General features: G+C 55.8%; 50 protein-coding genes (1 of these 50 running past the window's edge). 10 read left to right on the top strand and 40 right to left on the bottom strand.

What is annotated here, in order from left to right:
- From MPRO_RS16575 to MPRO_RS16550, 7 genes are all read right to left on the bottom strand, one after another.
- Positions 1-294, bottom strand: the 5' end (the start) of a protein-coding gene (locus MPRO_RS16575) for an alpha/beta hydrolase family protein (protein WP_067295260.1). Its footprint begins 1,617 nt before the window's first position; 294 of the gene's 1,911 nt are visible here — the first part of the coding sequence; its start codon is at positions 292-294; its stop codon lies off the left edge, out of view.
- Positions 295-337: 43 nt separating this feature from the next.
- A complete protein-coding gene (gene pqqE / locus MPRO_RS16570) occupies positions 338-1,516 on the bottom strand; it encodes a pyrroloquinoline quinone biosynthesis protein PqqE (protein ID WP_173645518.1) in 1,179 nt (392 codons plus the stop codon).
- The gene (pqqD, locus tag MPRO_RS16565) at positions 1,488-1,802 is read right to left on the bottom strand and encodes a pyrroloquinoline quinone biosynthesis peptide chaperone PqqD (protein WP_082708890.1); all 315 of its coding nucleotides are present in this window, start codon (positions 1,800-1,802) and stop codon (positions 1,488-1,490) included. Before pqqD ends, pqqE begins: the two co-directional genes overlap by 29 nt.
- Positions 1,802-2,584, bottom strand: a complete 783-nt coding sequence (gene pqqC, locus MPRO_RS16560) for a pyrroloquinoline-quinone synthase PqqC (protein WP_067295257.1) — start codon at positions 2,582-2,584, stop codon at positions 1,802-1,804. The genes pqqD and pqqC overlap by 1 nt, the downstream gene beginning before the upstream one ends.
- 21 nt (positions 2,585-2,605) lie before the next feature.
- Entirely contained in the window at positions 2,606-3,526 is a 921-nt protein-coding gene (pqqB, locus tag MPRO_RS16555; RefSeq protein ID WP_067295254.1) for a pyrroloquinoline quinone biosynthesis protein PqqB, read from the bottom strand.
- Positions 3,527-3,642: 116 nt separating this feature from the next.
- Positions 3,643-3,714: a pyrroloquinoline quinone precursor peptide PqqA gene (gene pqqA, locus MPRO_RS25155; protein WP_075961633.1), complete on the bottom strand. Its 72-nt coding sequence runs from the start codon at positions 3,712-3,714 to the stop codon at positions 3,643-3,645.
- Positions 3,715-4,074: 360 nt separating this feature from the next.
- Positions 4,075-5,070, bottom strand: a complete 996-nt coding sequence (locus MPRO_RS16550) for a fumarylacetoacetate hydrolase family protein (RefSeq protein WP_067295251.1) — start codon at positions 5,068-5,070, stop codon at positions 4,075-4,077.
- 375 nt (positions 5,071-5,445) lie between these two features.
- Between MPRO_RS16550 and nirK the strand changes: the two genes are divergently transcribed.
- Entirely contained in the window at positions 5,446-6,936 is a 1,491-nt protein-coding gene (nirK, locus tag MPRO_RS16545; protein WP_082708888.1) for a copper-containing nitrite reductase, read from the top strand.
- A gap of 369 nt (positions 6,937-7,305) precedes the next feature.
- Here the strand turns inward: nirK and MPRO_RS16535 are convergent, their stop codons facing one another.
- The 5 genes from MPRO_RS16535 to MPRO_RS16515 form a co-directional block, all read right to left on the bottom strand.
- Entirely contained in the window at positions 7,306-8,580 is a 1,275-nt protein-coding gene (locus MPRO_RS16535) for a TMEM143 family protein (RefSeq protein WP_082708886.1), read from the bottom strand.
- A 56-nt stretch (positions 8,581-8,636) separates the two neighbouring features.
- A complete protein-coding gene (locus MPRO_RS16530; protein ID WP_067295245.1) occupies positions 8,637-9,734 on the bottom strand; it encodes an endonuclease/exonuclease/phosphatase family protein in 1,098 nt (365 codons plus the stop codon).
- Between the two features lie 52 nt (positions 9,735-9,786).
- Positions 9,787-10,797, bottom strand: coding sequence for an alpha/beta fold hydrolase (locus tag MPRO_RS16525; protein ID WP_067295242.1), 1,011 nt, complete (start codon positions 10,795-10,797; stop codon positions 9,787-9,789).
- A gap of 239 nt (positions 10,798-11,036) precedes the next feature.
- A complete protein-coding gene (locus tag MPRO_RS16520; RefSeq protein WP_067295238.1) occupies positions 11,037-11,696 on the bottom strand; it encodes a TetR/AcrR family transcriptional regulator in 660 nt (219 codons plus the stop codon).
- 141 nt (positions 11,697-11,837) lie between these two features.
- Entirely contained in the window at positions 11,838-14,987 is a 3,150-nt protein-coding gene (locus MPRO_RS16515) for an efflux RND transporter permease subunit (RefSeq protein WP_067295233.1), read from the bottom strand.
- Positions 14,988-15,423: 436 nt separating this feature from the next.
- Here MPRO_RS16515 and MPRO_RS16510 point away from each other — a divergent pair, with 436 nt between their 5' ends.
- From MPRO_RS16510 to mprF, 3 genes are all read left to right on the top strand, one after another.
- The gene (locus MPRO_RS16510) at positions 15,424-16,551 is read left to right on the top strand and encodes a pyridoxal-phosphate-dependent aminotransferase family protein (protein WP_067295230.1); all 1,128 of its coding nucleotides are present in this window, start codon (positions 15,424-15,426) and stop codon (positions 16,549-16,551) included.
- Between the two features lie 459 nt (positions 16,552-17,010).
- Positions 17,011-19,608: a bifunctional aconitate hydratase 2/2-methylisocitrate dehydratase gene (gene acnB / locus MPRO_RS16505; RefSeq protein ID WP_067295270.1), complete on the top strand. Its 2,598-nt coding sequence runs from the start codon at positions 17,011-17,013 to the stop codon at positions 19,606-19,608.
- A 372-nt stretch (positions 19,609-19,980) separates the two neighbouring features.
- The gene (gene mprF, locus MPRO_RS16500; protein ID WP_067295227.1) at positions 19,981-22,644 is read left to right on the top strand and encodes a bifunctional lysylphosphatidylglycerol flippase/synthetase MprF; all 2,664 of its coding nucleotides are present in this window, start codon (positions 19,981-19,983) and stop codon (positions 22,642-22,644) included.
- Positions 22,645-22,883: 239 nt separating this feature from the next.
- Here the strand turns inward: mprF and MPRO_RS16495 are convergent, their stop codons facing one another.
- The 7 genes from MPRO_RS16495 to MPRO_RS16460 all read right to left on the bottom strand — a co-directional run bounded on the left by MPRO_RS16495 (position 22,884) and on the right by MPRO_RS16460 (position 29,812).
- On the bottom strand, positions 22,884-23,597 hold the full coding sequence (locus MPRO_RS16495; RefSeq protein WP_216821320.1) for a DUF1003 domain-containing protein: 714 nt from the start codon (positions 23,595-23,597) through the stop codon (positions 22,884-22,886).
- On the bottom strand, positions 23,566-23,820 hold the full coding sequence (locus MPRO_RS25895; RefSeq protein WP_158651846.1) for a hypothetical protein: 255 nt from the start codon (positions 23,818-23,820) through the stop codon (positions 23,566-23,568). Before MPRO_RS25895 ends, MPRO_RS16495 begins: the two co-directional genes overlap by 32 nt.
- 354 nt (positions 23,821-24,174) lie before the next feature.
- On the bottom strand, positions 24,175-25,503 hold the full coding sequence (locus MPRO_RS16490; RefSeq protein ID WP_158651845.1) for a sensor histidine kinase: 1,329 nt from the start codon (positions 25,501-25,503) through the stop codon (positions 24,175-24,177).
- Entirely contained in the window at positions 25,500-26,159 is a 660-nt protein-coding gene (locus MPRO_RS16485; RefSeq protein WP_067295218.1) for a response regulator transcription factor, read from the bottom strand. The genes MPRO_RS16490 and MPRO_RS16485 overlap by 4 nt, the downstream gene beginning before the upstream one ends.
- 482 nt (positions 26,160-26,641) lie before the next feature.
- Complete coding sequence (locus tag MPRO_RS16475; RefSeq protein WP_067295213.1) at positions 26,642-27,055, bottom strand: PepSY domain-containing protein; 414 nt, start codon at positions 27,053-27,055, stop codon at positions 26,642-26,644.
- Positions 27,056-27,897: 842 nt separating this feature from the next.
- Positions 27,898-29,139 (bottom strand): sensor histidine kinase, encoded by a 1,242-nt coding sequence (locus MPRO_RS16470; protein WP_082708882.1) that lies wholly within the window; start codon positions 29,137-29,139, stop codon positions 27,898-27,900.
- Complete coding sequence (locus MPRO_RS16460; protein ID WP_067295204.1) at positions 29,132-29,812, bottom strand: response regulator transcription factor; 681 nt, start codon at positions 29,810-29,812, stop codon at positions 29,132-29,134. Before MPRO_RS16460 ends, MPRO_RS16470 begins: the two co-directional genes overlap by 8 nt.
- Positions 29,813-30,624: 812 nt before the next feature.
- On the opposite strand from MPRO_RS16460, the gene MPRO_RS16455 reads away from it, so the two are divergent.
- The gene (locus MPRO_RS16455; RefSeq protein WP_158651844.1) at positions 30,625-31,272 is read left to right on the top strand and encodes a phosphatase PAP2 family protein; all 648 of its coding nucleotides are present in this window, start codon (positions 30,625-30,627) and stop codon (positions 31,270-31,272) included.
- 106 nt (positions 31,273-31,378) lie between these two features.
- Here the strand turns inward: MPRO_RS16455 and ada are convergent, their stop codons facing one another.
- Positions 31,379-32,443, bottom strand: a complete 1,065-nt coding sequence (gene ada, locus MPRO_RS16450; RefSeq protein WP_067295198.1) for a bifunctional DNA-binding transcriptional regulator/O6-methylguanine-DNA methyltransferase Ada — start codon at positions 32,441-32,443, stop codon at positions 31,379-31,381.
- 220 nt (positions 32,444-32,663) lie between these two features.
- Between ada and MPRO_RS16445 the strand changes: the two genes are divergently transcribed.
- Positions 32,664-33,581 carry a DMT family transporter gene (locus tag MPRO_RS16445; RefSeq protein WP_067295195.1) on the top strand — a complete coding sequence of 306 codons (918 nt, stop codon included), beginning with the start codon at positions 32,664-32,666 and terminating at the stop codon, positions 33,579-33,581.
- Between the two features lie 572 nt (positions 33,582-34,153).
- On the opposite strand, the gene MPRO_RS25890 is transcribed toward MPRO_RS16445, so the two are convergent.
- Entirely contained in the window at positions 34,154-34,429 is a 276-nt protein-coding gene (locus tag MPRO_RS25890; protein ID WP_158651843.1) for a hypothetical protein, read from the bottom strand.
- 546 nt (positions 34,430-34,975) lie between these two features.
- Positions 34,976-36,133 carry a PDDEXK family nuclease gene (locus MPRO_RS16440; RefSeq protein ID WP_067295192.1) on the bottom strand — a complete coding sequence of 386 codons (1,158 nt, stop codon included), beginning with the start codon at positions 36,131-36,133 and terminating at the stop codon, positions 34,976-34,978.
- A gap of 646 nt (positions 36,134-36,779) precedes the next feature.
- Between MPRO_RS16440 and MPRO_RS16435 the strand changes: the two genes are divergently transcribed.
- Both MPRO_RS16435 and MPRO_RS16430 read left to right on the top strand, forming a co-directional pair.
- Complete coding sequence (locus MPRO_RS16435) at positions 36,780-37,214, top strand: immunity protein Imm33 domain-containing protein (protein ID WP_067295189.1); 435 nt, start codon at positions 36,780-36,782, stop codon at positions 37,212-37,214.
- Between the two features lie 206 nt (positions 37,215-37,420).
- Positions 37,421-37,855, top strand: a complete 435-nt coding sequence (locus tag MPRO_RS16430) for an Hsp20 family protein (RefSeq protein ID WP_067295186.1) — start codon at positions 37,421-37,423, stop codon at positions 37,853-37,855.
- Between the two features lie 97 nt (positions 37,856-37,952).
- Here MPRO_RS16430 and MPRO_RS16425 read toward each other — a convergent pair whose 3' ends face one another.
- From MPRO_RS16425 to amrB, 4 genes are all read right to left on the bottom strand, one after another.
- Positions 37,953-38,459 (bottom strand): O-acetyl-ADP-ribose deacetylase, encoded by a 507-nt coding sequence (locus tag MPRO_RS16425; RefSeq protein WP_067295184.1) that lies wholly within the window; start codon positions 38,457-38,459, stop codon positions 37,953-37,955.
- Between the two features lie 85 nt (positions 38,460-38,544).
- Positions 38,545-38,892 carry a cupin domain-containing protein gene (locus MPRO_RS16420; protein WP_082708880.1) on the bottom strand — a complete coding sequence of 116 codons (348 nt, stop codon included), beginning with the start codon at positions 38,890-38,892 and terminating at the stop codon, positions 38,545-38,547.
- A 690-nt stretch (positions 38,893-39,582) separates the two neighbouring features.
- Positions 39,583-40,152 carry an AmmeMemoRadiSam system protein A gene (gene amrA, locus MPRO_RS16415; RefSeq protein WP_158651842.1) on the bottom strand — a complete coding sequence of 190 codons (570 nt, stop codon included), beginning with the start codon at positions 40,150-40,152 and terminating at the stop codon, positions 39,583-39,585.
- Positions 40,153-40,228: 76 nt separating this feature from the next.
- Entirely contained in the window at positions 40,229-41,017 is a 789-nt protein-coding gene (gene amrB, locus MPRO_RS16410) for an AmmeMemoRadiSam system protein B (RefSeq protein ID WP_067295182.1), read from the bottom strand.
- A gap of 165 nt (positions 41,018-41,182) precedes the next feature.
- Between amrB and amrS the strand changes: the two genes are divergently transcribed.
- On the top strand, positions 41,183-42,274 hold the full coding sequence (gene amrS / locus MPRO_RS16405) for an AmmeMemoRadiSam system radical SAM enzyme (protein ID WP_067295180.1): 1,092 nt from the start codon (positions 41,183-41,185) through the stop codon (positions 42,272-42,274).
- A gap of 23 nt (positions 42,275-42,297) precedes the next feature.
- Here the strand turns inward: amrS and MPRO_RS16400 are convergent, their stop codons facing one another.
- Positions 42,298-43,254: a tRNA dihydrouridine synthase gene (locus tag MPRO_RS16400; protein WP_067295178.1), complete on the bottom strand. Its 957-nt coding sequence runs from the start codon at positions 43,252-43,254 to the stop codon at positions 42,298-42,300.
- A gap of 82 nt (positions 43,255-43,336) precedes the next feature.
- Here MPRO_RS16400 and thpR point away from each other — a divergent pair, with 82 nt between their 5' ends.
- Positions 43,337-43,864, top strand: a complete 528-nt coding sequence (gene thpR / locus MPRO_RS16395; protein WP_067295175.1) for an RNA 2',3'-cyclic phosphodiesterase — start codon at positions 43,337-43,339, stop codon at positions 43,862-43,864.
- A 44-nt stretch (positions 43,865-43,908) separates the two neighbouring features.
- Here thpR and MPRO_RS16390 read toward each other — a convergent pair whose 3' ends face one another.
- The 13 genes from MPRO_RS16390 to MPRO_RS16330 form a co-directional block, all read right to left on the bottom strand.
- On the bottom strand, positions 43,909-45,120 hold the full coding sequence (locus tag MPRO_RS16390; RefSeq protein WP_067295172.1) for an O-succinylhomoserine sulfhydrylase: 1,212 nt from the start codon (positions 45,118-45,120) through the stop codon (positions 43,909-43,911).
- Positions 45,121-45,138: 18 nt separating this feature from the next.
- Positions 45,139-46,665, bottom strand: a complete 1,527-nt coding sequence (gene purF, locus MPRO_RS16385; RefSeq protein ID WP_067295168.1) for an amidophosphoribosyltransferase — start codon at positions 46,663-46,665, stop codon at positions 45,139-45,141.
- A gap of 61 nt (positions 46,666-46,726) precedes the next feature.
- The gene (locus MPRO_RS16380; protein WP_067295165.1) at positions 46,727-47,221 is read right to left on the bottom strand and encodes a CvpA family protein; all 495 of its coding nucleotides are present in this window, start codon (positions 47,219-47,221) and stop codon (positions 46,727-46,729) included.
- 62 nt (positions 47,222-47,283) lie between these two features.
- Positions 47,284-47,841: an SPOR domain-containing protein gene (locus MPRO_RS16375; protein ID WP_067295162.1), complete on the bottom strand. Its 558-nt coding sequence runs from the start codon at positions 47,839-47,841 to the stop codon at positions 47,284-47,286.
- Between the two features lie 52 nt (positions 47,842-47,893).
- Positions 47,894-49,174, bottom strand: a complete 1,281-nt coding sequence (folC, locus tag MPRO_RS16370) for a bifunctional tetrahydrofolate synthase/dihydrofolate synthase (RefSeq protein ID WP_067295159.1) — start codon at positions 49,172-49,174, stop codon at positions 47,894-47,896.
- Positions 49,175-49,267: 93 nt separating this feature from the next.
- Entirely contained in the window at positions 49,268-50,131 is an 864-nt protein-coding gene (gene accD, locus MPRO_RS16365; protein ID WP_067295155.1) for an acetyl-CoA carboxylase, carboxyltransferase subunit beta, read from the bottom strand.
- 40 nt (positions 50,132-50,171) lie between these two features.
- On the bottom strand, positions 50,172-50,975 hold the full coding sequence (gene trpA / locus MPRO_RS16360; RefSeq protein WP_067295152.1) for a tryptophan synthase subunit alpha: 804 nt from the start codon (positions 50,973-50,975) through the stop codon (positions 50,172-50,174).
- 25 nt (positions 50,976-51,000) lie between these two features.
- Positions 51,001-52,191 carry a tryptophan synthase subunit beta gene (trpB, locus tag MPRO_RS16355; protein WP_067295262.1) on the bottom strand — a complete coding sequence of 397 codons (1,191 nt, stop codon included), beginning with the start codon at positions 52,189-52,191 and terminating at the stop codon, positions 51,001-51,003.
- Between the two features lie 13 nt (positions 52,192-52,204).
- Complete coding sequence (locus MPRO_RS16350; protein ID WP_067295148.1) at positions 52,205-52,831, bottom strand: phosphoribosylanthranilate isomerase; 627 nt, start codon at positions 52,829-52,831, stop codon at positions 52,205-52,207.
- A 51-nt stretch (positions 52,832-52,882) separates the two neighbouring features.
- Positions 52,883-53,728: a tRNA pseudouridine(38-40) synthase TruA gene (truA, locus tag MPRO_RS16345; RefSeq protein WP_067295145.1), complete on the bottom strand. Its 846-nt coding sequence runs from the start codon at positions 53,726-53,728 to the stop codon at positions 52,883-52,885.
- Positions 53,729-53,732: 4 nt separating this feature from the next.
- Positions 53,733-56,720, bottom strand: coding sequence for a FimV/HubP family polar landmark protein (locus MPRO_RS16340; RefSeq protein ID WP_067295142.1), 2,988 nt, complete (start codon positions 56,718-56,720; stop codon positions 53,733-53,735).
- A 295-nt stretch (positions 56,721-57,015) separates the two neighbouring features.
- Positions 57,016-57,246, bottom strand: coding sequence for a hypothetical protein (locus tag MPRO_RS16335; RefSeq protein WP_067295139.1), 231 nt, complete (start codon positions 57,244-57,246; stop codon positions 57,016-57,018).
- The gene (locus MPRO_RS16330) at positions 57,239-57,598 is read right to left on the bottom strand and encodes a hypothetical protein (protein WP_067295136.1); all 360 of its coding nucleotides are present in this window, start codon (positions 57,596-57,598) and stop codon (positions 57,239-57,241) included. Before MPRO_RS16330 ends, MPRO_RS16335 begins: the two co-directional genes overlap by 8 nt.
- Positions 57,599-57,671: the final 73 nt, after the last annotated feature.

The following is a 57,671-nucleotide window of genomic DNA, read 5'->3' as shown; positions in this document are numbered from 1 at the left end:
GGGAATCGGGGTGGTATCGATATCGCCCAGGGGCTGCAGCCAGATCTGCTGGTCGCTATCGTTGACGAAAAGGATGCGATCCCCCGCCACACAGAAAGCACCGCCGCCGTATTCATGCACCCGGCTGCGCACGTTAAAGCCCGGGGGCGTCAGCACCTGTCGCCGGCCCTTGTAGAGGCGTACCAGACGATTGCAGCCATCCTCCGGCTGATACTCCACCCAGATCAGACCATAGCGACAGGCCACGAGACCTGCGTAGTCGTACTGTGCTTCGCACGCCTCGCGGGCGCTCATGGCGCTATCTGGCGCTGAGTCGCAGCCCTGGGCTAAAGCTGGCTCATTCGCTGCGACAGAAAACACGGCTGTTGCGCTCGTTGCGAAAGGTCATGGGGATATCACGGGGCGCTTCGGCCTCCGCCCGTGCCTGCAGGATTTTGCCGTGATGTTGCGATTTGCTGCACACAGGATCCGCGTTGGCGGCATCGCCGGTGAGCATATAGGCCTGGCAGCGACAGCCACCAAAATCCTTGTCCTTCTCGTCGCAGGAGCTGCAGGGCTCCTTCATCCAGTCATTGCCACGGTATTTGTTAAAGCCAAAGGAGCGATACCAGATATCTTCCAGGCTGCGATCTTTCACATTGGGAAACTGTACCGGCAACTGGCGCGCACTGTGACAGGGCAAGGCTGTGCCATCGGGGGTAACGGTGAGAAAGATCTGACCCCAGCCGTTCATGCACCCCTTGGGCCGCTCCTCGTAGTAATCCGGCGTCACGAAGATCAGCTTCATGGGGTTGCCGGCAGCCTCTAATCGGGCGCGGTATTCGTTGGTGATGCGCTCAGCACGTTCCAGCTGGGCGCGGCTTGGCATCAGCTGTTCGCGGTTCTCCAGCGCCCAGCCGTAGTACTGGCAGGTGGCAAGCTCGACATAGTCGGCTCCAAGCTCGATACAGAGTTCGATAATGCGGTCGATACGATCAATATTATGCCGATGGGTCACGAAGTTCAGCACCATCGGGTAGCCATTGGCCTTCACCGCCCGCGCCATCTTCAGCTTCTGCCTGAAGGCCTTGGCGGAGCCGGCCAGCATGTTGTTGACCTCCTCATCGCTGGCCTGAAAGCTTACCTGGATATGATCAAGCCCGGAGGCACGAAACTGCTCCAGTTTGTGATCATTAAGCCCGATTCCCGAGGTGATCAGGTTGCTGTAATAGCCCAGCTGGCGCGCTTCCTGAATCAGCTCATTCAGATCGGGCCGCGACAGGGGTTCACCGCCGGAGAAACCCAGTTGCGCAGCGCCCATTTCCCGCGCCTCCCGCAGCACCTTTACCCACTGTTCTGTGCTCAGTTCCTGACCGCTGGCGGAAAAATCCAGCGGATTGGAGCAGTAGGGACACTGCAGCGGGCACTTGTAGGTAAGTTCCGCCAGCAGCCAGAGCGGCTGGCCGGCGGGTTTTGGTGCCACATCAGGCTCAGAGACCGGCGCCAGGCTAGACGAATCGAATCCAGTTCTGTTCACAGGCCACCTCCATAAATTCGTGCACATCGCCGGCCAGCGATCCCGCCTCGGGGAACGCCTGCTGCAGCGCATCGGTTATTTCAGCCTCGCTCTGCTTGCCATCCACCCGGGCCAGAATCTCGCCGGCACTGGGATTTAGCTTGATCATGCCTTCGGGGTAGAGCAGCACATAGCTGTCCTGCGCCTTTTCCCACTGCAACCGAAACATGGGGTTAAACGCAGGAACGCGCTGGGCTTCAACCAGAAGCGCCTTCAAGCCCAGCTCATGGGTCAATAAATCGTTCATCAGAAAAGCCCCCGGTGATAAACAGGCTTCGTCGTTACCGTATGGTAAGGCGCCCGGTCGAGCTGATAGGCCATGGTCATGGCATCGAGCATGCTCCAGAGCACGTCGAGCTTGAACTGCAGGATATCCAGCATGCGTTCCTGCCCGGCCCGGGTCCGGTAATGCTGCAGCGTAATCGTCAGACCATGCTCCACGTCGCGGCGGGCTTCGGTCAGGCGCGAGCGAAAGTACTGATAGCCGCTGGCATCGATCCAGGGGTAGTGCTCGGGCCAGCTGGCCAGGCGCGCCTGGTGAATGGTGGGCGCAAAGAGCTCGGTGAGCGACGAACTGGCCGCTTCCTGCCAGGTCGCGCGACGGGCGAAGTTCACATAGGCGTCGACGGCAAAGCGCACACCCGGCAACACATGTTCCTGGGACAGAACCTCTTCGCGCGAAAGACCCACAGCTTCACCCAGACGCAGCCAGGCTTCTATCCCCCCCTCACCACCATCGTAACCGTCATGATCCAGCAGGCGCTGCACCCAGAGCCTGCGAGTGTCGCGATCAGGGCAGTTGGCCATGATGGCGGCATCCTTCATCGGAATGTTGATCTGATAATAGAAACGGTTCGCCACCCAGCCGCGAATCTGTTCGGGCGTGCACTCGCCTTCGTACATGGCACGGTGAAAGGGGTGGTGAATATGGTAATAGTCGCCCTTGGCCCGCAACGCCGCCTCGAAGGCCTGTGGCGTCATGGGAGCCTGCAGGTGTTGCTCGGCTGACTGCTGTACTGAGCTGTTCATCGCGTCGCCTCTGCGTTGTTTTTATAGTTCGATGGACATGCCATCTTCTGAAACCTCAATGCCGTGACGCCCCAGCTCTGCCCGTTCGGCGGAGTCTTCATCCAGAATAGGGTTGGTGTTATTTATATGAATCAGGACTTTACGCGGCTTTTCTAAGGTATCGAGAAACGCAATCATGCCGTTCTCGCCCGACAGCGCCAGGTGACCCATATCACGGCCCAGCTTGGTACCCACGCCTGCGCGAATCATTTCATCGTCGTTCCACAGGGTGCCATCCACCAGCAGGCAATCGGCCTCCTGCATGAAGGGCAGCAGGTGTGGCTCTATCACACCCAGGCCAGGCGCATAGAACACCGACTTGCCACTGCGGCTGTCCGTAATCAGCACGCCTATATTGTCCCCCGGATGCGGATCGCCCTTGTGCGGCGAATAGGGCGGCGCGCTGCTGGTCAGGGGCACAGCGGTGAGGGTGAGTTCCGGCACCCGGTCGATCACAAAGCTGCTGTTGTCGGGCTCGATACCGATGCGCTGCCAGTCGATACCGCCGTTCCAGTGCTTGAGCATATTGAACAGTGGAAAGCTGTCGCTCAGGTCATCCTGCACGCGATCGGTACACCAGACCTGATGCGGGCAGCCTTCACGCAGCATCAGCAAACCAGTGGTGTGGTCGATCTGGCTATCCATAAAAACAATGGCGGCAATGCCCGTGTCACGCAGAGCACGTGCCGGCTGCATGGGGGCAAAGGCTTCAAGCTGGGCCCGGATATCGGGTGAGGTGTTAAACAGGATCCAGTCGGTGCCGTTGACACTGACCGCGATGGAAGACTGGGTGCGGGCTTTGGCATTGAGGGTACCGTTGCGCAGGCCGCTGCAATTCTGACAATTGCAGTTCCATTGTGGAAAACCGCCGCCGGCTGCCGAGCCCAGTATCTGAATTTTCATTATTATAATGTCCGCTCTCTGGCCGTTACTCGAGGCCTTTCTCGAGAGTGACGGGAAAGCATCCCCTGCCCGCCGCAAAGAAAAGGCCCCGCGCAGCGAGGCCCATACCAACGCGCTTAACGGTTTGCGAAGTACATGGTGACTTCAAAGCCAATGCGCAGGTCGATGTATGCCGGTTTAGTCCACATGGTGTTTTCCTCTTTTTGTTTTGGAGCAAATTATTTGCAGCAAGTTATTTCAAATCAGTTGCTAGCTAGCAGGCTGTACCGAACCCGTGGGGACAGACAAAACCGCTACCTGTCGATGATAGGAAGCCTGGCCTGCGGACAGAATGGTACTTTGGAACTAAAACCCGCCTGAATAGGTAGTAGGTGACACCGATGCCGCGGCGCCGAAATGCCTAAATGGAGGATATTTTCCTGCCGCTGAATCCAGCCAGAGGCCGCTGGAGACGGTGCTAAATGACAAAAGGGGAAGCCCGCTGGCTTCCCCTTTTACATGATCTGAACCTCTGTCTGAGTCTAGACCCCTGATTCAGTCCCGGTATGTTAGCCCGCGACCACAGTGTTGCGCAGTACGCCGAGCTTTTCGACTTCACACTCCACCACATCGCCCGGTTTGAGATACCAGGCCTGGGGATCTGTATGAAAGACAGCGCAGCCAGCGGGCGTGCCTGAGCTGATCAGGTCGCCGCCGACAAACCCCTGGCCTGAGTAGTAACTCACGATCTGCGCCATGCTGCGGCACATGCGAGCGGTCGAGGACTGCTGGCGTATTTCGCCATTGACCTTGAGGTTCATCTCCAGCTGCTGCACGTCGCCGATCTCATCCAGCGTCACTATGCAGGGACCAATCGGGCAGAAGGTATCCAGCGCCTTGCTGTAGCCATAGCTGCGGTTGGGGAACTCGGTTGCCTGAATGTCCCGCGCCGTAACATCGTTGAAAATCAGATAGCCGCCAATGGCGTTTTCGGCCTCTGCCGGCGTCAGATCCCTGTGCTTGACGCCCTTGATGACTGCACAGATTTCCAGCTCGTAGTCCAATTCAGCGGTCAGATGCTGCGGATAGACGATGGCCGCGTCCGGGCCTATGCAGGCGGTGGTGTTCTGATAGAAACCGATCCAGGGTTTTTCGACCTCGTACTTGAAGCCCGCCTCCCCCATTTCGTCAATATGCTCGAGGAAATTACCCGCCGTATGCCACAGCTTTGTCGGTTGAATGGGCGCCAGCAGCCTGACATCCTCACGCCTGAACAGGAGCACCTCACCGTTAACGCCGCGCAATGCCGGGTCCTTGTTCTCGATAACGTAGGTCTCGGCCTGACGGGCCGCATCCAGGCTGCGATCATCCCCTGCAAACAGCTCGCGCATGTCCGATGGCACCAACGCATCCGCCATGGCCTGGGGACGAGGGTCAAGATTAACCTCAAGCGCAAAGGCGGCATAGGCGTAGTTAAGATCCACCACCTTTTCGCCTGTGGCATCCACAAAAAGAGCCCCGATACGCTGTACGCCCACGGGATTCAAAAATGTCACAAGTTTCATTCAACGGCCTCGGTCATCCGCAACTCAAATTTCCCCCGCACCGAACAGGCTGCTGCCAATGACGGTCCGCTGCTGCGGTGGGAGTATGCTCAGGGAGCTTGGGTTGCGGGGGTTAGTTAATATTTATAATTATGTAATTAATAATTCAATTAATGAGTGCCTGTCAACCTTTTGACTTGCCGCCTTGCACATTCTGGATACTCTAAGCTGCCCTGCAACCTGCGGGTTACAGCGCTTCGCTCTCCCGTTACAAGCCTTAAGGCACCTTGCATAACTCACCGCAGACCTGAGCCTGCCGCTTGATCCAGATCAACAGAATCCCCTCTGGAGCGGCGTATAGTGAAAACTACCTAATCCCTCCGCGGGAAGCCTGTCATGAAACGCCCAAACCCGAAGATCCCTTGTCACCTTGCCAGCACAGCCCTGCGCGGGGCCTCACAGCCCTGGCCGACACTGCTGTGCTTGGCCCTGCTCGGCATTGTGCTGTCTGCTTCAGTCTTGCCGGTGCTCGCAGCAAGCTTGCCGATAGAGCAGGCAGTACTAACCTCACCGCCCCAGGTACCACCGCCAACCGGGCGCAACTACCAGGCCCATGTGGTGGTTGAACTGGAAACCATTGAGAAGACCATGCGCTTGGCCGATGGCGTGGAATATCGTTTCTGGACCTTCGGCGGCAGCGTACCCGGCAGTTTTATCCGCGTACGCCAGGGTGACCAGGTTGAATTCCACCTTGCCAACAACCCTGATTCCAGCATGCCGCACAATATTGACCTGCACGCTGTTACAGGCCCCGGTGGCGGCGCCACGGCTTCCTTCACCGCCCCCGGCAACAGCTCGACCTTCAGCTTTCGCGCCCTGAATCCAGGGCTCTATGTGTATCACTGCGCCACGGCCCCGGTGGGAATGCATGTTGCCAACGGCATGTACGGCATGATCCTGGTAGAACCCGAACAGGGCATGAGCGCGGTGGATCGCGAGTATTACGTCATGCAGGGTGATTTCTACACCGCAGGTGACCACGGCGATCCTGGCCTGCAGCCGTTTGACATGGCCAAGGCCATCCGCGAGCAGGCGGACTACGTACTGTTTAACGGTGCCGTTGGCGCCCTCAGTGGTGATAACGCACTGCAGGCAAAGGTAGGTGAAACCGTGCGACTCTATGTCGGCAATGGCGGCCCCAACCTGCTGTCATCCTTTCATCTGATAGGCGAGATATTTGATCGCGTGCAGGTCGAGGGTGGCACTGTCATCAACGAGAATGTGCAGACCACCCTGATACCCGCAGGCGGTGCCGCCATTGTGGAATTTAGTCTCGATGTGCCGGGGGATTTTCTGCTGGTCGATCATGCCATTTTTCGCGCCTTTAACAAGGGTGCTTTGGGTACGCTGCACGTTAGCGGGGCACAGGATACCGCCATCTATTCAGGCAAGCAGGCCGAAGGGATTTATCGGCCCGAGGGTACTACCGTGCAGCAACTTGACAGGGTGAAACCCCAAACGCCCCTGGCTACAAATTTGAGCGAGCAGATCCGCTTTGGCGAACGCCTGTATCAGCAGAATTGCGCTGCCTGCCATCAGCCTCAGGGCCAGGGTATCGCCACGGCCTTTCCGCCGCTGGCGCAGTCCGACTACCTCAACGCCGATACCAGCCGTGCCATCGATATAGTGCTGCAGGGTTTGAAAGGGCGAATCGAGGTGAATGGTAAAACCTATAACAATGAGATGCCCGCCCAGCGCCTTAACGACGCCGATATCGCCAACATTCTCACCTTCATACTCAACAGCTGGAACAACGCTGGCGGCCAGATCAGCGATGCCCAAGTACAGGCAAGGCGTGAAGGCGGCGCAGCAATGAAATCAGAATAAGGCCATAGCGGGGCCGCGTTTACCGGGTAATCATTCATTACCCTGCCCCCTTTCCCGCCAGGGCCTGTGGCCTGAAAAGGTCAGTACTGAACCACCGAAACAAAGATAGTCACTAACAGGGAAATCAAAAATACGCCCCAGCCCTGATCTGCGATGATATTCATGATCTGTATGTCCTTCGCCCTGCCCAATCGGCTTATTGTTATCGACATTCGTGCCTTGAAGCACGCCGCGCCAACACTGACTGACCTGCGGATGATCCGCATGCAAGTACAGAGTACTTACTTATTGCTCTCAAGCTTGGCTCAGGAAATCAGGCGCCGCCAGCAACCGCTGATGAATATTTACCTGTGCAGCTGCCCAATCAACTCAAGCCAGAGCCCCGGGCTCGAAATAACCGTCCCAACGCTGATTCAGCAGCCGGTTGGCGTGCTCCAGCGACACCGCCACGAGCAGGCCATCAACCTCCTGCACCAGCGCCAGTGACTGAAGTTTATGCAGCGCATCATCGATCTCGAAATCCAGTGTACAGCCCAGTTCTGCAGCAAAGCGCTGCTCAATACGCGTATCCAGCTCTGCCCGGCTCAGGCCCTTTTCAGCAATAAGCAGCTGATAGTAGGCCAGCATGGCCTCCTTGAACTCTTCTTCTTCGGCATCATCGGCCAGGCGATGAAATACGCCGGCGTTATTGTCCAGATTCTTGAAGTAGAGGTTCTGCATCAGCGCCTGCATGAACTGCAGCTTGCGGTTTTTGAAAGTATTAAACTGCTTCCACAGATAACCCCCGAGCGCCCCTGCACCCGCCAGCAATGCCATGATCACCGCCTCATTGATCTCCACCGGCTGCTGATGCAGGCCCAGCCAGAAGCCCAGCAGGGAGCCCAGCACCACCAGGGACGCGCCCAGTTTGGTCGTCAGCACTATGCCACCACTAATCAGCGCCGGCACGCCTATAAGCAGCTTGTCGATGGTACGCATGCGCACATGAGTGTTGGGAAACAGCATCTCCAGATCAGCCTTGGGTACGTTCTGGAACAGTTTGAGCAAGGTGGAGCCCGCCTTGCATCCCGCGGGCGCATTGCCCTGCTGGCCGTAGTCATCCCGAAAGCGCAGATAAAGCACCACGCGGTCGTAATTGACGAACTCGATCTCACGCCTGATCAGCCCGAAACAGCTGCTGACCTTTTCGGTACGACGCGCCTCGCCGCGACAGAACAGCAGCACTTCACAAAAGTCGCCGAAGTCCACCTGCAGACTGATCTTGAACAGCGAGGATTCGGCCAGCGCCTGGTTGAGATCTGCCTGGGTGATGACTTCGTAGTTGGCCTTTTCGAGCAGTTCACCCAGCAGTGCAGCAAATCCAGGCCCTGAATCCTTGCCTGCGTGCGGGATAACCGTTATCCGGCGGGTATCGGCATCCGGATCAAGCGCTGCATAGCTGTCTTTCAGGCCTTCAACGAGACTGCGAAAATCATGGTGATAGACACTATTGAGCAGGGTGCCGAAACGTGCAAAGTCGCTGACCTTCTGGGCCAGTGCCTCTGGCTGGCGCCCAAGATCTTGCAGACACCAGCTCAGCAGGTCTTTTTTGCGGTACGGGATAAATCTAAATCGTTTGTCGGCTGTATCCTGATCGGCGCTCACTGAAACTCCCTGTTACATCCGTTTGCCATAGCGGCAAGAGTAACAGGCGCAGCTCACTAAAGCCCAGTGGAGCCCTCGGGTCTGGGCACATCCCCTGTGCAGACATCATGCTGCTGCAGCTTTTCATCGGCCCAGGCGGCATCGCCCGGCGCGGCATCAAGGCCATTCTGGCCCGGCACGGCCCCGCCCTGATACTGCAACCGACTAAAGAGCGCGTAGTGGTCGGAGTCAAAGCCCGGCAGGCGGCGCAGGTCCTGTACACGAAAGTCGGCGCTATGGAACAGGTGATCCAGCGGCCAGCGCATAAACCAGTATCCGGCATGAAAGGTGTTGTACAGACCGCGGCCGACGCGGGGATCCAGCAGACCGCTGATCTTGCGAAACAGCCGGGTGGTTTCAGACCAGGCCACGTCATTAAGGTCACCGGTGACAATGACCGGCAGATCAGCGCTGGCAACACTTTTGGCTACCACAATTAGCTCGGCATCACGTTGCGAGGAATGCTCATTCTCCGTCGGACTCGGCGGCGCAGGATGCAGGAAATGGGCTCGCACCTGCTGGCCGCTGCGCAGTTCCACCAAAGTGTGCATCGAGGGCACTCCGGATTCCACCAGGTACTCGATATGGCTGCTGGATAACGGCAGCCGGGAGTACAGATGCATGCCATAGAGGTTATCCAGCGGACACTTAAGGCTGTAGGGGTAGTCGGGATCCAGGCAGTCGAGCTGTGACTGCCACCAGTCATCGGACTCCAGCGTCACCAGGATATCGGGATCATAACGGCGCACCAGCGCCAGTAACGCAGCCGCATTGCGGTTGGGGGTCAGTACATTGGCGGTCATGATGGCGATACTGCTGGCGTCAGCACCTCTGTCGGCCCAGCGAACTTCAACCGGGTAAAGCCGCGTAAAGGGCAGAATCCACCATGCCTGAACGACCAGGCAACCCAGGGTCAGGCCCAGCAACAAGCCGCTGGCCGGCACGCTCATATCCAGTGCCGCGACCTGCAGCAGCGCAAGAACCAGGGCGATAACACAGAACTGCATGCGCGGAAAATCAAATCCCCGCACCCACCAGTAGGTGGCACGCGACAACGGCAACAGGGTTGCCAGCAGTAAAAGCGCCGCTAGAGCGGCAAGGCTGTAAAACACCATCAGGCCAAAGATCCCGTCTGTCGGGTGGAAAGATCAGACGCCATTGTGACCGTCAATGGGCGCCGAGTGTAGCTTTAGGTGCGATCATGCGCTCTGCCCTGTCCGCAGCCTTGCTGTCATGCTGGCGCAGAGGCAGGTGCTGGCGTCTGGAGAAGTCTTCGATCAGCGCCACCACCCGGGCACTGTGGACGTGATGCAGTGCATGCCCGGTGGCAGCAAATGACACCTGTTCGCTATTGAGTGCCTGGCGGGCCAGCCTGTCGCTGTGATTCCAGGCCGGCACTATGTTGTCTTCCTCGCCGGTGAGCAGCAACAGCGGCTGCTTGATTTCGCCATAGTGCTGGCTCTGCACGGCAAGAAACTCACTCAGGCCACGGGCATCCTCGGCATTGGCCAGAAAGACCTCTGGACGCAATGACAGTATGACTCCGGTACTCTCGCTGTACCCTGCTGGCACAACATTAGGCGCGAACACCCCGGCGATGGCAGACTCAAGCGTTTGGGAACCTAACGGATAGACGAGCGTGCGGGCAAAGACGTCTCCGAGCAGTGGAACCCCCGCCAGATTGTTATACCAGGCAACACCGCCGACCCAGGGATGGGTCGCACCGGCCAGCAGCACAGCCGCTGCCGCATCCTCGGGAAACGCCAGCAGATAGGCCAGCACCAAAGACCCGCTCCAGGAATGGCCGACAAGTATCGGATCCTTAACCTCCAGCTGCTGCAGCAAGCCGTGAATGAGCGCGGCCTGGCGCTCAGGGTCCGGCCAGGCCCCCCGCGGCCGTTCACTGTAGCCGTGCCCCGGGCGATCTATTGCAATGACCCGGTGAGTCTTGCTTAGCGGAGCGAAAATACTGTTGCTGAAGTCACGCAGGTTACCGCTGGAACCATGAATCAATACCAGCACCGCGCCAGTACCCGCCTCGCGATAATGCAGGCGCACGCCGTCGACTTCGAGAAAGGATCCCTGGGGAGGAAACTGCGCCTGGGTGCGACTTACACCCCAGAGTGTCGCCAGGGCAAGCAGCCCAAAGATGCCGACGAGGGCAAAGAATCCGATCATCGCTGAATTCCGGCGGTAGAAAATAGGGTAAGCCTCAAGAGACGACACATCTGTGTTGATTACGCAGTAACAGGCACCACGGATCAATCGGTCAGAGTAAAGGGGCAAGGGGCAAGATAACGGTATAATATTATTTCACCCTGTCAAGGCGCGCAACCCATTTGGGGAAACAGAAAAAACCCATCAGGCCAAATTAGAAAAGGGCCTCAATACGAGACCCTTATCAGGCGAGATGCAGCTCAGGCGACCTCGCTACGCACAGGAGCGACCGCGGTGCGGTACTCCTGCTTGAGGTCGATAAGGCGATGGACACCATCGCGCAAATCCGCCTTCACCCTTTCGATATCGTTGTAGATGCGGCCATAGATCAGCAGCCCCTGCACGTACTGGTACATCAGGCGAGCCAGCTGCGATACATCCGGGTCGCCATTGAGCAACCCGGCATCCTTGAGGCCCTGTATCAGGCGGATGTCGTAGGCAATCTTGTGCTCGGTCATCTCCTGTGCCACCAGGCGCACCTTGTCTTCATCGCAGCCGCACTGGCCGCCGGAGGTAAAGACAGGGCAACCCACGACTTTCTGATTCGAGGCTGCAGAACAGTCGCCTTCTTTCACCTGAGCATGGCCAACAATCAAGCCAATCAGCGCATCGAGCTGCTCAAGGGGCGTCAGGCCGGAGGTGAATAGCGCCTCAAGCTCCTTCTTAGTCTGCTCCCAGGCATGCAGCACCGCCGCATAATACAGATCCGCCTTGGTCTCGAAGTAGTGATAAAAACTACCCTTGGTGACCCCGGCCTGCTTGCAAATTTCGTTAACACCCACACTGGTGTAATTGCTTTGCCAGATAAGGCTCATCGCGGTACAAAGCAGCTTCTCGCGGGTATCTGTTTGCTTGCGCATAACAATACGTGCCTCCCGACTCCTTATTATGAGTCTGCACTATAACAAACCAATCGGTATGTCCACAAGCCATGCAGGGTTTTTAGACCGACAACGAAAGCCGCTGCCGGCCGCCGAGATCAGGCGTCTGCCAGCAAGCTGCTAAGTGCTGACATCAGCCTTGGGACGTACCCGCAGGTTACGCAACAACACATAGAACACCGGCGTGAGAATCAGGCCAAAGAGCGTGACCCCCAACATGCCTGCAAAAACAGCGATCCCCATGGCGTTGCGCATCTCGGCCCCCGCACCGGTGGAGAGCGCCATCGGCAACACCCCCATGATAAAGGCAAAGGACGTCATCAGGATCGGCCGCAGGCGCAACCGGCTGGCCTCGATGGCCGCCTCAACAACGCTACGCCCCTGATGCTCCAGTTCGCGTGCAAACTCCACGATCAGTATCGCGTTTTTGGTTGCCAGCCCCATCAGCACGAACAGACTGATCTGAGTGAAAATGTTGTTATCGCCATCACTGAGCCACACGCCCACCAGCGCCGACAGCATGCTCATGGGGATGATCAGCACGATGGACAGCGGCAGCAGCAAGCTTTCGTACTGTGCCGCCAGCACCAAAAACACCAGCAGTATGACCAGCGGAATCACCAGGGCCGTGGTGTCGCCTGCCAGGATCTGCTGATAGGTCAGCTCCGTCCATTCGAACTGCATGCCAGCGGGCAAGGTTTCTTCCAGAATGCGGGTAATTGCCGCCTGGGCCTCACCGGATGAATATCCAGGCGCCGCACTGCCGTTCAAATCAGCTGCCCGAAAGGCATTATGACGCTGGGCCGCTTCCGGGCCGAAGGTTTCACTGATGCGGATCACCGCACCCAGGGGAACCATCTCGCCCTCATTGTTACGCACCTTGAGGCGCAGTATATCATCGGGTGAATCCCGGAACGACTTGTCAGCCTGAGCGATAACCTGATAAGTACGTCCGAACTGATTGAAATCATTCACATAGATAGACCCAAGATAGGTCTGCATTGTGTCGAAGACTTCACTGATATTCAGGCCCAGCTGCTTGGCACGGGTTCGATCCAGATCCACATACAGCTGCGGTACATTGATCTTGTAGCTCGAAAAGACACCGACCAGTTCCGGCGCCGAACGCGCCTTGGCCTGCACCTCGTCCAGCACCTTTTGCAGCGCTTCGTAGCCCTGATCGGTACGGTCTTCTATCTGCAGCTTGAAACCGCCAATGGTTCCGAGCCCCGGCACAGGTGGGGGCGGGAATATGGCGATAAAACCCTCTTCGATACCGTTGTACTGTTGCTGCAACTGCTGACTGATGGCGAACGCCGACAGCGCAGGGTCGGTACGCTTGTCAAAATCGTCCAGGGTCACGAAGACGATACCGGCGCTCGGGCTGTTGGTGAAACCATTGATCGACAGGCCCGGGAAAGCCACGGCACCGGCAACGCCCGGTGTATTGAGGGCGATATCGCTCATCTCGCGAATCACGCCTTCGGTGCGATCCAGGGTGGCGCCGTCCGGCAACTGAGTAAAGCTGACCAGATACTGTTTGTCCTGGGTCGGCACAAAGCCCGCCGGCACGGTCTGAAAGAGACCGTAGGTAGCGCCCAGCAACAGAACATAGGCGAACATGCCCAGCCCCTTGCGACGCACAACCCCACCGACGCCCCTGGCGTAGCCATCGGAGGAACGACTGAAGAAACGGTTAAACAGGCGGAAAAAGCCCCCGAACAGTCGGTTCATCAAGCGCGTCAGCCAGTCGTTGTCCTCGCCCGCGGGCTTTAGCAGCAGCCGTGCCAGCGCGGGGCTAAGCGTCAGGGAATTGATCGCTGAAATGACCGTTGAAATCGCAATGGTCAGGGCGAACTGGCGGTAAAACTGTCCGGTCAGACCGCTGATCATGGCGATAGGCACGAACACGGCAAGCAGCACCAGCGTCGTCGCCACAATCGGGCCAGTCACCTCGCGCATGGCCTTGATGGTGGCATCCCGCGGCGCCAGGCCATCGGATATGTTGCGCTCCACGTTCTCGACCACGATGATCGCATCGTCCACCACTATGCCGATGGCCAGAATCAACCCGAACAGAGTCAGCACGTTGATGGAAAATCCGAACAGGTGCATCAGCGCAAAGGTACCCACGATAGACACCGGCACCGCCAGCAATGGAATAACAGACGCACGCCAGGACTGCAGGAATACCACCACCACCAGCACAACCAGCCCAACGGCTTCAAGCAGGGTCTTTATGACCGCATTGATCGAGCCCTGCACAAAAACCGTGGGGTCGTACGCCACGTCAAAATCCACGCCATCGGGGAAATTTTTCTTCAGCGCGGCCATGGTCGCCCGAACATCGCGGGAGATGTTCAGCGCATTGGCACCGGGGGCGGCAAAAATAGGAACCGCCACCGCATCCTTGTTGTTCAGCAGCGAGCGCAGCGCATATTCCGAAGCACCGAGCTCAACGCGGGCGACATCGCGCAACCGCGTGACCTGCCCCTGCGCGCTGGTACGAATGATAATGTCGTTAAAGGCTTCAGGACTTTCAAGACGGCCTCTGGCATTTACCGGCAACTGCAGCTGGGATACATCAGCATAGGGTGCGCCACCGATCATGCCCGCAGCCACCTGCACATTCTGCTCGCGCACAGCGTTGATCACATCCGCCGCCGTCAGATTGCGCTCGGCGATCTTTTCGGGATTCAGCCACAGGCGCATGGCGTAGTCACCAGAACCAAACAGCCGTACCTGCCCCACACCTTTAATGCGCGCCAGCTCATCCTTGATATTCAGCACCGCATAATTGCGCAGATACAGCATGTCGTAGCGGTCATTCGGCGACGTCAGATGCACCACCATGGTGAGATCCGGGTTGCTCTTGGTCGTTGTCACACCGAGCTGGCGCGTCACCTCAGGCAAACGGGGCAGCGCCTGAGAAACACGGTTCTGAACCAGCTGTTGGGCCAGATCCGGATCAGTACCGATCTCAAAGGTCACCGTCAGGGTCATGCGCCCGTCGGTGGTGGACTGGGAATACAGATACAGCATGTTCTCCACGCCGTTGATCTGCTCCTCCAGCGGCGTAGCCACAGTTTCGGCGATCACCTTGGGGTTGGCACCGGGAAAACTGGCACTCACCACGATCGACGGCGGCGTAACCTCCGGGTATTCCGAGACCGGCAGCTGAAACACGGCCAACAGGCCCGCAAGAAAAATCAGCACCGACAGTACGCCGGCAAACACCGGTCGGTCGATAAAGAATTTCGACAAATTCATGGTAAGCCCTATCCAAGGTTTGGTCAGTTGCACACCCCTGCGGGTCTGGCGCTCAGCACAACTGGCATTGCAACGGTACAGCGAGTGCGGCGAACCCGACTCTGCGCATACCGATCGGTATGCGGGTGAATCTAAACATACCGGTTGGTTTAATGTCAAGTGAGCCCCATGGCCGCACCGGCCAAAACGTTACCCATACAGCCAACGTCCTTTGTATCGGAGTCAAACTGGTACTAAACCTCGCCCCGGAGTATCTGCTAGGCTGCTTGGGTCTGCGCCCGCGAGCTGCCTGCGTCATACGCAAGCAGTTTCTGCCCGCAACCTGTTCGTAAAATAAAACCACAGGTTTGCAGCGCGGTACTAAAGTCTCACAGCAAGGCACTCAGCCAGATGCACAGTCGAGCCTGTGAACGCAGTTACTTTTAAGGAGAAAAGCATGCCCGGACTTTTGCCCGATGTTGATCCAGACGGATTGCTCGAATACTCGGTGGTCTATACCGACCGGTCACTGAACCATATGTCGCGTTCCTTCCAGGGCGTAATGCAAGACATATCAAGCACCCTGAAAGAAGTCTACAACGCCCACTCGGCGATTATTGTTCCAGGCAGCGGCACCTTTGGCATGGAAGCGGTGGCACGTCAGTTCGCCACTGGCCAGAAATGTCTGGTGGTGCGCAATGGCTGGTTCAGTTATCGCTGGACCCAGATCTTCGAGATGGGTGATATCCCTTCAGAATCACTGGTATTCAAGGCCCGACGCACTGATACAGCGCCAGAGTCAGCCTTTGCACCGGCGCCCATTGATGAGGTGGTCGCGGCCATTCAGGCCGAGAAGCCCGCCCTGGTGTTTGCGCCCCACGTCGAGACTTCCTCCGGCATGCTTCTGCCCGATCACTATATTCGCGCCCTGGCCGATGCCGTGCACGAAGTTGGCGGCCTGCTGGTGATCGACTGCATCGCCTCCGGCACCCTCTGGCTCGACATGCAGGTCACAGGCGTTGATGTCCTGATCAGCGCGCCGCAAAAAGGCTGGAGCGGATCGCCCTGCTGCGCCATGGTGATGCTGAGTGAAGCCGCTCGCGGTCATATCGAAAACACCAGCAGCACCAGCTTTGCCTGCGATCTGCGCAAATGGCTGCAGATCATGGAAGCCTACGAAGGCGGCGCCCATGCCTACCACGCTACCATGCCGACAGACGCCCTGACCCGCCTGCGCGATGTGATGCAGGAAACCCGTGACTATGGCTTTGCCGATGTGCGCGAGGAACAGATCGAACTGGGTTTGCGGGTACGCGCCCTGCTCGAACGCAAGGGCTTTGCCAGTGTCGCAGCACCAGGCTTTCAGGCACCCGGCGTTGTTGTCAGTTATACCCGGGACAAAGGCATCCAGACCGGCAGCAAATTCCTTGCAGAAGGTTTGCAAATCGCCGCCGGCGTACCGCTGATGTGTGATGAGCCCGAAGACTTCCAGACCTTCCGTCTCGGCCTCTTTGGACTGGACAAACTGCACAACCCCGAAGGCACCGTTGCCACTCTGGAGCAGGCGCTAAACCAGGTGTTGTAACGGCCTTTTGTGCTTGCCCCCGCAGAGCTCACTCATATAAAAGTGGGCACTGCGGGACTCAATCAGCGCCAGTAAACCCGGCATCTACCCCATCATCTTCCTGTCACAGTCGCCATATAGACCCGACCTGTGTACTGAAAGCTCGGCACAGTCAGCGCTAAGTCATTGATATGATCTCAGGCGAGACCCACTATAGGCAGGCTAAATGTTTAACATAGACTGTTAGAAGTCATATATAACTATATGATATATCTATTAATAAGCCTATTTTTAGCATGCTTATACGGCCTTGGTCGCAGACCTCAGATTGTCGACACATCTTAACTTGGGATGCGCATTGCGTTAAAATAGCGCCCGCCAATGAACAATCGAAAGCGAGTCGACACACCGCCAAGGCCGCATTACCAGACGTACTAATTAATGGTCTTGGCAGAAGCGACAACTGATGAGGGCTATATCGTGCTTGAAGCATATCGCAAACATGTAGAAGAACGCGCCCAGGAAGGCATTCCGCCGAAGCCCCTGGATCCGGAACAGACCGCAGCCCTGATTGAACTGCTAAAAGCCCCCCCTGCCGGTGAAGAAGAAACACTGCTGGCACTGCTCAGCGACCGTGTTCCCGCAGGTGTTGACCAGGCTGCTTATGTTAAAGCAGGCTTCCTGGCCGCCATCACCACCGGAGAAGCCTCTTCTCCGCTGATCGACGCGACCAAGGCAACCGAACTGCTGGGCACCATGCTCGGCGGCTACAACATCCAGCCGCTGATCGCCTGCCTGGACAACGAAGCTCTGGGCGCTACTGCTGCCAAGGCGCTGTCCCACACCCTGCTGATGTTTGATGCATTCCACGATGTGCAGGACAAAGCCGAAGCTGGCAACGTATTTGCCAAGCAGGTACTGCAGTCCTGGGCTGACGGCGAATGGTTCACCAGCAAGCCTGAAGTCGCTGAGAAAATCACCGTCGCCGTATTCAAGGTGACCGGCGAAACCAACACCGATGACCTGTCTCCGGCACCGGATGCCTGGTCGCGCCCGGACATCCCACTGCATGCCAATGCCATGCTGAAGATGGCCCGCGAAGGCATCGAACCTGTCAAGCAGGGCGAGACCGGCCCGCTGCCCCAGATCGACGCTGTCAAGGCCAAGGGCTTCCCCGTCGCCTACGTTGGCGATGTGGTCGGTACCGGTTCTTCGCGCAAGTCCGCCACCAACTCCGTACTCTGGTTCTTCGGTGACGACATCCCCCACGTGCCGAACAAGCGCGCGGGCGGCTACTGCTTCGGCAACAAGATTGCCCCTATCTTCTACAACACCATGGAAGATGCCGGCGCTCTGCCGATCGAAATGCCTGTCGACAAGCTGAACATGGGCGACGTGATCGACGTTTATCCCTATGAAGGCGTCGTCAAAAACCACGAAACGGGCGAAGAACTGGGTCGTTTCGGCCTCAAGACTCAGGTCCTGCTGGACGAAGTACGCGCAGGCGGCCGTATTCCGCTGATCATCGGTCGTGGTCTGACTGACCGTGCCCGTCAGGCACTGGGTCTGGCGCCGGCCGACCTGTTCCGCAAGCCGGAACAGCCCGCTGACAGCAACAAGGGTTACACCCTGGCGCAGAAGATGGTTGGCAAGGCCTGCAACCTCGACGGCGTGCGCCCTGGCATGTACTGCGAACCCAAGATGACCACCGTCGGCTCCCAGGACACCACTGGCCCCATGACCCGTGACGAGCTGAAAGACCTGGCATGCCTGGGCTTCTCCGCCGATCTGACCATGCAGTCGTTCTGTCACACCTCGGCTTACCCCAAGCCGATTGACGTCAACACCCACCACACCCTGCCGGACTTCATCATGAACCGCGGCGGTGTTTCCCTACGTCCGGGCGATGGTGTTATCCACTCCTGGCTGAACCGCATGCTGCTGCCGGATACCGTCGGCACCGGTGGTGACTCCCACACCCGTTTCCCGATGGGCATTTCCTTCCCGGCCGGCTCCGGCCTGGTAGCCTTCGCTGCTGCCACCGGTGTTATGCCGCTGGATATGCCTGAATCGATTCTGGTGCGCTTCAAAGGCGAAATGCAGCCGGGCATCACTCTGCGCGATCTGGTTCACGCCATTCCTTACTACGGTATCAAGCAGGGTCTGCTGACCGTGGCCAAAGCGGGCAAGATCAACGCCTTCTCCGGTCGTGTACTGGAAATCGAAGGTCTGGAAGATCTGACCGTCGAGCAGGCCTTCGAGCTGTCCGACGCCTCTGCAGAACGTTCTGCTGCCGGCTGCACCATCACCCTGTCTGATGCGTCTGTTGCCCAGTACCTGCAGTCCAACGTTGTCATGCTCAAGTGGATGATCTCCGAAGGCTACGGTGACGTGCGCACCATCTCCCGTCGTATCAAGGCAATGGAAGAATGGCTCGCCAACCCAAGCCAGATGCGTGCCGATGCCGACGCCGAATACGCAGAAATCATCGAAATCGATCTGGCCGAGATCAAGGAGCCCATCCTGTGTGCACCTAACGATCCGGACGATGCCCGCCTGCTGTCTGAAGTGGCCGGTCAGAAGATCGACGAAGTCTTCGTTGGCTCCTGCATGACCAACATTGGTCACTTCCGTGCCGCCGGCAAGCTGCTGGAAAGCGCAGGTCAGTCCCTGCCAACCCGCATGTGGATTGCACCGCCGACCAAAATGGATGCCGCTCAGCTGACCGAAGAAGGTTACTACAACATCTTCGGCCGCGCGGGCGCCCGTATTGAAACTCCGGGCTGCTCCCTGTGCATGGGTAACCAGGCACGTGTGGCAGACGCCTCCACGGTAGTCTCTACCTCCACTCGTAACTTCCCCAACCGCCTGGGCAACGGCGCCAATGTCTACCTGGCATCGGCAGAGCTGGCGTCCATCGCAGCGGTTATGGGCAAGCTGCCAAGCGTTGATGAGTACATGGAGTACGCGCAGCGTATCAACAGCATGTCTGCTGATATTTACCGCTACCTGAACTTCCATGAGATGGACAAGTACGTCAAATCCGCGTCCAGCGTGATTGCGACCGTCGAAGCCTGATCAGCACAACCAGCGACTAACCTGATAGGTTTATAGCTGATAAAAACCCTGCCTCGGCAGGGTTTTTTTATGTCCGCAATCCTGGCTTGCCAGCATTGCCCGCCAGCGCCACTGTTAAATTCTGCTGCCAGTTCAATAGCCGATTTGATCTGCGCGTCCTATTGCCCACGCTTGGCTGCCACGCGGCCAGAACACCGCCAATGCCCCGCCGGCGGCTAAAAATGGCTGAGTTTTATGGGTCATCAGGCACCTCTTTGCTCTAGGAAACTCACCTGATACAGTCGATACAGTGACTAATCCCGCTATCAGCGGACATTGCCTGAACACGAACGCCTTGGTCGTCGACGACGAGGCTCCCATCGCAGGATCACAATGAAACCTATCAAGCATATTCTAAAGACACACAGTGGCAGCCTCCTCGCTTTCGTCGTCTTCGCGCTGGGTGTTGTCGCAGTTCGTGCACTGCTGCTCGATGTTGATATCCACGCCGTGTTCAATCAACTGTCGGCCATCCCCCGCGCCACGCTGATCGTCGCGATGGGGGCAACCTTTCTGGGCTACGCCGTCCTCGTCGGCTATGACTGGTCGGCGCTGCGTTACATTGGCAAGAGTGCTCCACCGATCGTACTGGGCTTTGGCTCGTTCACCGCCTACGCCCTCGGCAATACAGTGGGGCTTGCCGTTCTGTCAGGTGGTGCGGTGCGTCATCGTTTCTATCAGGGCCTCGGATTGGATGCCAGGGACATCGCTGTCGTCTCCACAATCTGTGCTATCTCATTCGGCACCGGTGTCACCATTGTCGGTCTTGCCGCACTTGTTTATCACCCGGCCGCGCTGAGCGCCGTGGTCAGCCTGTCGCCCGCGGCAGTGCGCACGTTCAGCGTCCTGTTACTCGTTGCACTGGTCGTGACACTGGCCTGGGCTTCGGTCCGTGGACGCGCCATCGGCATCGGTCGCTATAAGATCCGATTGCCACAGCCTGCCGAGCTGCTCGCGCAACTTGGGTTTTCCGTCGGCGACATTGCCCTCGCCGGACTTGCGCTCTATGTACTGTTGCCAGCAGATTCAAGCCTCCCCTATTCGACCTTCATCGCTGTATTTTCCGCCGCAGCGGTGGCGGGTGTTATCAGTCATGTGCCCAGTGGTATAGGCGTGTTCGACAGTGTGATCATCGCAGGTGTTGCCCAGAGTACCGACCAGGTTCCAGGCGTCGCTGCGGCCGTGCTCGCCTATCGTGCCATCTATTACCTCCTGCCCTTTGTAGTGGCTCTGGTAATCCTGAGCCTGTCCGGGCCCCTGCTTCGACACAGCGACACTGCTCGACGTTCGGCGCTGTTCTTACCTGTGCTGTCATTGTTCGATGACATGAAACCTGCACTGTTACTCGGACTCTCGGCGCTGGTATTTCTGACCGGTGCTGCGCTGCTACTGAATGGAATTTTGCCGATTCCTGCCGATGTCATGGAGGAAATTCTGCCACTGATCACCTCGAATTTCTTCGAAGTATCGAACGTGATCATGGGCGTGGTCGGTGGCGCCTTGATTGTCCTGTCCAATGGACTCAGACGTCGCATCCGGGGGGCGTTCTGGATAGTGTTTGGCATGATGCTGTTCGGCATATTGACACTTGCCTACCAGCGCGTAGACATCGACCTGCTGGTATTCATGGTATTTGCTGTTACCTTACTGTGGCTTTCTCGTTCCGAATTCTATCGTTCGTCGAAACTGACCACCAATATACTCTCGGCTGAGTGGGTGCTGCTGGTCGGCGGTCTCGTGCTCAGCGCCTTTCTGTTGATTAACTTCGCGCACGATGACACCGCCTATAACCACGAGCGCTGGTGGCAGTTTGCCGCCGATCAGCAACTCTCACGCTCTCTTCGGCTGTACGGTACCGGCTTGTTCACCGCCCTCTTCGTGCTACTGGTGCTGGCACTTCGCCCCGCTCGCAGCGCGCCCGTCAGAACCGCCCCCTTCGACCGCGCTCAGGTTGCAAAAATTATTGACCAACAGGACGATGCAGACGCCTGCTTCGTCTTCACGGGAGACAAATACGTCTTGATGTCGGAGAACGAGGATGCGTTCATCATGTACGCGCCACGCGGTCGCAGCCTTATTGCACTGGGCGATCCAATTGGCAACGCCGCCGCATTCCAGGGTCTGATCAATCAATTCATCGACCTGGGTGATTTGCATAATTACCGGCCGTGTTTCTATCAGGTAGGCCCGGATATGCTTACGCGCTACATTGATCTCGGCTTTTCATTGAGCAAGCTTGGCGAAGAGGCCGTCGTGCCGCTGGAGACACTCTCACTCGAGGGCGCCTCACGCAAGCGATTACGACAGACTTTCAGCCGTGCGACACGCTATGGGCTGACTTTCGCGATCAGGCTCCCGCCGCATTCAACTGAGGTACTCGACGAACTCGCTGTGATCTCCGATGAGTGGCTATCAACGCGCAACGCACGTGAAAAGTCGTTCTCTCTGGGACGGTTCGACCGCGAATACCTGCAACGATTCCCGATCGCGACTGTCACTCACGAAGGACGAATCCAAGCCTTTGCGAACCTGTTTCAGACGGCCACCCGCGTCCGTGCAACCATTGACTTGATGCGACATAGAAACGACTCGCCGCCGGGAACCATGGAATTTTTGTTTCTGTCCTTGATGCTGGAACTCAAAGCCCAGAGCTATCAGGAATTCTCGCTCGGCTTGGCGCCGCTGATCGGCCTGGCCAGTTCGCGCAACAAGCGCTTGTGGGATCACCTTGGCCTTGCCATCGCCCGCTTCGGCGGCCACTTCTACAACTTTGAAGGGCTGCGGGCGTTCAAGGAGAAGTTTTCGCCCCAATGGCGGCCTCATTATCTGGCCACCTGGGGTGGCGTTGATCCCGTGCTGGTTGCCGCCGATGTCAATGCGCTGGTGAGCGGTGGCCTGGGGGGTGCGCTATTCAAAAGTACACAGGCAAGCGGTACAACGTCCAACCACCGAATTACAGAGCCCCCGCCAGCAGCTGACGCGCCCAAAGCAGGGTAAACAGGGATGCGGGGCTATAAGGTTTTTCTTCGATGATTGATCCCAGTCACAGCGATACTGCTGATTGCACTTGGATAGCGATGCCGGCGGCCAAGAGTCTCAGGATCCCTCCGGTAGCCGAAGAAATACGCTTGCCGGTGCCGTAGATTATCGTCATCCCTGTTAATCAACTGTCGTTAAGCCTCGGTACTATGGGCAGTTCATCTGCTGTCGCCTTGCAAGCGTTCCAGCTTGCAATATCATCGACGGCCGCGCTCCTCGAGGAGCTCAATCTGGATCTCGTGCAGCTCGGCGAGTCGCTGCCACTGGTGCGAAAGCTGGTGATCGATCTTATCGTGCAAAAGCCGGATCTCGAGCTCGGCCTTGAGGTTCACTCGATAATCGTTCTCTGCCCGCAGCCGATCCTTCGATTCCTGCCGCCGCTGGCTCATCATTATGATCGGCGCCTGAAGAGCCGCAACGCAGGAGAGAACGAGGTTAAGCAGGATGAACGGATAGGGGTCGAACGCCTTGAACAACAAGGCACTCACATTCAGCGCCATCCAGATCATCAGCACAGCGAGAAAGGAGAGAATGAACGTCCAGGAGCCACCGAAGCTCGCCACGCGATCAGACATCCGCTCGCCGAATGTCATGCCCTCGTCCACAGCATCCGGGCTCAGGGTGATAAGCGCGCCAGCCTCGAGACTCTGCAGCACCTCATGATCGAGCGAGCTGAGCTCCCCCCGCTCTGCCGCGAGCAGCGCCTCTACGTGGCGTCGACGGTAGGTCGCAAGGTCACCTACGCAAATGTCGTCACCGTCACTCCAGGCTGGCAGGTCCACCGCAATCAGCGCCGACACCTGCGGGCGTACCGAGATCCAGGGGCGGAGTTCGGCGCGCGGGAAACGCTGCCCGCACACCGCACAGGCGCGTGTCTGCTCAGATGTCGGTAAGTCGTTGCACTCGCTCACTGCCATCTTCTCCTCGGGCCATGAAGTTCTGGTTGTTCGTTTTTCGATCGATCAGAAAAATCAGCAAGTCCATAATCGCCTCTGCGCCGTCGTTCCTGATGGGCACTCTCATCGTCTCCCGGCTCGTGTTGACGATGCACGTGACGACCCTGCATCCGATGCTGTAGCTCTTGATCATTGTAGGCGGTAGGGTGTGGATCACCGCGAAACTGTCGATGTACATGATCTGTACCTGCCTCGGGGCAAGGGGCTCATTCCAGACTCAAGTGAACGGGCCTAGTGTCTGGGCAAGAGGCTCTAACGATACGCCAAACCAGGGGAAAGCGAACATCACACCACCCGGACTATAGCGCTCTGTGGCGAACGCCGCTGTGGCCGACAGGCTGCTGACCGCCTCAGCCTTACATTGGAATTTTCCTGCGGTCTCTCCTTGTAAGGCAATCAACCCATCGACCTTGCAGCCTCTTTTTTAAAAAAGACCCGCTTTCGGAGCTAAAAGCGGGCCAGTCGGGACACTTTGGCACGGACAAATGCCCTCCCCCCGGGTTCGTGGTTTAAGGGACGAGATTAGGTTGGCCTAGGATACTTTGGTCGCTAGAGGCTGACTATAAAGGAATCTAAGACCACCGCTGTGCCGATTGCTGAGGCTCACCTCCCCACCGAGCCGTGCCGCAATCTCGCGACAGATGCTCAAGCCCAGCCCAGTCCCCGTCATGCTGCCCTCGCTGCTCGTCAGGGTCCCCCGATTAAATGGCTCGAACACCCCTTCCAGATCCGCCTCGGGAATACCGGGACCCGAATCGTCAACCGTAAGATAGGACACGCCATTCTCTGTTGTCAGTCGTATGTCTATTCGCCCGCCGGGCGGTGTGTGGCGCAACGCATTGTCAATCGCATTACCCAGCAGCCGCGACAACCCCTCTGCGTCATCGTTCACGCGAGCGCTAGCTACTTCGGATACGCCCAGGTCGATTTCCCGGGCATCGGCAGCATCGATCCGATCGGTGACAACATCGCGAATCACATCCCGCCAATCGACGGGTACCAACGCATGCGCAGTCCTGTCCTGTAGACGGGCCAGGTCCAGCAACTGTGTGACCAGACGCTGTAGGCGGGCGATGCTTTCTCCGAGTCTGTCGTGTCGCTGACGTGCATCAACCTCATTGACCGCCTTTTTCATATTGTCAGATTGCAGAACCAGTGCGGCAATTGGAGACCGCAGTTCATGGGCTGCATCAGCGATGAAACGTCGCTGTCGGCGCAGCACTTCCGCATTACGCGCCAATAATCGAACGATGGCTGCCAGAAAAGGCCGGACTTCATCAGGCGCTTCCACCTCATCGATGTCCTGCGGGCTGCTGCCTACCTCGGTATCCAGTTTCTCGGCCAGCACATCAAGCCGGCGAAACTGACGTCGAACCACGATGTTGACGATGACAAGCATGGCCATCACCAGCATGGCAGCGGGTACGAAACCGTACAGGGCACCCGTAATGGCACTTTCGTTACGAATATCCGTTTGCTGAGCGACCATGAAACGCGAGCCCGAAGCGACGTGGTTCTGTATGCTCAAACGCCAGAAATGGTCGGCGATTTTGTGTGTATGTACCCCAGGCGGCAAACGACTCAGAGCCTCCACTTGCCGATTATGAGGACTTGATGAGAATTGGCGAATAACCAGGGTCTCTTCACCCACGTCATCACCGAGTTGTCCACTGTCGACCAGTTGACCGGATTGAACAAGTTCAGCGATTGAAACCAACAGAGCGTCCTGACGCTCTTGTGCTTCAATAAACGCTATAACGCCTGAAAACAGAGCCGCAACCATGATCATGCCTATGGATGTAAAGGCAATGGTGCGAGTCAACGCCTGCCGAAGAGAGGTTACTCGCACAGTTCTTTTCACGACTTTGGCACCATCCACCCCAAACCTCTGACATTCTTGATCGCATCCTGACCCAGCTTCTTGCGTATCGCATGAATCAGAAATTCGATTGCGTTACTCGCGACCTCCTCGTTCCAGCCATAGACTCTGTCCTCGAGTTCGCTGCGTGACAGAATCTGCCCAGGACGCAAGATCAGCGCATGCAGAACGGCATACTCGCGCGCCGACAAACTGTGCTCAATTCCATTGCGACTGGCGATACGCGAGACCGGATCAAGCTCGATGATGTCATTCCCAAGGATTGGTGTTGCGCAACCGTGATGCCGCCGCAGAACCGCCCGCATGCGAGCCATCAGCTCATCAACGGGAAACGGTTTGACGAGATAATCGTCCGCGCCGAGATCAAGCCCCGCTATTCGATCCTCCAGTGCATCGCGTGCTGTAATGATGATCACAGGGATAGAAGCACGCTTGTGGCGTAACGCTTTCAGTACCGACAGTCCGTCCTGTTTTGGCAAACCAATATCCAGCAACACCAGAGCGTGCACATCATCCGATGCAGCCGCCAGCGCGGCCTGGCCATCCTGCACCCAATCCACCGACATGGACGCATCGCTCAGGGCTTCACGAATGGCCCCGCCGATGAGTGCGTCGTCCTCGACCAGTAAAACGCGCACCTAGCGCTCCGGACCTGCATTACAGTGCATCCCTGCCTGGGGCCCAGTTGACATGCTACCTGGCGCGCCTGTGTCGCTCGACCTTGAGTGGGTACTCGCATCGTGCTCCTGCGTTGCTGATGCCACCGCACTCTCTGTCGGCGCTGAATGTCTGCTCGCGTACCAGAACCAGAGAAGGGCAATTGGCATCAGACCGAGGATGATGAGCATGAATGTAAGCCCCATTACAAATCCGGCAATGACCACCATAAGCCCGAGACCCATCGACAGTACGCCTAACATCAGCGTGCGCAGAGACGGTCTATTCGAAATTTCAGCCCTTTTCCGGGCTGTCTCAGTAACCTCGACATCTTCAATATTCATTTGAGTGTGCATTGTATGTACATTCCTGTTTTCTGTTGATTCCGGCCGGAACTCCGGCCGGAACCTGTGCGTTAACTCCAGCTATAAAGGGACAGCGATATCTATGTGACAGGCACCCATCACTTATCGTTCTGACCCTCGTTCTCGCTACCTTCCTGGTCGTCGTCGTCGTCGTCGTCTTCGTCGTCGGCGTCGTCTTCGTCGTCGGCGACATCAGCCTTCTGACTGATCACATCACCAGTATTGGCATCAACCTCAACGTCGAACACCTGCCCGGCACTATCAACAATTTCAATGTCCCAAAGCATGGCTTCGTTATCGTCATCGCTATCTGTGTTGTCGAATTCGGTCGCGCGAACAGTGCCCGGGACGCTCTGCAGCGCAATGCTCACCGCCTCCTCCTGCGAAATCTGCACCTGTGTCACGGCGATCGTATCGTTGCCCTTCTTGCCATCAGCAATAGCGTAGGAGCCGATGCCGACCAGGCTGGCCACTGAAACCAAAGCTGCAACAAATTTACGTGATGTATTCATGGCTATTTTCCTCATGATAAAACTCGAAGGTGAGTTATGCGCAATGTTTGATTGCGTGAGTTGCACTATGAGGTAACAGCCTTAGTTGAAACTTAGGGTGCCGAGAAAAAATGGCAACTTCCGATATACAACTACAAATATCCGGTCGAAACTGGTTCGAGCTATCATCGATAAGATTTGATGGAAGGCACTATTCATGCCTGACTGACCCCGATCCTCCTATCAATGTCTATCGGAGTCGCAAGCGCCCTGGTGGCTACAGTTGGAATCAGAGAACCACATGGATTTCGTCCGACTCTCCAGCAACACCAACGATATCAGCCGCTTCCGCGCGATTAGCGTCTAATGTAACCCTTGGGTCTAACGGAAATTTTCTGTCATAGGTCACGCAGTACCTCGACAGCATCAAATCGCGACCGGGCGCGGGTAGATCTGACCGCAGCAAGGACCGAAACCGCGACTAGATCCAGCACAGCATAGACATAGAGCCCAGCTACGACCACTCACTCTGGCGGCGGGTCCAAGACCCCTGTCAGCAGCATCACCAACACCCAGGCGTAAATTCCGCCTGAGAATAGCCCCAGCACGCCCCCTCAAAAAAAACACGACCAGCGCGCCATCGGACCACCGTAAGGCCCCAGATTCGGCCGGGCGCCTATAGTGGCAAGGATGGAAAAGTTGCCTGTACGGTCATTGAAACAGAGACCAAGCATCAGTACCGCAGCGGCCACAGTTACCGCGAAGCCAGCTTGATGCCAGGCGGGCTGGAACCAATGATCTGTCTTTTAAGACAACGCAGGAAAACAGAATCTTTATGGCTAAATGGCTGTAATACAGCAGCATTAAGGCTCAAAAATAATTATAAAGCGGCTTCCTTGACTCTTGGAGGGTTCAAACGCCACCGACCAGTTAAGGTGATCAGCTATGCGTTTGACAATACTTAAGCCAAAACCAAAACCTGTTTGCAGGTCTTTGCTGCTGCCCTGAATATGTCGGTTAAATAACAGAGGGTGAATGTCGCTAGGTATACCACAGCCAGTATCCTCTATAATAACACTACGCTGACTAATTTTGATGGAAACTTCACCTTTATCCGTATGCTGAAATGCATTCCGGAGTAAATTACCAAACAGCATGTTAGCAAGTTCTGCATGTGTAGAAATATAGATATCGCCATCACAGAAAAATTTAATCTCCACTGCGCCCGCATTAACCAGGCCCTTATAAGACTCTATTCCCTGGTTAATTAAAGCCCGTAAATCAACATCGACTAATATTAGTTTTTCAGGTGATCGTGACAGTAATAACAGAGCAGAAACCTGATTTGATGTCGCAGCTGCTGTTAACCTTATGCGATTTGCCACTGCTGTTAATTTCGGATTATCGCCTAAATGCAACAAAAGTATTTCGGAAGCTCCCAAAATAATGGTAAGCGGCGTTCTTAATTCATGACTGACGTCACCGCTAAACAGTCGCTCTCTATTCAGAAAAGATTGCAATTTCTCATCGCGCTCTTCAATTGCTCGTGCAAGGAAACCAATTTCATCTTCTGACTGTATGCTAAAGCGAGATTTTTCAATATTTGATTCCACTTCGTTTGCAAGAACTTTCAATGGCGAGATGACTTGCATAGTCGAAAACTTACTAAATAATACTGCAGAAAAAACACTTAAAACTGAAGCAAAAAGAAGGACGACTGCGATAATCATTTCAATATATTCAAAATCCGATATCTTTTCAAATGCAACAAATTTTTCTCCATTATGCATTTTAATAACAAATAATATTTCTTTTCCTCCAAGCGAAACTTCTTGAAGGTAAGGTCTTGGCTCACTTGAACCGAATATTTCTGGTATATTTTCGCCGTGATAGAATCCCATTCCTGGTGGTGTGCTGATTTGAGCATTATTTTCTCGAATTTCAATAACGTAATCCAACGAGGAAGACAATCTAGGATAAATGAGTTTTTCTTCTATATATGATTCAGAAAAATAGAAAACAGCTATAAAAATACTGCAAATTAAAACAGATAATAAAAGGTACGAAACGGTCAACCTTGTTTTTAATGATAGCGACTTATTCATCAGGATTAACCATGCGATATCCAATACCCTGTATAGTTTTTAGCATAGACTTTTCAAAAGACTTATCCAAAACTTGCCTAAGCGTATGTATATGGGTGCGTAAAGCATCGCTATCAGGTGGGTTGTTTCCCCAGGCAGCTTGTTCAAGCTGAGTTCGAGTAACTATAGCAGGCGATTCTTTCATTAAAAGGCTTAAAATCTTATAACCTATCGGCTTTATAACCAGGGGAACGCCTTCCCGAGAAAGTGCTAAAGTTTTTTGATTGAACACCAGTGAACCTAACGTCAGGGTATCTTCTATATGTGAGTCAGAGGCCCTGCGCACCAACGCCTTAAGCCTGGCATCCAACTCTATCAATGAGAATGGCTTAATAACATAATCATCTGCACCTTGCTCCAAACCGAGTACTTTATCCTCGATACTGTCTCTCGCTGTTAGCATTAGAACAGGTGTTTTTATTTTTAATTCTTGCCTCAGTTTAAAGCATACCTGTACGCCATCTATTCCTGGCAGCATAACATCCAAAATAATAACATCGTAATTACCCGTTGCCGCTAATGAGAGACCACCAGGACCGCTATAGGCACTATCCAGTGAATAACCTAAAGGCTCAAAGTAATCGTAAAGATTAGCCACAATATCTTTATTATCTTCAACAATTAGTATTTTCACGAGATATCCTTTTTAACCTCACAAAAACGTTAAGTACCAACTTCGACTACTATTAGCTCGTCGGAAAAATAGTTTTCTTGACTATTAATCCGTCATGCCAGAACTTTTCTGCCTAAAATAATGACCGTAGCCTATGGGCTGCGGACCTCCTTGGGAGCAACAAGATGGTGTTAGTATTGGCTTGCGGCCAATGATGACGCATCTCTGCTTCTTACATGGTCCGCCATGTTTACTATAAACATGCACCGACCTTCTCACTCTTGTCCTGCCATTAAAAATTTTACCAATATAACACTTTCTTAACATTTTTTTAACACCCGCTTAACTTGCACTCAAGTATAGTAAACTCACGAAAAAATACTTGCACTTTTTAATATATATTTGAGACAGAAGTTACTATGATTCCCGGACTCTGCCTGCACAGATATAGCACTATTAATGCTCTATCTCTATATGAATGATCACAGCGAGTCATTGGTGGGAAAAGGTACCGATCTACGTGGTTTTCCTTATAGTTTCGTTCCTGGCACCCAAATAGACGTGGCGGCCTTATGCTGGACGAGGGTTGCCCTCGATGCTGATTTTTCAAAGAGAACCATGCTGAAGGATATAAATTTATCGCTTGACAATATTGTAGACAATTTACACTCGCTCTCACACTCTATTTCAACCCCACGTTTCTACTTGAATACTGCACTTGAATCCAAAAGGGACATAACGCCAGTTGAGTTAATAAACTGATGACATCAATAAAAAATATATTTTGCATCCTAATTGTTATTATAATAACTTTTACATTGTTCGATTTTTCAATGATTGATATTTGGGTACAAAACTTCCTGTACAATTTTGATGAAAATCATTGGACAGTATCAATTGAAAAAAACAGTATTTCCCATTTTATTTTTTATGACGGCATTAAACTGCTACTAAAGTCTTTTGAGATACTATTGCTTTTGTCATTGATTTTTCTTAGGAAAAATATATGGATTAAAAATAACATAGCCGGTCTATTTATTGTGTTTTTATCGTTAATAATTGTTCCTTCCGTTGCTTCTACCATCAAAGGTATCAGTAATGTAGCTTGCCCCTCTTCACTAACAGAATATGGTGGAAAAATTCCGTACACCCCTGTTTTAAAACCCTACCCTGAGGGAGAAAAGCCTGCCAAGAATCAACGCTGCTTTCCCGCTGGTCACGCCAGTGGTGGTTTCGCACTATTATCACTATTCTTTCTGGCTACCTCTGCCAGGCAGCGTAAACAAGCCCTAGCCTTAAGTTTAACCACAGGCTGGCTTATGGGAGGCTATAAAATGTTGGCAGGCCATCATTTTTTAAGCCATACCATTATCAGCATGATGCTGGCTTGGTTGATCGTTAATATCATAGTTTTCTGTGCGGACGCATTTTTTATAAAAAAGCCCATAAATAAAAATGTGCTCGTCATAGATAATGTCTAATTCATGGTTGACGCGGCCGGCAGCACGCTGAAGCGAGCGCGCTGTCACTATGCCCTTTAGCGCTTTCAACCCCGGCCCGCCCACTGCTGCAACGCATCTGCTGTTGCTATCGCGTCCGTCGCTCCCTTTCCGCGTCTAATAATGCTCGTTTGCGCTCCAGTCCCCAGCGGTATCCACCCAGACTTCCGTCCCCTCTTAGGACTCGATGGCAAGGAATCAGCACGCCTATACGGTTTTTGGCACATGCCGATGCCACTGCCCGAACCGCCCTTGGCTTGTCGATGTGCGCGGCCAACTCAGTGTAACTGAGCACATCACCCTCTCTAATGCTCAACAGAAATTGCCATACTTTCATTTGAAAAGCGGTACCTCGCATATCAAGTGGCAAGTCAGGCCTGGGAGCGCCTTGGCTGATATGCTGTTCCAGCGCTTGCATCCAGGCATCAAGCTCAGGTGCTGCCTGAGCAGGTGAAACACTCAGCTCGGCACTGGGAAACTCATCTTTCAGCTTTGCGATCAGTGACTCTTCATCATCGCCAAAGTGTACGAAACACACACCTTTATCTGTAGCGGCCATCGCCATTAGTCCAAGAGCCGTGTTGCGACAAGCGTAGGTGATCATCTCACCAGCGCCTCCTGCCCGGTATGCTTTGGGGGTCATGCCTATATTACGGCTAGCCTCGCCGTAGACGCGGCTAAGGGAGCCAAAACCTGATGCAAAAATTGCGTCAGTCACCCCCTCACCTTCCTTCAACGATTGCTTAAAGTGTCGCATTCGAACAGCGTCTTGATAGGCTTTGGGTGAAACACCAAATGCTGCTTTGAAGATTCGTTGCAGCCTGGAGGGAGACAACTCGGCTATAGCAGCCAAGCTCGCAAGCGTCATTCGCTCAGCAGCATGATCTTCGATATAGCGGGCAACCGTTACCAGCCGCTCAACTCGTGCTACGCCATCAGCAGGCTGGCAGCGCTTGCAGGGTCTGAAGCCAGCCAGCATGGCGGCTTCAATACTTGAAAAAAACCTCAGGTTCTCGGGCCTGGCAGCCCGAGCAGAGCACGATGGCTGGCAGAAAACGCCCGTCGTGATAACTCCATAAAAAAAATGCCCATCAAGGGATTGGTCCCTTGCAGCGATGGCTGCTTGCATTTCCTCTTCAGAGGGCATGGACATGGAATTACCTGTACCTAAAGGTTGTTACCACCTATGTAACCGTATTTCTATTGCGGCTACCATCCGTTTTTTGCTGCATAATTTTCATTCTTGCCAACTCCTCGTGATCAAAATAGCTGATTATGGATAAATAAATTGAGGCGCAAGAATCGGATGGTTTATGTTTCGGGCTATCGCTAAGCTGATTCCAAAATGAATTAACGCGAGAGTGCTACTCACTATGAGTTCAGCGATAAACACCTCAATGGGCCTGCGTGAATGGGCAATGCTTACCATATTGTCCGTACTCTGGGGGGGCTCATTTTTCTTTGTGGGTGTTGCTGTTGCCGACTTGCCTCCATTGACCGTTGTTACGCTCAGGGTAGGACTGGCCGCCATAGCATTGTGGAGTATGGCTCTGATGATGGGACTGTGCCCGCCAAAAAGCCTGAGGATTTGGCTGGCTTTTCTGGGAATGGGACTGCTGAATAATGTCATCCCATTTACTCTTATAGTCTGGGGCCAAACTCAAATCGCATCCGGGCTGGCATCGATTCTTAACGCTGCGACCCCCATATTCACCGTTATTGTCGCCGGAGTGCTGCTTGCAGACGAGCGTGCAACGTCATTGAAGCTTGCGGGTGTGGCAGTCGGTTTTCTCGGCGTTGTTGTGATGATCGGCCTGCCCGCTCTCGGTGATAGCTTGCTGGCGCAGGTTGCCATCATTGCAGCGGCTGTGTCTTATGCATTTGCCGGCGTATATGGCCGTCGATTTAAAATAATGGCGATAAACCCCATCATAACGGCAGCGGGCCAGGTCACTGCATCGGCATTCGTATTGACGCCCATCACCCTAGTGGCAGACGGGCCCCTCGATATTACTGCGTCCAGCCTGGGAACATGGGCCGCCATTATTGGGCTTGCTGTGCTCTCCACTGCTATTGCCTATGTGCTCTATTTCAAAATATTGGAATCGACAGGGGCAACCAACCTGCTGCTGGTCACATTACTGGTGCCTGTCTCGGCAATATTGCTGGGTTCACTATTTCTGAACGAGACATTGGACGTTGTCCATTTTGTGGGGATGGCGCTCATTGCACTGGGCTTATCCGCTATAGACGGACGCATTTGGCGAAGATTAAAACATGCGAGCGCTTAAGTTCCCTGAGGCGGACAGTAAAAAGCCCTGGAGATCCGTCTTTCAAAATTGTCGAATTATTGAAGCGTTATTATTGTCGGACAATCTCGCTTTCGCCTCCCGGCGACTCACTTTTCTTCGAACGGCCGAAGTTAAGTAAGCAAGACTTTTTACCTTGAAGAATGCGCCCCAATGAAGCCTTTTCACTGCGCGCTGGACCGATTTTCCGGGCGCAGCTGACGGCACATCCTTGTGCCGAATCTGCGGCTCGGCATCCATGCCTCGCCCCTGCCTGGCCTGATCGAAAAATGCACTTCAGTACTCGCCGGCATACGGCCATGGATGGCCGGTATGCAGGCAATGCAGGAGCGATTACCTGCCCTAACGGGACCCGTGTGGTTACTTTAAGCATCTGGAATTGCTCCGGAGACCTACTACCAGTCGAAGCAATCGTGAAGGCCGCTAACGGCACAAAGCGGACATTGATGAGCTGGGAAATAGGTATACTGTCCCCGAAATTCCGGGCTCGCATGCAGGGTGTTGTGGGGGGCTGAGGGCTAGAAACCCTCGGCTACCCGATTATGTTTTTGCACTTATCTATGTGTGAACTTTACAAAATCTAAAATGGTATACATCAATGAGACTCTCTCTAGTATTACATCAAAGAGCTGACTGGATGTATCGATACCACCTTGGATAGCAATTGTTTCTGCCAGTATCGCCTCGTCAGATATATGAGGGCCATTTTCTTTTTCGTAAGCATCAATAAAGCCATAAAATCTTTCTGCATCAAGATCATGATCGCTATGCCATGTTTCCGATTTTATCCATTGATTTAGCTTTTTCAGTACATCTTCTGATAGATTCACTTGACCTCCTTTTTAAACATAACGCCAGCGTAATAGGCGCGAGTTTGCGAGCGCCCTAATTGACGCGTTTGTTAAGTTTTTGTTTTGCATGCTGCCAACATAGTTTCAATGTCTTCTCTTAAAAGGACTATCTCACAAATCTTCGATTCGCGCTCTTCTAAATCATCTGTAAGCGTGGATGTCATAACATTGAGAGTGATGTAATCGCCACTTGAACATGAGTAGCTATTTTCTGGAAATTGGAGCCACCTACTTGATACTTGGCATGGCACTATTCCTTTCCTGAGGTTCAACCTTTGGCGGCTCTTATTATCGAATGGGAACCTTTCAACTTTCTTTGTCATACGACCTCACTCGATAACTAGTGAAACTTAACGCCACATTAAAGGGCCGAAAAAGCGTAGCTTTTGAGGTCCCAGTGAGCGAAACGAACGACTTTCAATGTTTTATCAGCCGACGAGCACCGGGATTATGATCCGATCTGGCCAGAAGCACAATTGGGGGCAAAATATGTTTTTCTTAATAAATCTATTCTGACCCCATTTATTACCCCCTGCTACGGTATTTTTGGGGGAAATACAGAATTTGATTTGTAAGCTCAGCTTCATACTCATACTCCGAATAGGAATGCGCCGTTCTTACAACAGCGTAGGCACCACCACCAAATAATCCAGATTCTTCACTGCATTGCAGATAGACGTGCGGATGATTACAACATTCATCTCCTGCTTCGTCGATTGCCAATATCTGGTCGTAAGGCACCAAACCCACCACTTCTAGAAACGCCTGATTTTCCTTGGGAACCTTTTCCCAAATAGCACGCACCTTTGCGTCTAGGTCCCGATCAACCTCTTTGGCCCAGGGGTCATCACAATGTTGGTTCGTCCTGAGCTTCTCCATCGCATCCCATTCATTAGCACCGTCTTTCACATAAGCCAAATGGGAGCGAATCAAGATTTTGATGCCGCTTTCATAATGACCGAGAAAATAGTAAACAGCCCACAAAGGCCGCTTATGGACATCGGCTATTTCACCTGAATATGGATACTGAGTTGCCTCAGCATCGCGAAGCAAGATAGGGTTGCGGCTTCGACCTTGAACTCCACCGATGAGTCTGATTACTTGTCGCTTTGTGGCGAGCCTCGCGCGCAGTGACGATTTTAGAGATCGCTTGCGTATTTGTAGAGAAATTCCAAAATAGCCAAACAATAAGTGATCTTGCCGGGGCTGAAAAAGAAAATCTTCGAGCGCGGCCTTACCCCAAAGTTGGAATTCTTCTAGACCTGCCGTGACGCACCATTTCCGGAATTCGTCATGTGATTTTTTGCTGAAATCGCAAGCAGCTACGAACACCAATCCATGTAGGTTAGAAAGTTCGTCCTTGCTTATATCTTCAAGATAACCAACTAGTTTCTTCGGAGTGATAACTCTCTCCCGCTTGCACTGAATCAGCCAAATACGGTCCTTATACGATGGCACGGCATTCTGGTCTAGATCCTCTTCGTCTTCGTGCTCTAGAAGTTGGTGATTTATGACTTCCCATCCCCTCGCATCGAATCCATCATCCGATCCAGATCGCCCTGTCGCTTCAAGTGCGCGCCAGTCCCGAAAATCGTAGAGAAGTTGGCGAACTAAGTCCTCAAACCTTCGCGGCTCAAGGTCCTCGAAATGTAAGGGGTTAACAGTGCGAGATGCGGTAGCCACATATCTCTCCTAGCGCTCTAACATTTTAATACTGCGCATGCGCGTTTATGCGCAGACCACGACGTCGTCAAGAGAGGCTAATCGACTGAATATGAGAGATATTTGAGGTACCACAGCCATTTTCCTCCGTTGAAAACGAGCATGCGTGTATGCGTGCTGGGCCGTGCGCAGTATCCAACAGGCCCCAATCCATAATTCATTGATATTGGATCATTTTTGTTCCTAATACCAGCCAGAATTGAGCACATGAATGCTGCAAAACGCGCCATAAGGCCGAATGGCGCCTAATACACTGTATAAACGCACAGTAATTGAGGGTGAGTTATGCACAGAGAGTACTCGCAGGCAATGTCCGCTATGGGCACCAAGCGATCTTCGGCTGATGGAGCCGCTCGGTAGTCTTGCGGATACTCAGCCTCTTAGCGGGATACTCCCGCGTCCGTGCAGCTTTTCAACGTAACGACGGGCTTGCGCTCTCTTTTACGCACCATGTGCGGCGACGGCTGCCCCTCCTGCACTGATACCAGGCTGTCGGGAGCCGACTGGTCACTGAAAATCACAGCCTTGCCACAACGACCCGGCCACTTGCCTGCATTCAAGTGCGTATTCACTGTATAATGCGTCAGCATTTTTACCGGAGGCCCCCATGAGCGACGCGACTACTCCCGACAGCAGCAGCAACAGCAGCAACGCCCGTAGCGACGATGCTGGCAGCACTGAAACTGGCCAGACCAAGAGCGGCTTTCTGGCGCTGGTATCCCGCATGATTTTTGAGGAGAAACTGCCCGTACGTTTTATGTACAAGAGCGTTCCGGAGCACCTCAACGATACCGGCTGGCGCCTGTTCAGTGGTTATGAAGACGAAGCCTACCTGCAGGACGACGTCGTCAACATGACGCCCGTACCGTTGGAAAAGCTCTACGGCATGGATGACAGCCTTGAGGAAAAGCTGGCGTTCAATGCCGGCACCGTATGGGAGCGCCAGCCTGGGTCCGACTGGGAGCGCGTGTACGATTTTCGCATCCCAAGCCCCAGCGTTGATGTCACCATCACCAACGACCCGGAACAGTTCAATAGCTGAAACCACGCCTCTGCTCTGCCTGCGATACGACCGAGAGCAGAACACTCCTCGCCCAGTGCCTCTAGAAAATTCTGCATTTGGCGCGCTTGAAATACTTCTGGTCATCCTCATATAGGTAAGCAGACGCGATCGCTTCGATGAAGGTTCGCGTTTTGCCAGCCCGCAGACTGCGGGAACCTAACATATTGCTCAACGAGGATATGACCATGAGAGATTTTGACCTTTCCCCCCTGTACCGTTCCGCCATTGGCTTTGATCGCCTCGCCTCCCTGCTGGATAACGCGAGCCGCAATGAACAGAGCCAGCCGGCGTATCCGCCCTACAATATTGAACTGCTGGACGAGAACCACTACCGCATCACCATGGCGGTTGCCGGGTTCGACAACTCTGAGCTCAACATCAAGAGCGAGCAGGACATATTGATTATCGTGGGTCAGAAACAGCAGGATGCCGCCGACGAGCGCAAATACCTTTACCAGGGCATAGCCGCGCGCAATTTTGAGCGCCGCTTCCAGCTCGCCGACCATGTGAGGGTCGTGAAGGCCAGCATGGACAAGGGTCTGTTGCACGTGGACCTGGTACACGAAGTACCTGAAGCCATGAAGCCGCGCCTGATCGAGATCGAAAGCATGGCCTCGTAGGACAGTTCTAAGCTTCACAGACAGCCGGGCACCCTGAGTGCCCGGTTTTGCATTGCCTGCTTTTAAGGTCCGTACGCGCACGACGTCCTGCGGTCGCTTACTTCATGGCCTGGCGATAAAGCGCCGCCATGGGCGCATCAAAACAGCAGAACAGTACCCGCAGTGGCTGCGCCCGCACTGCCAACTCGGCTCGCACTGCCCTTACCGCAATCTGCACCGCCTGGGGCGCAGGATAGCCATAGACACCACAGCTAATGGCCGGAAACGCGATCGACTCGATATCCAGCCCTTGCACGCACTCAAACACAGTGCGATAGCAGCTTTGCAGTAACTGCGCCTCGCCCTGTTCGCCGCCGCGCCAAACAGGCCCCACCGTATGCACAATCCAGCCGGCGGACAGATCAAAGCCCGGCGTCAGCTTGGCCTGGCCCGTTTTACAGCCCCCCAGGGTACGACAGTGACTGAGCAACCCAGGCCCTGCGGCGCTATGGATGGCACCGTCGACACCGCCACCCCCGAGCATGGATTCATTGGCAGCATTTACCACCACATCGACGTCAAGGCGGGTAATATCGCCTTCAAAAACCTCTATTCGTGATTCCATCCTTTCACCCTCCTGTCACATTCTCCTGTCAAACCGGCCAAGTCGACGCCCATGCATGGCAGACGGCCTCCCCGCAAATACCCTGCTACTCAGGCGACCCTTCTGATGGGAAATGCAGTGCCAGCCAGACCGTCACCTGCGCAGGATCGGTCCAGATAACGCGATGCCGACAGTGCGCCGGCAGCAGCACTGTATCGCCCGGCACCAGTGCAAGCGCCTCCTGCCCTTCTACAAGCAGCCTGGCTGCACCTGTGAGCAATAGCACCCACTCGTCCTCGGCCTGATCGTACCATTCATCCTCTGGAGTCACCTGCCCCCAGGACAGAATGCGCTCCAGCCGAAAGCCTGGCCGCTGCACCAGGCTCTCGAACACTTCCTCAGACCCTGCCGGCGCAAGGCCCTGCAGCAGATTAACAACGTTGCCAGACTTCAACCCAGCCTCCTTTATCAGCACGTCGCAATTATCGTCGTTATGCAATCAATGAAACATGGCGGCGAACCGCCGCACCGGCAACGCGGTAATTGCCGCCCTGTCCTTTTCATCCGACCCCTGCACCATTTCACAGGAGCATCAGGGCGGCTCTTAATTCTCCTTATGAGCAAAAAATTGCTCCTGCATTTTCTGACTACCAGCCATCCATGGCCATATACAGAAAATTGCTCCTGCATTTTCTGACTACCGGCCTTCCATGGCCATATGCCGGCGAACACTGGCATCACCATGCCACCCACTTCGACCGACGATGGGTTAAGGCGCGCCCTGGGCTTTGATCAATGACAAGCCTTGTGCAATGCGCACCTCACCCATCCTACCCGCCGACGGCCCGGTATGATGGCAACCCAGCATCAATGATATCAGAGCGGCCCACTCCCCCTTATGAAGCCGGCGAGCACTGAGGTCATGCGGCGAATTGGCCCGAAGGGGCGCAACAGGGACTGTTGCGCCTGCGATGAAGTACATGGATGTACCTTCAGCGTAGCCCGCCGAATGGCCTCAGAGCGCAGCGAATAGGCTTCATCGTGGCGTGCTTTCTTTGCATACTATCTTTGCACGAGCAAAGAAAGTATGTCGCCGACAGGCGAAAGGTGGTTCGCATCAGGTTGAGTATTGTCGAACAGGCTGCTAACAATCAGCCCCGGTTATCTTCAGCACCTGATAGCGCCAGCAGCGCAGCTGCGGGCTCCAGAAATCCGCCTTCAGTCCCGCCTTGCGCTTGAGCTGAGCCCAAAACTTGTCTACGCCTGGCAACTGCTGCCACACCGAAGGCAGGAAGGTTGCATGATGGCCGTCAGCTTCAATCACCAGCCCATCCACACCGGCGATAATCTGGCGCAGCAAATCAGCCTCGTCGTGAAACTGCAGCGGCTCCAGCGGCGACAAGAGCGAAAGCTCCAGTTCAATGCCGCCAAGCTCGCGCTGCAGCACAGGCGCAAAGCGCATATCGCGAAGGGCACTGTTAAAGGCATTCTGGGCCACATCCTGCAGCAGCGCCCTGTCGCTCTGCAGCGAACCCATACAGCCACGAAGCGCCCGCCTGTCACTCCTGCCTGTCATCTGACTTGCTCGGGTATAAAGCGTGACAAAGCTGGCGCCCGATGTTTGCAGTAGCGCTGGAGCCTGCTCAAGGTCTGGCAGCCACAATTCGCCAGTCACCACACCCCGTTCGATGACTTCCCAGGCAACGTCAAGCAAACTCCGGCGCAAATCCTCACTTGATCCAATAACGCCCAAGGCAGCTGGCAACTCAGAGTTACTTGGCCTGTTCTCTTCAGGCGATGACATAGGCACCGTACCCCACAACACTATCCCGGGACCCCGCGGTGTCGCCTGAATTACGCAGATCAATACAACGCGCGCCCAGCCCCCGCAGGGCCGCTGCACGCAAGAGTCCGTTCACCGCCACGCAGCCACAGGCCTGATCAGAATGCAGGCCCGGATCCAGCTGTTCGATGTGACCAGTGGTGGCTTGGTCCAGGCGCTGTGCCACGCCATAACTGTGGTAGTGACTCAGATCGCTGCTGACGATCACCAGGGTATCCGGGTCATCAAGCCCGACACCCACAAGCCCAGCAATGGCTTCGGGTACAACCTGCCCCACGATCACCGGCAGTAACTGCCAGTCTGGGTTGAGACGCAGCAAAAACGGCAGCTGCACTTCAAGGCAGTGCTCAAGGCGGTGCGCCTCATCGTTATACTCAACCCAGCCATTGTCGACCCAGTCACGCAGAATCGCCGTATCCAGCGTCATCACACCCAGCGGGCATTCAAAGCCACTCACTGTCGGCACCGCCATGGCGCGCAAGGGCACACGGTGATTGGGGCCCAGCAGCAACAGACGCCTAAAAGCCTGGCCGGTGTCGCGCAGCCGGCGAAAAGCGCTGGCAGCCACGGCGCCAGAGTAGATCAATCCTGCATGGGGCACTATCAGCGCTCGAGGCACCTTGCTGGGGTTTTCCTCATCGGCAGCCTTATCCAGCAAGCGCTGCACCAGGGTACCGAGCTCGGCTTTATCGGCTGGATAGAAAGTGCCACTCACCGCCGCCTGGCGTAGATTCATCGCCCACCTCCTGCGCCGATAGCGCGGGCTGGCTACAGAATTCAAGCGCGAGCCCCGCAATCTTGCACTGTGCAAATTATAGCCGCCGATACTGGCAACCTGTGGTGGCTGCAAATTGACTAAGCTTTAAACAGGCTCAGCCACATCAGAGCGCGAGGCAACGCCATGCCAGCTTCCCCCATCACAGCTGTCCCAACCCGTTACTGGCACCCCATCGAGCGCGGCAAGATACAGTGCGATGTCTGCCCCCGGCTGTGCAAACTCAGCGAGGGTCAGCGCGGCCTCTGCTACGTGCGCGGCCGCGAAAATGATCAGATCATGCTCTACAGCTACGGCCGCTCCAGCGGATTTTGTGTCGACCCCATCGAGAAAAAGCCACTGAACCACTTTTTGCCGGGCACAGCTGTGCTGTCCTTCGGCACCGCCGGCTGTAATCTTGCCTGCAAATTCTGCCAGAACTGGGACATGAGCAAATCCCGTGACATGGATACCCTGGCCGACAGTGCCAGCCCTGAGGATCTTGCCGCAACCTGCAAGCGACTGGCGTGCCGCTCCATTGCCTTCACCTACAACGATCCGGTAATTTTCATGGAATACGCCATGGATGTGGCCGATGCCTGCCACGAGCAGAACATTCGCGCCCTGGCGGTGACCGCAGGCTATATGTGCTCCGCGCCGCGAGCCGAATTCTATTCCCATATAGACGCCGCCAACGTCGACCTCAAGGCTTTCACCGAGCACTTCTACAGCAAGATCTGTGGCGGCGCCCTGGCGCCGGTGCTCGACACCCTGCTCTATTTGCACGATACCGATGTGTGGTTCGAAATCACCAATCTGCTGATCCCCGATGAGAACGACAGCAGCCACGAAATAGAAGCCATGAGCCGCTGGATCTTCGAGCACCTGGGGCCCGACAGGCCGCTGCACTTCAGTGCCTTTCATCCGGACTGGAAAATGCTCGACAAGGCGCGCACGCCCCAGGCAACCCTGACGCGGGCACGGGAAATCGCGATGGCGCAGGGTTTAAGGTATGTCTATACGGGGAATGTGCACGATCCTGCGGGCAGCTCGACCTGGTGCCCGGGTTGCGGGCAACGGCTGATTGAGCGGGACTGGTATCAACTGGGGGAATGGCAGCTGGATGCGAAGGGTTGCTGCAGTCACTGCGGCACAAGGATACCGGGGCACTTCGAGACAGCGCCTGGCGATTGGGGCGCCAAGCGCATGCAGGTACGCATTCACAGCCGCGAAGGCTAAAGCGCCCGGGTTCAGCAGCCGAATCAGGCGGCAGCCCGCTGCTCGATCAGCAACTGACGAATAGGCTCAATATCGCGCAATGTCTTGACCTGACTGAACAGCTGCTCCGCTTGCGGGTAGTGTTTCTTCAGCTGATGCAGCCACTGCTTCAAGCGACCATGCACATAGCCATGCACTTTGTCGGCAACGATCTGCTCAAAATAATCGAGCAGTACGCCCTGCATTTCGAACCAGTCCATACCTGCCTCGGCTTCACCCTGCAAACGCCGCTTGATGGAACGCGCCAGGTCCGGTCTTGAAATCAGGCCGCGGCCAATCATGATATCGCGACAACCGCTCACTTCACGACAGCGCTGATAATCATCCCAGCTCCAGACCTCGCCATTGGCGGTGACCGGAATGGGAATGGCCTCGCGAATCTGGGCTATGTATTCCCAGTACGCCGGCGGGCGATACCCTTCGACCTTGGTGCGGGCATGTACCGCCAGGCCATCGGCGCCGGCCTCGAAAATGGCATGGGCATTATCCAGTGCCAGTGCCTTGTCGCTGTAGCCCAGGCGCATCTTGGCCGTCACCGGAATATGCGCCGGCACAGCCCCACGCACCGCGGCCACTATGGCGTGAACATCCTGCGGCGTGTCGAGCAACACGGCCCCACCGCGGTTACGATTAACCGTCTTGGCCGGGCAACCGAAATTGAGGTCTATGCCGGGCGCGCCCAAGGCGGCGGCACGCTCGGCATTTACGGCCATAAGTTCAGGATCACTGCCGAGCAGCTGCACTATAACCGGCACGCCGCTGGGCGTGGTACCGCCGCGCAGCAGCTCAGGCGCCAGGCGATGGAAGACAGTGTCGGGCAGCAGGTTCTGGCTGACACGGACAAATTCAGTCACGCACAGATCGATACCGCCGATGCGTGTCAGCACATCACGCATCAGGTAATCGACCACGCCTTCCATCGGTGCCAGTATGATTTTCACGTTTTGATCATCTAAAGTTTGTTCATCTACACAGCGAAAGACCGCATATTATACGGTGATCGGAAAATAAGGGAGGAATGCTATGCGTCTTTTCGTGGCCATCGACTTGCCCGACCCACTGCAGGACGCCATCGCCCGCCTGCAGCAACCGGTGCGTCACCTGCACTGGACAGCCCCGGAACGGCTGCACATCACCCTGCAGTTTCTGGGAGAGCAACCCGGCCACCGCCTGGAGGCCATTTACAGCGCTCTGGAAGAGGTCGAGTTCGCACCACTGGATGTGCGCTGCGAAGGCATAGGCCAGTTTTCATCCGGGGTCATCTGGATGGGGATAGACCCGCAACCTGCGATGGAGCAGCTGCAACAGCAGATCGGAATGCGCTTGCGCGCCGCCGGCATTCCCTTGCAGCAACGCCGTTTCATTCCCCATATCACTTTAGGTCGATGCGACAGCAATCATCTGAGCCCGGTACTGGAGCACGTAGCCGCGCGTTTCTACGGCCAGGCATTCTGCTTTGAGTGCGATGCGTTCAGCCTTAAAAGCAGCCTGCTGCGCCCCAGCGGTGCGCTACACCATATCGAGGCTGAATTTCTCTGCGCCGGCGCCTGAATCGCTTAAGCTGCAATCTGGCGCTGGTGCATTGACTGGCGTACTTAGAGTGCCGCCAGACCGAGCTGCAGATCACCGCGGATATCCGCAAGATCTTCCAGACCCACGGAAACGCGGATCAGGTTGTCCCGAATACCGGCGCGGGCACGATCATCGGCCGTCATGCGGCCATGGGTGGTAGTGCCTGGGTGCGTGATGGTGCTCTTGGTATCACCGAGATTACCGGTGATGGACAGCATGCGGGTTGCATCGATAAAGCGCCAGGCGGCTTCACGGTCGCCCTTGACCTCGAATGACACTACAGCCCCGAAAGCACTTTGCTGCCGCTTGGCCAGTTCGTGCTGCGGATGCTCCGGCAAGCCGGCGTAATACACCTTGTCGATACCCGGCTGCGCATCCAGCCACTGTGCCAGTTCCAGCGCGCTGGCACAGTGTGCATTCATGCGCAGCTTGAGGGTCTCAAGACCTTTCATAAATACCCAGGCATTGAACGGGCTCATGCAGGCGCCGCCCGTGCGGATAAAGCCAAACACCTCTTCCATCAGGTGATTTGGCCCTGCCACCGCGCCACCGACACAGCGGCCCTGGCCATCAAGAAACTTGGTGGCCGAATGAATGACGATATCGGCCCCCAGGGCCAGCGGCTGCTGCAGCGCAGGCGTACAGAAGCAGTTATCGACCGCCAGCAGAATATCCTGCTCGTGGGCGATGGCCGCCACGGCGGCGATATCCGCCAGCTGCGCCAGTGGATTGGACGGCGACTCGAGGAAGAACAGCCGCGTTTGCGGCCGGATAGCCCGGCGCCAGTCGTCGTTGTCGGTCGGATCCACGTAGGTGGTTTCAATGCCCGCCCGCGACAGATACTTGTCGAACAGCGAGACAATGGATCCGAAGACGCTACGCGAGCACACCACATGATCACCGACCTTGAGCAGCGACAGTACCGTACTGAGAATAGCCGCCATGCCCGATGAGGTTGCCACCGCACGCTCAGCCCCCTCAAGCGCCGCTATGCGACGCTCAAATGCCTGCACCGTGGGATTGGTGAAGCGGGAATAGATATTCCCCTCTTCATCGCCGGAAAACTTGGCCGCCGCCTCACGAGCACTGGAATAGACAAAGCTGGAGGTCGTGAAAATCGGATCCCCATGCTCGCCTTCATCGGTGCGCTGCTGACCCGAGCGCACCGCCAGGGTAGCGAACTCATAGCCTGTCGCATCAAACTGGATGCGTTCTTCGCGCTCAAATTTTTTCATGCTGCGCGATGCCCTCTGTTATTCAATTTTGGTGTGCAGGTCGGCCGACTCGTTACCTTCAGTATCGGTGTCACCATCCGCATCCGCCATGGCGGCGTCATTGCGTTTGACTTCGAGCCGCGCCAGGTAATCGACACCCACATCGCCGGTCACGTACTTGCCATCAAATACACAGGTATCGAATTCGCGAATATCAGGATTGCACTCGCTGACACAGTCCTTCAGGTCAGCCAGCTCCTGGAACAGCATCCAGTCGGTGCCTATATATTCACCCACTTCCTCTTCGGTACGGCCATGGGCGATCAGCTCGGTCGCCGCCGGCATGTCGATGCCATAGACGTTGGGGAAGCGCACTGCCGGCGAGGCCGAAGCGAAATACACTTTTTTGGCGCCCATATCCCGTGCCATCTGTACGATCTGCTTGGAGGTGGTACCACGCACGATGGAGTCATCCACCAGCATCACGACCTTGTCACGGAACTCCATTTCGATGGGATTCAGTTTGCGGCGCACCGATTTCTTGCGCTCGCCCTGCCCCGGCATAATGAAGGTACGGCCTATATAGCGGTTCTTGATAAAGCCTTCGCGAAAATCCACCTTGAGGGTCTTGGCCATCTCCAGCGCCGCGGTACGGCTCGTGTCCGGAATGGGAATGATCACGTCTATATCGTGGTCCGGACGTTCGCGCAGCACCTTGGCGGCGAGCTTTTCGCCCATCAGCATGCGGGACATGTGCACATTGACACCATCGATAATGGAGTCCGGACGCGCAAGGTAAACAAATTCAAACAGGCAGGGGGCGTAACGGGTGTTATGCGCGCACTGCAGGGTGTTCACATTGCCGTCCATATCGATGTAAATGGCTTCACCGGGCTCAATATCACGCACACGGGTAAAACCGCATACATCCAGCGCCACGCTCTCGGACGAAACCATATACTCTTCGCCGGTTTCGGTTTCACGCTTGCCGTAACACAGTGGACGAATGCCGTTGGGATCGCGAAACGCCAGAATACCGTAGCCGGTAATCATGACAACCACCGCGTAACCACCGGTGCAACGTTCATGCACACGTTTTACGGCGCTGAACATGTCATCGGCGTTGGGCTGTAATTTGCCCTGCCCCTGCAGCTCGTGGGCAAACACATTGAGCAGTACTTCGGAGTCGGAGGTGGTGTTTATATGGCGCAGATCGGCGCGGAACATTTCCTCGGCCAGATCTTCAGCGTTGGTCAGATTGCCGTTGTGGGCTAGCGCAATGCCGTAGGGCGAGTTGACGTAAAACGGCTGGGCTTCGGCGGCACTGGAGCTGCCGGCCGTGGGATAGCGCACATGACCAATACCGGCATTACCGGCAAGGCGCTTCATGTGACGGGTGCGAAATACTTCACTTACAAGGCCGTTATCCTTACGCAGAAAAAACCGGTTTCCTTCACCAGTCACCATGCCGGCCGCATCCTGGCCCCGGTGCTGCAACACCGTAAGAGCGTCGAAAATCGTCTGATTAACGTAGGATTTGGCAACAACGCCGACAATACCGCACATGTAACGCACCTCAAACCAGTTCAGAAAAGCCTTGATGAATCCTGCCGTGACGGATGTTCAACTAAAGTCCAACATTCCAAATTGCGCGCACGACGTCTTGCGCCAGATCACGAGTCCAGGATTCCATTTGAATAAAATGAGGGATAAGTTGCGAATCGTGCCACCAGGGATCCTGAATCGCAGGGGTAATGCCCAAAAGCGCTACCAACACCACAATCAGCAAAGCCCCGCGGGCCAGTCCGAAACCTATTCCGAGTATACGGTCAGTGCTACTCAGCCCCGTGGCTTGCACCAGCGCGACAATCAGCGTGCTGATCAAGGCACCCACGATCAGAGTAGCCAGAAAAAGAATAGCGAACGCCACGGCAACCCGCGCCGAGGGCATTTCGATATAGTCCTGCAACACCAGGCTCAGAGGAGCCGTAAAGAGTCGCGCGACTATGAAGGCCGCTACCCAGCTTGCCAGGGACAGAGCTTCCTTGACGAAGCCCCGTTTCAGGCTGAAAAGCCCTGAAATGGCGATGATAGCGATGATGGTCCAGTCAGCCCAGTTCATGTTCCCGATCGGATCCTTTAAACAGCGCGCATTCTAACAGAGGGTCTGACACAACCCAATGCTCACTGTGTGGTAAAACGCACGATAATTCCGTTGAGGTCGAAATCCTTCTTGAGCTCCGCCTGCAGCGCCTCAAGCTTGGTCCGCTGTATATCGGGGCCGACGTAGACCTTTACAAGATCGCCTATGCGCCTGGTATACACTTTGTGCCCGGACCCGACCAGTTTCTTGCGCAGGGACTTGGCATTGGCCTCGTCCTTGAAGCTCGCCAGCTGCAGCGTCCAGGCGACCGGTACATTCTGCTGATCCAGCACCGGCGTATCGGCACCGAGGCCCAGGTCCGGGGTGACTTCCTGCACACCCTGCACCGGCAGCACCGCCTCAGGCATGGGTTCTATTTCCCTGGGTTCAAGGGCCGGGGCAACATCCTGGGTATCCGGCAAGGCCGCGATCTGCGGCTCTATGGTCACAATTTCTACCGGTTCAGGCCCTGCGGGGATATTGCTCGGCAGATGCCGCTCCCGATAGCCATCGCCATCAAACACCAGCGGAATAAACACGACCGCCGCGACAAGCACCGCCGCCGCGCCTACCAAACGCTGTCGGAGTCCGTCATTCATGCCTGCGCCCTTTCATTCAAACAAACCCCCAATTCCCATAGACCCGCTCAATTCAACCCTGCAGCTCTAGCTTTGCCAGCGCTTCGCTCACCGTAAAGAAGGAACCTGCGATTAGCACCCTATCACCGGCGGCCACTTGCGCACGCACCCCGGCCAAAGCCTCGGCCACGTCACTGTAGGTCAAGCATTGCGCCAGCGGATCCAGTACGCGCATGCGCAGCGCCAACGCTGCCGCACTCTGACCACGGGGCCCGCCAAGGCCGGCAAAGTGCCAGCACTGCGCCACCGGCTGCAAGGCCTTCAATACGCCGTTCACATCCTTGTCGTTCAGCATGCCCAAGAGAACATGCTGACGCCCGACCGGCGGCGACTTCGCCAGACGCCCGGCGATGTACTGCGCCGCCTGGGGGTTATGGGCTACGTCCAGAATGCATTCGGTGTCGTCGAGCATCAGCCGCTGCATGCGCCCGGTCATGCAGGCGTTACGCAGAGCCGACTCTATGTTGCTGCGCGAAGGCGCCTCGAGCAGCAGGTGCAGCACCTGCAGCGCCGTGGCGGCATTGGGCAACGGCAGCCCGGGTAATGGCAGATAATGAAACTCGACGGACTCGCCCTGCAGATTGCGACCCTGCCAGTGCCAGCCTTTCGCCTGCTCCAGGTACGTAAAGCTGTCACCTACCTGATACAGCCTGGCACCGAGCTCATCCGCCGCCTGCGCTACCGTTACCGGAGGCTCAGGATCACCGCACACCGCCGGCGTATCAGCACGGAAAATACCCGCCTTCTCGCGACCAATCAGCTCGCGGGTATCCCCCAGCCAGTCAGTATGATCCAGCGCGATGCTGGTAACCACCGCCACCTGGGGATCGACGATATTCACCGCATCCAGGCGCCCGCCAAGGCCCACTTCGAGCAGCACAAAATCCGGCGCCTTCTGCGAAAAGATCTTCAACGCCGCCAGAGTACCGTATTCAAAATAGGTCAGCGGAATCTCGCCACGCGCAGCCTCAACCGCCTCAAAAGCAGAACAAAGTGCCTCGTCGGACGCTTCGTCACCATTGATGCGCACACGCTCGTTATAGCGCAGGAAATGCGGCGAGCTGTAGCAGCCCGTGCTGTAACCGGCCTCACGCAGCATGCAATCGAGGAATGTCTGGGTCGATCCCTTGCCATTGGTGCCAGCAATGGTAACGACCTTGCTGCGGGAAAAATCCAGCTCAAGCCTGGTGGCAACGTCACGCACACGATCCAGCCCCAGTTCAATATCACTGGGATGACAGGCTTCGATACGCTCAAGCCATTCGTTCAGAGCCATAGGACTGCCAGTTGCCATCTCTAGGATTCCACTAAAAGCTAAACCGGGGTCGACCGGACCTTCTGATCATGGATCAGCGGCCCGGTCGACCCCGGATTAAAAGGCGTAAAATCAGGCTTCGCTGTAATGCGTAAGCTTGCGTAGCAACCCGCTGATACGCTCACGCAGTTCCTTGCGATGGATAATCATATCCACCTGACCATGTTCGAGCAGGAACTCGCTGCGCTGGAAACCTTCTGGCAGTTTCTCACGCACGGTTTGCTCGATAACACGCGGACCGGCAAAGCCAATCAGCGCCTTGGGCTCGGCGATATTCAGATCGCCCAGCATGGCCAGGCTCGCAGAAACACCGCCGTAGACCGGATCAGTCAATACCGAGAAATACGGAATACCGGCCTGGCGCATTTTTTCCAGCGCAGCACTGGTTTTGGCCATCTGCATCAAGGACGTCAGCGCCTCCTGCATGCGGGCACCACCGGAGGCCGCGAAGCAGATCAAGGGAATGCCCTCTTCCATGCAGACATTGGCCGCGCGCACGAAACGCTCGCCAACCACAGCGCCCATTGAGCCGCCCATAAAGCGAAATTCGAACGCCACCGCTACCACAGGCATGCCGTCAAGCTCACCGCGCATGGCAACAAGCGCATCCTTCTCGCCGGTTTCCTTCTGTGCCGCCGACAGGCGATCCTTGTACTTCTTCGAATCGCGGAATTTCAGACGATCGACCGGCTCCACTTCGACGCCGATTTCACGCAAATTATCGGCATCGAGGAACATTTCCAGTCGCTTGCGGGCACCCACACGCATATGGTGGTTGCACTTGGGGCAGACATTCAGATTCTTGTCCAGCTCCGGGCGATACAGCACCGCTTCGCATTTGGGACATTTTTTCCACAGGCCTTCCGGCACGTTGGACCGGCGGCTCTCGGCATTGCGAGCCAGTGAAGGGACAATTTTTTCCAGCCAGTTACTCATTTTGCTCCATCCCCTGTGCGGGAAAACTGTTCAACGATCTTCAGGCATCCATGGCGGCACGCATGCCGGCAATAATACGGGATACCTGCTCGGGAATCTGCTGCGGCTGCGTCGCCAGTTCAGCAATGCGATTGACCAGCACACTGCCGACAATAACGCCATCGGCTATCTGGGACACCGCCCGGGCCGAGGCATCGTCACGGATGCCAAAGCCCACACCCAGCGGCATATCGGTATGACGGCGTACCTGCTTCAGCTTTTCTTCCACCGCCGCCACATCCAGCGCCGCGGAGCCGGTCACACCCTTGAGGGACACATAATAGATATAACCACTGCCCTTTTCACACACCGACTTGATGCGGGACTCATCGGTGGTCGGCGCCAGCAGATAGATCACGTCGATCTCGGCGGCACGCATGACTTCGATAAAGTCATCAGACTCTTCCGGCGGCAAGTCGACCGTCAGAATGCCGTCAACACCAGCCGCCTTGGCGCGGGTGGCGAAATTCTCATACCCCAGCACTTCAACGGTGTTGAGGTAGCCCATCAGCACGATCGGCGTCTGGCTGTCAGTTGTACGGAACTGCGCCACCATGTCCAGCACATCCAGCAGACGGGTACCGTGGGACAGTGCGCGCTCACAGGCCAGCTGTATAACCGGGCCATCCGCCATGGGATCGGAGAATGGAACACCCAGTTCCAGGATATCGGCACCGGCTTCAACCATGGCATGCAGCAGTGGCACTGTGACCGCCGGCGACGGATCGCCTGCGGTCACGTAGGGAATCAGCGCCTTGCGCCCGGCAGTCTCGAGACGGGCGAAACAGTCTTTAATACGACTCATGTCAATCTGTACTCCAGCAGTGCGCTCAGACGTCGATACCATCGAGGCTGGCCACGGTGTGAATATCCTTGTCGCCGCGTCCGGACAGGTTAACGACGATAAACTGGTCTTCGCGCATGGTGCGGGCAAGCTTGAGCGCGTAGGCCACGGCGTGGCTGGACTCCAGTGCCGGCATGATGCCCTCAACCCTGGTCAGGGTACGGAAGGCCGCCAGGGCTTCATCATCGGTGGCATCCACGTATTCCGCGCGACCGGTATCTTTCAGCCAGGCATGCTCAGGTCCGACGCCGGGGTAGTCCAGGCCCGCGGAAACTGAATGGGTACCCAGAATCTGACCGGCGTCATCTTCCATCAGATAGGTGCGATTGCCGTGCAGTACGCCAGGACGACCCGCCGACAGCGGCGCCGCATGCTGACCCGAGGCAATGCCGTAGCCGCCCGCTTCCACACCGTACATGCGCACATCGCCATCTTCGATAAAGGGATGGAACAGACCTATGGCATTGGAGCCACCACCGACGCAGGCCACCAGCGCATCCGGCAGACGACCCACCTGATCCAGGCTCTGCTGGCGGGCTTCACGGCCGATGATGCACTGGAAGTCACGCACCAGCTTAGGGTATGGATGCGGACCTGCGGCAGTACCAATAATGTAGTAAGTGGTATCGACGTTGGTGACCCAGTCGCGCATGGCTTCGTTCATGGCGTCTTTAAGCGTGCGGGTGCCGGATTCCACCGGTACGACCGTGGCGCCCAGCAGCTTCATGCGGTAGACGTTCAACGCCTGACGGCGCACATCTTCGATACCCATGTAGACAACACACTCAAGACCCAGGCGTGCCGCTACAGTGGCGGACGCTACACCGTGCTGGCCGGCACCGGTTTCGGCGATGATACGCGGCTTGCCCATTTTCTTGGCAATCAGAGCCTGGCCGATGGTGTTGTTCACCTTGTGGGCGCCGGTGTGGTTCAGGTCTTCACGCTTAAGATAAATCTGTGCGCCGCCATTTTCCCGTGACAGGCGTTCGGCATGATAGAGCGGCGACGGACGGCCCACATAGTGCGCCAGGTCCTTGTCAAACTCGGCCTGAAACTCCGGGTCCTGACGCAGGGATTCGTAGGTACTTTCCAGTTCCTGGAGGGCACCAATCAGCGTTTCGGAAACGAAACGACCGCCGTAGGGACCAAAATGTCCGCGGTCATCCGGTAACTGCATCAGTGCAGCCAGTTCAGCTTTTGTCGGCACTTGCCACCTCTTCGATAAACTGTTTCAGCTTATTGTGATCTTTGATCCCCTTCGCCGCTTCAACGCCTCCACTGACGTCCACGGCAAAAGGGTTGACCTGCGCTATGGCAGATCGAATATTGTCCGGGTTCAGCCCGCCCGCCAGTATGATCTGCGGTCGCACCGAGACTGGAATGCGCGCCCAGTCAAACGCCTCGCCGGTACCTCCCGGCACGCCGGCCCTATAGGCATCAAGCAGGATACCCCGGGCGCTGGCATATTCATGCATGGCCGCCACGATATCAAGGCCGGGTTTCATGCGCAGCGCTTTGATATAGGGCCGCCCAAAGCCTGCACAGAAATCCGCTGACTCCTTGCCGTGGAACTGCAGCAGATCTATGCCGGTCGTCGCGACGACCTGCTCTACGTATTCCGGGCTCGCATCGACAAACAATGCTGTCGTCGTAACGAAGGGCGGCAGATCAGCGATAATGCGTGCCGCCAGCTCCGCTGTTACATGGCGCGGGCTTTTGGCATAAAACACAAAGCCCAGTGCATGGGCGCCGAGGCGGATCGCCGCCTGCGCATCATCCAGACGAGTAATACCGCAAATCTTGACGCGTGTAGTCACGACTGTGGCTTCCTGAAAACGCACGATAATACCAGAAGGACCGGTCTAAAGTCAGTCCGCCCCGCCCAGGAAATAGGGTCCAAGGGACGATGGCGGCAGCTTGAAATGCTCCGGATAGCGTACATCCACGAAATAGAGCCCAGAGGGTGGCGCCGTAATGCCGCCCTTGCGTCTATCCCGCGCCTGCAAAACCTCTTGCGCCCACTCAGGCTCAGCCTCACCGGCGCCTACTGTCATCAGAACACCGGCAATATTGCGCACCATATGATGCAGGAACGCATTGGCCTGCACATCAATAACAATCAGGTCCCCTGAACGGTAAACCTGCAACACCCGCACGTCCCGCACAGGGCTTTTGGCCTGACAGGCAACGGCGCGATAAGAGGTAAAATCGTGTTCACCGACCAGATATTTTGCCGCCGCATTCATGCGCCCAAGGTCAAGAGACTTGTGAGTCCAGGTCACACCACGGGCCAGCAGCGCAGGCTTCACCGGGGCTGAGCGAATCAGGTAGCGATAACGCCGCTCCCGGGCACTGAAGCGAGCATGAAAACTATCGTCCACGCGACGCGCCCACTGGATGGCGATATCATCCGGCAAAGTGGTATTGGCACCCAGCACCCAGGCGCGCTCTTCACGCCTGGCCAGGGTATCAAAATGAATGATCTGGTAGCTGCCACTAACACCGGCATCGGTACGCCCGGCACAGATGACGTTGACAGGCTCGTTGGCAACAAGGCTCAGGGCCTTTTCCACCGTTTCCTGCACACTGGGAACATTGTTGGCTTTCTGCGTCTGCCAGCCCCTATAGGCGAAGCCAGCATATTCGACACAGAGCGCATAACGGACGGGGGCGATCGAAATCGCCCCCGTAGTAGTTTCTATTTCGGACTTCATGAACTTACGCTATGGACTCCATCAGTTTGCGAGCTTCCTGCTGCTGGGCATCACTGCCGTCGCTCAGTATTTCGCTCAGTATATCCTTGGCACCGTCGCGGTCTTCCATATCGATATAGGCACGGGCCAGGTCAAGTTTGGTTTCGACCTCATCGGTACCTTCAAGGAAACCCATGTCGTCAAAGCCGCGATCTTCGTCATCGGCACCGCTGTCGTCAAGCGCGATATCATCATCCACCGAGCCCAGAAGGGCTTCGAGCTCGGTATCCAGATCCATATCGTCATCAATGGTGACATCCATCTCATCGGCGTCCAGAGACGCTCCTGCGACGCTCAGCGCATCTGCATCACTGCCGGATTCAGACTCCAGCGCGGCGAGCATGGCATCCAGATCATCGTCACCGTCGTCAGCAAGCTCTATGGTGTCGGCATCATCCTGATCATCGCCATCCAGGCTTTCAGCCAGCAGCGCGTCTAACTCGTCCAGTGGTTCATTGGCTACAGGCTTGGCCTGCGCAACAGATTCAGCCTGCAGCGCGTCCTTCGCACCGCTTGGGTTGAACACCAGTTCATCATCCAGCTCGAATTCAAGGGCATCATCGTCGATAGCCGCAGCAGTATCAGTGCCCGGAAAATCAAGATCCAAAGTGGGTTCAAGCGCCGCTTCAAGAGCGGCATCATCAAAGGACTCTGCACCCTCAAGGCTCTCTGCCCCCTCAACAGTCTGAACAGCTTCAGAATTTTCAGCGCCCTGTTCATCCGACTGCGAGCCCAACGAGGAATCAGTGGCGGGGCTTGAGAATTCAACCTCGTTTGGCTGCAGATCGCTGTCAGACTTGGTTTGATCCGCCTCACCAGACCCAGCCGTCAAGTCGATCAGGTCGTCGTCATCCTTGGAGAAATCCAGAGGAGCAACCTGGTTCAAACGAAAATCAAGCCCGTCATCCTCTTCTGCTGTCTCTGCTTCTGGCGCAGCTTCGGTATCGCTGTCGCGGGTCTGGCCATCAGATCGGTAGTCAGACCCGTCTTCTTGCGCCGATTCGGGGACATTACTGCCCTCTATCACCGTATTCAGCCCCAGGCTTTCCAGCGTATCTTCGGGTTCGTCGAAAGCTTCAACTTCACCACCCAGCTGCCCCATGCCCGAGCGCAGCTCACTGCGCCGGGCATCAGCCTCATCGCCATTTGCAGGCCCAAGCAGGTCATCCAGACTTTCATCGAAGTCGTCATCTAGCCCCTTGACCTGATCCTGCACCGGCATGTCTTCTTCGAAGTCCGTATCCAGGCTCAGGTCGAACTCATCGTCATCAAACAACGGCCGATCAGTTGTGGTTGTAACCGCTGCAGGTGTATCTGCCACGACCGCCTGTACAACTGGCGTTTCATCAGCAAGGTCCAGATCCAGGTCCAGATCGAACTCATCTGTATCGTCCGTCACACCGGCCTGAACTCCCTCGAATTCCGCCTTGGCATCACGGGCTTCCTGATCCAGTTCATCATCGGCAATCCAGACGGCGGTTGCGCCTGCTGCTGTACCTGCGGCTGCAGCGACAGCGGCACCTGCCAACCCGGCATCAGGCGTATCCCCAGCTTTGGTATCGGGTTCAGCCTCAGCACTTTCAACCAGGTCATCGTCTTCACGCCGCCTGCGGCCAAGCGCCAGAAGCCCTACCAGCAAGCCGCCGATAACGGCACCCAGCGCCGCCATGTAGGCCGGTGTTTGCAATACGGTTTCGACCAGGCCTTCGGGGGCAGGTTTGGCGGCAGCTACGGGGGCAGCCGCGGCAGGCTGAACCTGCTGCAGCTGATCCTGCAGCGCAGCCAGTTGCTGATCCTTGAGCTCAAGCAAGCGCTGCAGAGTTTCCATCTGCTGCGAGATGGCGGTTAGCTTGTCATTGAGTTCAGTATTATCTCGCTCGATCTTGTCGACCGACTCCTGAGTCACCGCAAGGCGATTATCAAGCTCTTCATTACGACGCAGCAATTCGGCTTTTTCAGGATCGGCAACGGGCGACTCGACCACTTTAGTGGCACCTGCCTCATCTTTTTCCGGTGTAACCTCGCCCTGATCAGGTGCACTTAGAATCTTCAGCTGCCCCGCATCGGCCGCTGCCAGTTGCGACTGACCCTCAGCCGGGGCTAGCGGCTTTTTTTTTGAGCCGTCTTCCTGCGGTGCACTCGGCGCAGGCGCCGCCGTACCCGTTTTCCAGCGCTGCATCTGTCGCGCCACTTCATTGCTGGCTTCCCGCGCACTCAACGCCTGCACTTCATTCAGGCTCGGCAAATCAAGCACGACGCCCGCTTTGAGGAAATTGATATTGGAACTGGGAAATGCCTGCGGATTCTTGCGCTGCAATGCCAGCATCATCTGATTGATACTGGTACCACCGCCGGGCGAGTGACGCTTGGCCAGACCACCGAGAGTGTCATTGCTTTCAACGTACACCTGAGTCTGGCCGTTCATGTTGGTGCGGATATTGTCAGCTGCCGGGCGCGAACGCGAGGGCGGCGCAAACACTGGCTGCGGGGCCGGCACGCTACTGCGAGTCGCCTGCGCAGGTACCGGTGCGGCACTGCCACCTATGGTCGCAGCCTGGAAAGCGGGTGGATCCAGCAGTACGGTATATTCACGTACCAGCCGACCATTAGGCCAGTTCACTTCCACCAGCAGATTCAGAAAGGGTTCACGCACCGGGCGGCTCGATGTCAATCGAATACTGCCGGTACCATTTTGATTAATGTTGACCGTAAACTGGACATCGGACAGCAGTCGGGAGCGATCGATACCCGCCATCGCAAACTGATCCAGATCCGCCATTTTTGGTACTACCTGCTGCGGATCCAGATCGCGTACCTGCAGCAACTGAATTTCCGCATCGAGCGGTTCATTCAAGGCTGACTTGATTCGGATTTGCCCAAGGCCCAGGGCATGTGCCTGACTGGCTCCCAGAACTCCCGCTATAGCTAGACTTAAAGCAAGTTTGCGCAACATCTGCTTGTTCCTTTTTGTCCACTGTCTGATTACGCCGTCAAATCAGACAGTTGCGATTCCGAATATCGAACAGAGTATTATTTATAAAGTATGAAACGGTCAAGGAAAGCTCCCCGCAGAAGCGTTTTATTAGCCCCAAGTGTAGCCCGCCGCGCATTTTGTAAAATTCCGCCGCATAGATTGTAAACTCGGCGCTTTCAGACTTTTTACAAACCACCCGCAACATTCACAAACCACCCGGTGCGCATCCACCACCCCTACTTAAGGCGATCATATAAACATAGGTTAAACAGACTTAGTACAAAATCATGTTCGTCTGAGGCAAGTTAGGTGCCGCCTGAATGATCTGCCCTTGCTTCATATAGCACTTGTTCCCCGCAGCCACGCTTTGCCCTACTACCCTCACCCGCGCGCCGTCCAGTAGCTCCACTGTGCTGGTGCCGTCGCTGTTGACGGTTTGCACTGTGCCGATGGTCAGGCTGTCGTTGGGTAGCAGGCCTTCAAAGGTTTTCCAGATGTTAGCCATTGGGCGCCTCTTCGTTCGAGTCTGATTTCAGAGCGGCACGATAGCCGTCTGACCATGCGTCGATATGCGCCTCTTGGTCGCCGCTAAACATGGTATTCCACCCTCGAAACCCACCGTTTGCCTCGACACACGCCTCAGTCGCCATTTGCCGCAGCTGCTCGTCACTGATCGCTAGGCACTGCTCATGAGCCTTTGCAATGATCTTGCGGGCGAAGATGATAAGCAGATCGGAAACGTCGACATCCTCTTCGTAGCCATTGAATACCTCGCCAGGCGCGCCACCTTCTACGCCGATGCAGCGGCCGTCTGTGTCGTCGCAGGCGATTGTCAGTATCTCTTCGTCAGTCAGCATGGGGTGGCCTCATCTTGGTTTGAATGCAGTTTACCCATTATAGCGCCTGTCTCTTATACACAAAAAACCACTC

This window comes from Marinobacterium profundum, from assembly GCF_001528745.1.
In the GTDB taxonomy this organism is placed as follows: domain Bacteria; phylum Pseudomonadota; class Gammaproteobacteria; order Pseudomonadales; family Balneatricaceae; genus Marinobacterium_A; species Marinobacterium_A profundum.
This window is presented reverse-complemented; position numbering and strand designations above follow the sequence as displayed.

Coding starts and splice junctions, on each gene's coding strand:
- nirK (WP_082708888.1), top strand. CDS start 5,446: ATGAAACGCCCAAACCCGAAGATCCCTTGTCACCTTGCCAGCACAGCC.
- trpA (WP_067295152.1), bottom strand. CDS start 50,975: ATGAGTCGTATTAAAGACTGTTTCGCCCGTCTCGAGACTGCCGGGCGC.
- truA (WP_067295145.1), bottom strand. CDS start 53,728: ATGAAGTCCGAAATAGAAACTACTACGGGGGCGATTTCGATCGCCCCC.
- MPRO_RS16380 (WP_067295165.1), bottom strand. CDS start 47,221: ATGAACTGGGCTGACTGGACCATCATCGCTATCATCGCCATTTCAGGG.
- pqqB (WP_067295254.1), bottom strand. CDS start 3,526: ATGAAAATTCAGATACTGGGCTCGGCAGCCGGCGGCGGTTTTCCACAA.
- MPRO_RS16340 (WP_067295142.1), bottom strand. CDS start 56,720: ATGTTGCGCAAACTTGCTTTAAGTCTAGCTATAGCGGGAGTTCTGGGA.
- accD (WP_067295155.1), bottom strand. CDS start 50,131: ATGAGTAACTGGCTGGAAAAAATTGTCCCTTCACTGGCTCGCAATGCC.
- MPRO_RS16475 (WP_067295213.1), bottom strand. CDS start 27,055: ATGAATACATCACGTAAATTTGTTGCAGCTTTGGTTTCAGTGGCCAGC.
- amrS (WP_067295180.1), top strand. CDS start 41,183: ATGCCAGCTTCCCCCATCACAGCTGTCCCAACCCGTTACTGGCACCCC.
- MPRO_RS25895 (WP_158651846.1), bottom strand. CDS start 23,820: ATGTACATCGACAGTTTCGCGGTGATCCACACCCTACCGCCTACAATG.
- MPRO_RS16550 (WP_067295251.1), bottom strand. CDS start 5,070: ATGAAACTTGTGACATTTTTGAATCCCGTGGGCGTACAGCGTATCGGG.
- MPRO_RS16435 (WP_067295189.1), top strand. CDS start 36,780: ATGAGCGACGCGACTACTCCCGACAGCAGCAGCAACAGCAGCAACGCC.
- MPRO_RS16335 (WP_067295139.1), bottom strand. CDS start 57,246: ATGGCTAACATCTGGAAAACCTTTGAAGGCCTGCTACCCAACGACAGC.
- trpB (WP_067295262.1), bottom strand. CDS start 52,191: ATGCAGTTACCGGATGACCGCGGACATTTTGGTCCCTACGGCGGTCGT.
- MPRO_RS16390 (WP_067295172.1), bottom strand. CDS start 45,120: ATGAAAAAATTTGAGCGCGAAGAACGCATCCAGTTTGATGCGACAGGC.
- MPRO_RS16430 (WP_067295186.1), top strand. CDS start 37,421: ATGAGAGATTTTGACCTTTCCCCCCTGTACCGTTCCGCCATTGGCTTT.
- MPRO_RS16520 (WP_067295238.1), bottom strand. CDS start 11,696: ATGCGCAAGCAAACAGATACCCGCGAGAAGCTGCTTTGTACCGCGATG.
- ada (WP_067295198.1), bottom strand. CDS start 32,443: ATGTCCATGCCCTCTGAAGAGGAAATGCAAGCAGCCATCGCTGCAAGG.
- purF (WP_067295168.1), bottom strand. CDS start 46,665: ATGTGCGGTATTGTCGGCGTTGTTGCCAAATCCTACGTTAATCAGACG.
- MPRO_RS16425 (WP_067295184.1), bottom strand. CDS start 38,459: ATGGAATCACGAATAGAGGTTTTTGAAGGCGATATTACCCGCCTTGAC.
- thpR (WP_067295175.1), top strand. CDS start 43,337: ATGCGTCTTTTCGTGGCCATCGACTTGCCCGACCCACTGCAGGACGCC.
- MPRO_RS16330 (WP_067295136.1), bottom strand. CDS start 57,598: ATGCTGACTGACGAAGAGATACTGACAATCGCCTGCGACGACACAGAC.
- folC (WP_067295159.1), bottom strand. CDS start 49,174: ATGGCAACTGGCAGTCCTATGGCTCTGAACGAATGGCTTGAGCGTATC.
- MPRO_RS16470 (WP_082708882.1), bottom strand. CDS start 29,139: ATGAATAAGTCGCTATCATTAAAAACAAGGTTGACCGTTTCGTACCTT.
- MPRO_RS16525 (WP_067295242.1), bottom strand. CDS start 10,797: ATGATCGGATTCTTTGCCCTCGTCGGCATCTTTGGGCTGCTTGCCCTG.
- MPRO_RS16530 (WP_067295245.1), bottom strand. CDS start 9,734: ATGGTGTTTTACAGCCTTGCCGCTCTAGCGGCGCTTTTACTGCTGGCA.
- pqqC (WP_067295257.1), bottom strand. CDS start 2,584: ATGAACAGCTCAGTACAGCAGTCAGCCGAGCAACACCTGCAGGCTCCC.
- MPRO_RS16455 (WP_158651844.1), top strand. CDS start 30,625: ATGATTGATATTTGGGTACAAAACTTCCTGTACAATTTTGATGAAAAT.
- pqqD (WP_082708890.1), bottom strand. CDS start 1,802: ATGAACGATTTATTGACCCATGAGCTGGGCTTGAAGGCGCTTCTGGTT.
- mprF (WP_067295227.1), top strand. CDS start 19,981: ATGAAACCTATCAAGCATATTCTAAAGACACACAGTGGCAGCCTCCTC.
- MPRO_RS16445 (WP_067295195.1), top strand. CDS start 32,664: ATGAGTTCAGCGATAAACACCTCAATGGGCCTGCGTGAATGGGCAATG.
- MPRO_RS16515 (WP_067295233.1), bottom strand. CDS start 14,987: ATGAATTTGTCGAAATTCTTTATCGACCGACCGGTGTTTGCCGGCGTA.
- MPRO_RS16510 (WP_067295230.1), top strand. CDS start 15,424: ATGCCCGGACTTTTGCCCGATGTTGATCCAGACGGATTGCTCGAATAC.
- amrB (WP_067295182.1), bottom strand. CDS start 41,017: ATGAATCTACGCCAGGCGGCGGTGAGTGGCACTTTCTATCCAGCCGAT.
- MPRO_RS16375 (WP_067295162.1), bottom strand. CDS start 47,841: ATGAATGACGGACTCCGACAGCGTTTGGTAGGCGCGGCGGCGGTGCTT.